51 protein-coding genes (1 of these 51 only partly in view) are annotated in these 49,345 nt (G+C 63.8%); 23 read left to right on the forward strand and 28 right to left on the reverse strand.

Features of this window, described 5'->3' with window-relative positions; translation table 11 throughout:
- A protein-coding gene (locus tag ACYU8T_RS16710) for a cytochrome P450 (RefSeq protein ID WP_461160369.1) crosses the window boundary here: on the forward strand, positions 1 to 1,000 show its 3' portion. 218 nt of this gene lie to the left of the window's left edge; 1,000 of the gene's 1,218 nt are visible here — the last part of the coding sequence; its start codon lies off the left edge, out of view; its stop codon occupies positions 998 to 1,000.
- Between the two features lie 40 nt (positions 1,001 to 1,040).
- Here the strand turns inward: ACYU8T_RS16710 and ACYU8T_RS16715 are convergent, their stop codons facing one another.
- Entirely contained in the window at positions 1,041 to 1,898 is an 858-nt protein-coding gene (locus tag ACYU8T_RS16715; protein ID WP_097093298.1) for a helix-turn-helix transcriptional regulator, read from the reverse strand.
- Between the two features lie 14 nt (positions 1,899 to 1,912).
- Complete coding sequence (locus tag ACYU8T_RS16720; protein ID WP_461160370.1) at positions 1,913 to 2,782, reverse strand: helix-turn-helix domain-containing protein; 870 nt, start codon at positions 2,780 to 2,782, stop codon at positions 1,913 to 1,915.
- Positions 2,783 to 2,907: 125 nt separating this feature from the next.
- Here ACYU8T_RS16720 and ACYU8T_RS16725 point away from each other — a divergent pair, with 125 nt between their 5' ends.
- From ACYU8T_RS16725 to ACYU8T_RS16745, 5 genes are all read left to right on the forward strand, one after another.
- Positions 2,908 to 4,629: a methylmalonyl-CoA mutase family protein gene (locus ACYU8T_RS16725; RefSeq protein WP_461160371.1), complete on the forward strand. Its 1,722-nt coding sequence runs from the start codon at positions 2,908 to 2,910 to the stop codon at positions 4,627 to 4,629.
- A gap of 5 nt (positions 4,630 to 4,634) precedes the next feature.
- A complete protein-coding gene (locus ACYU8T_RS16730) occupies positions 4,635 to 5,060 on the forward strand; it encodes a cobalamin B12-binding domain-containing protein (protein WP_461160372.1) in 426 nt (141 codons plus the stop codon).
- Positions 5,060 to 6,022 (forward strand): methylmalonyl Co-A mutase-associated GTPase MeaB, encoded by a 963-nt coding sequence (meaB, locus tag ACYU8T_RS16735; protein ID WP_461160373.1) that lies wholly within the window; start codon positions 5,060 to 5,062, stop codon positions 6,020 to 6,022. The genes ACYU8T_RS16730 and meaB overlap by 1 nt, the downstream gene beginning before the upstream one ends.
- Positions 6,019 to 6,624 (forward strand): EthD domain-containing protein, encoded by a 606-nt coding sequence (locus ACYU8T_RS16740; RefSeq protein ID WP_461160374.1) that lies wholly within the window; start codon positions 6,019 to 6,021, stop codon positions 6,622 to 6,624. The genes meaB and ACYU8T_RS16740 overlap by 4 nt, the downstream gene beginning before the upstream one ends.
- 224 nt (positions 6,625 to 6,848) lie before the next feature.
- Positions 6,849 to 9,233 (forward strand): TonB-dependent receptor, encoded by a 2,385-nt coding sequence (locus ACYU8T_RS16745; RefSeq protein WP_461160375.1) that lies wholly within the window; start codon positions 6,849 to 6,851, stop codon positions 9,231 to 9,233.
- Positions 9,234 to 9,398: 165 nt separating this feature from the next.
- Here the strand turns inward: ACYU8T_RS16745 and ACYU8T_RS16750 are convergent, their stop codons facing one another.
- From ACYU8T_RS16750 to ACYU8T_RS16765, 4 genes are read right to left on the reverse strand one after another with little or no spacing between them, the layout of a single operon-like run.
- Positions 9,399 to 10,190: an SDR family NAD(P)-dependent oxidoreductase gene (locus ACYU8T_RS16750; RefSeq protein WP_461160376.1), complete on the reverse strand. Its 792-nt coding sequence runs from the start codon at positions 10,188 to 10,190 to the stop codon at positions 9,399 to 9,401.
- A 32-nt stretch (positions 10,191 to 10,222) separates the two neighbouring features.
- Complete coding sequence (locus tag ACYU8T_RS16755; RefSeq protein ID WP_461160377.1) at positions 10,223 to 11,644, reverse strand: efflux transporter outer membrane subunit; 1,422 nt, start codon at positions 11,642 to 11,644, stop codon at positions 10,223 to 10,225.
- A gap of 8 nt (positions 11,645 to 11,652) precedes the next feature.
- Positions 11,653 to 13,200 (reverse strand): MDR family MFS transporter, encoded by a 1,548-nt coding sequence (locus ACYU8T_RS16760; protein ID WP_247230110.1) that lies wholly within the window; start codon positions 13,198 to 13,200, stop codon positions 11,653 to 11,655.
- Positions 13,197 to 14,375, reverse strand: a complete 1,179-nt coding sequence (locus ACYU8T_RS16765; RefSeq protein WP_461160378.1) for an HlyD family secretion protein — start codon at positions 14,373 to 14,375, stop codon at positions 13,197 to 13,199. The genes ACYU8T_RS16760 and ACYU8T_RS16765 overlap by 4 nt, the downstream gene beginning before the upstream one ends.
- A gap of 400 nt (positions 14,376 to 14,775) precedes the next feature.
- Between ACYU8T_RS16765 and ACYU8T_RS16770 the strand changes: the two genes are divergently transcribed.
- Both ACYU8T_RS16770 and ACYU8T_RS16775 read left to right on the forward strand, forming a co-directional pair.
- Positions 14,776 to 15,291 (forward strand): nuclear transport factor 2 family protein, encoded by a 516-nt coding sequence (locus ACYU8T_RS16770; RefSeq protein ID WP_461160379.1) that lies wholly within the window; start codon positions 14,776 to 14,778, stop codon positions 15,289 to 15,291.
- The gene (locus ACYU8T_RS16775) at positions 15,288 to 16,361 is read left to right on the forward strand and encodes an alcohol dehydrogenase catalytic domain-containing protein (protein WP_461160380.1); all 1,074 of its coding nucleotides are present in this window, start codon (positions 15,288 to 15,290) and stop codon (positions 16,359 to 16,361) included. Before ACYU8T_RS16770 ends, ACYU8T_RS16775 begins: the two co-directional genes overlap by 4 nt.
- 145 nt (positions 16,362 to 16,506) lie before the next feature.
- Here the strand turns inward: ACYU8T_RS16775 and ACYU8T_RS16780 are convergent, their stop codons facing one another.
- Positions 16,507 to 16,908, reverse strand: a complete 402-nt coding sequence (locus tag ACYU8T_RS16780; RefSeq protein ID WP_461160381.1) for a VOC family protein — start codon at positions 16,906 to 16,908, stop codon at positions 16,507 to 16,509.
- Positions 16,909 to 16,995: 87 nt separating this feature from the next.
- On the opposite strand from ACYU8T_RS16780, the gene ACYU8T_RS16785 reads away from it, so the two are divergent.
- Together ACYU8T_RS16785 and ACYU8T_RS16790 are read left to right on the forward strand one after the other, a co-directional pair.
- A complete protein-coding gene (locus ACYU8T_RS16785; RefSeq protein ID WP_461160382.1) occupies positions 16,996 to 18,099 on the forward strand; it encodes a DUF1214 domain-containing protein in 1,104 nt (367 codons plus the stop codon).
- Entirely contained in the window at positions 18,078 to 18,560 is a 483-nt protein-coding gene (locus tag ACYU8T_RS16790) for a nuclear transport factor 2 family protein (RefSeq protein ID WP_097092944.1), read from the forward strand. The genes ACYU8T_RS16785 and ACYU8T_RS16790 overlap by 22 nt, the downstream gene beginning before the upstream one ends.
- Before the next feature lie 225 nt (positions 18,561 to 18,785).
- On the opposite strand, the gene ACYU8T_RS16795 is transcribed toward ACYU8T_RS16790, so the two are convergent.
- The 19 genes from ACYU8T_RS16795 to ACYU8T_RS16885 form a co-directional block, all read right to left on the reverse strand.
- Positions 18,786 to 19,733: an alpha/beta hydrolase gene (locus ACYU8T_RS16795; RefSeq protein ID WP_247233913.1), complete on the reverse strand. Its 948-nt coding sequence runs from the start codon at positions 19,731 to 19,733 to the stop codon at positions 18,786 to 18,788.
- Between the two features lie 69 nt (positions 19,734 to 19,802).
- A complete protein-coding gene (locus tag ACYU8T_RS16800; RefSeq protein WP_461160383.1) occupies positions 19,803 to 20,975 on the reverse strand; it encodes an acyl-CoA dehydrogenase family protein in 1,173 nt (390 codons plus the stop codon).
- A 3-nt stretch (positions 20,976 to 20,978) separates the two neighbouring features.
- Positions 20,979 to 22,181: an acetyl-CoA C-acyltransferase gene (locus ACYU8T_RS16805; protein WP_461160094.1), complete on the reverse strand. Its 1,203-nt coding sequence runs from the start codon at positions 22,179 to 22,181 to the stop codon at positions 20,979 to 20,981.
- Positions 22,182 to 22,196: 15 nt separating this feature from the next.
- Positions 22,197 to 22,637 carry a nuclear transport factor 2 family protein gene (locus tag ACYU8T_RS16810; protein ID WP_461160093.1) on the reverse strand — a complete coding sequence of 147 codons (441 nt, stop codon included), beginning with the start codon at positions 22,635 to 22,637 and terminating at the stop codon, positions 22,197 to 22,199.
- 3 nt (positions 22,638 to 22,640) lie between these two features.
- Positions 22,641 to 23,102 carry a MaoC family dehydratase gene (locus ACYU8T_RS16815; RefSeq protein WP_461160092.1) on the reverse strand — a complete coding sequence of 154 codons (462 nt, stop codon included), beginning with the start codon at positions 23,100 to 23,102 and terminating at the stop codon, positions 22,641 to 22,643.
- A gap of 5 nt (positions 23,103 to 23,107) precedes the next feature.
- Positions 23,108 to 23,899 carry an SDR family oxidoreductase gene (locus tag ACYU8T_RS16820; protein ID WP_461160091.1) on the reverse strand — a complete coding sequence of 264 codons (792 nt, stop codon included), beginning with the start codon at positions 23,897 to 23,899 and terminating at the stop codon, positions 23,108 to 23,110.
- Positions 23,896 to 24,945, reverse strand: a complete 1,050-nt coding sequence (locus tag ACYU8T_RS16825) for an NADP-dependent oxidoreductase (protein ID WP_461160090.1) — start codon at positions 24,943 to 24,945, stop codon at positions 23,896 to 23,898. The genes ACYU8T_RS16820 and ACYU8T_RS16825 overlap by 4 nt, the downstream gene beginning before the upstream one ends.
- Positions 24,942 to 26,027 (reverse strand): acyl-CoA dehydrogenase family protein, encoded by a 1,086-nt coding sequence (locus ACYU8T_RS16830; protein ID WP_461160089.1) that lies wholly within the window; start codon positions 26,025 to 26,027, stop codon positions 24,942 to 24,944. Before ACYU8T_RS16830 ends, ACYU8T_RS16825 begins: the two co-directional genes overlap by 4 nt.
- On the reverse strand, positions 26,027 to 26,932 hold the full coding sequence (locus ACYU8T_RS16835) for an SDR family oxidoreductase (RefSeq protein WP_461160088.1): 906 nt from the start codon (positions 26,930 to 26,932) through the stop codon (positions 26,027 to 26,029). The genes ACYU8T_RS16830 and ACYU8T_RS16835 overlap by 1 nt, the downstream gene beginning before the upstream one ends.
- A gap of 6 nt (positions 26,933 to 26,938) precedes the next feature.
- A complete protein-coding gene (locus tag ACYU8T_RS16840; protein WP_097093821.1) occupies positions 26,939 to 27,592 on the reverse strand; it encodes a gamma carbonic anhydrase family protein in 654 nt (217 codons plus the stop codon).
- Positions 27,593 to 27,603: 11 nt separating this feature from the next.
- Positions 27,604 to 28,755, reverse strand: a complete 1,152-nt coding sequence (locus ACYU8T_RS16845; protein WP_097093820.1) for an acetyl-CoA C-acetyltransferase — start codon at positions 28,753 to 28,755, stop codon at positions 27,604 to 27,606.
- Positions 28,748 to 29,794, reverse strand: coding sequence for an acyl-CoA dehydrogenase family protein (locus tag ACYU8T_RS16850; RefSeq protein WP_461160384.1), 1,047 nt, complete (start codon positions 29,792 to 29,794; stop codon positions 28,748 to 28,750). Before ACYU8T_RS16850 ends, ACYU8T_RS16845 begins: the two co-directional genes overlap by 8 nt.
- 12 nt (positions 29,795 to 29,806) lie before the next feature.
- Entirely contained in the window at positions 29,807 to 30,961 is a 1,155-nt protein-coding gene (locus ACYU8T_RS16855; RefSeq protein ID WP_461160086.1) for an acyl-CoA dehydrogenase, read from the reverse strand.
- On the reverse strand, positions 30,961 to 31,710 hold the full coding sequence (locus tag ACYU8T_RS16860) for an enoyl-CoA hydratase family protein (RefSeq protein ID WP_461160085.1): 750 nt from the start codon (positions 31,708 to 31,710) through the stop codon (positions 30,961 to 30,963). The genes ACYU8T_RS16855 and ACYU8T_RS16860 overlap by 1 nt, the downstream gene beginning before the upstream one ends.
- 18 nt (positions 31,711 to 31,728) lie before the next feature.
- Positions 31,729 to 32,817: an NAD(P)H-dependent flavin oxidoreductase gene (locus ACYU8T_RS16865; protein ID WP_461160084.1), complete on the reverse strand. Its 1,089-nt coding sequence runs from the start codon at positions 32,815 to 32,817 to the stop codon at positions 31,729 to 31,731.
- Positions 32,817 to 33,719, reverse strand: coding sequence for an enoyl-CoA hydratase (locus ACYU8T_RS16870; RefSeq protein WP_097093815.1), 903 nt, complete (start codon positions 33,717 to 33,719; stop codon positions 32,817 to 32,819). The genes ACYU8T_RS16865 and ACYU8T_RS16870 overlap by 1 nt, the downstream gene beginning before the upstream one ends.
- 1 nt (position 33,720) lies before the next feature.
- Complete coding sequence (locus ACYU8T_RS16875; RefSeq protein ID WP_461160083.1) at positions 33,721 to 34,518, reverse strand: CoA-transferase subunit beta; 798 nt, start codon at positions 34,516 to 34,518, stop codon at positions 33,721 to 33,723.
- A 14-nt stretch (positions 34,519 to 34,532) separates the two neighbouring features.
- Positions 34,533 to 35,432 (reverse strand): CoA transferase subunit A, encoded by a 900-nt coding sequence (locus tag ACYU8T_RS16880; protein ID WP_097093813.1) that lies wholly within the window; start codon positions 35,430 to 35,432, stop codon positions 34,533 to 34,535.
- 44 nt (positions 35,433 to 35,476) lie between these two features.
- On the reverse strand, positions 35,477 to 36,403 hold the full coding sequence (locus ACYU8T_RS16885) for a VOC family protein (RefSeq protein WP_461160082.1): 927 nt from the start codon (positions 36,401 to 36,403) through the stop codon (positions 35,477 to 35,479).
- A gap of 347 nt (positions 36,404 to 36,750) precedes the next feature.
- Between ACYU8T_RS16885 and ACYU8T_RS16890 the strand changes: the two genes are divergently transcribed.
- The 13 genes from ACYU8T_RS16890 (at position 36,751) to ACYU8T_RS16950 (ending at position 47,237) form a co-directional block, all read left to right on the forward strand.
- The gene (locus tag ACYU8T_RS16890) at positions 36,751 to 37,971 is read left to right on the forward strand and encodes an acyl-CoA dehydrogenase family protein (RefSeq protein ID WP_461160081.1); all 1,221 of its coding nucleotides are present in this window, start codon (positions 36,751 to 36,753) and stop codon (positions 37,969 to 37,971) included.
- A gap of 42 nt (positions 37,972 to 38,013) precedes the next feature.
- Positions 38,014 to 38,847, forward strand: coding sequence for an alpha/beta fold hydrolase (locus ACYU8T_RS16895; RefSeq protein WP_461160080.1), 834 nt, complete (start codon positions 38,014 to 38,016; stop codon positions 38,845 to 38,847).
- Positions 38,840 to 39,355, forward strand: coding sequence for a flavin reductase family protein (locus tag ACYU8T_RS16900; protein WP_201516794.1), 516 nt, complete (start codon positions 38,840 to 38,842; stop codon positions 39,353 to 39,355). The genes ACYU8T_RS16895 and ACYU8T_RS16900 overlap by 8 nt, the downstream gene beginning before the upstream one ends.
- Before the next feature lie 71 nt (positions 39,356 to 39,426).
- A complete protein-coding gene (locus tag ACYU8T_RS16905) occupies positions 39,427 to 40,131 on the forward strand; it encodes a fumarylacetoacetate hydrolase family protein (protein WP_461160397.1) in 705 nt (234 codons plus the stop codon).
- Positions 40,132 to 40,178: 47 nt separating this feature from the next.
- On the forward strand, positions 40,179 to 41,126 hold the full coding sequence (locus ACYU8T_RS16910; protein WP_097093809.1) for an acetaldehyde dehydrogenase (acetylating): 948 nt from the start codon (positions 40,179 to 40,181) through the stop codon (positions 41,124 to 41,126).
- A complete protein-coding gene (gene dmpG, locus ACYU8T_RS16915) occupies positions 41,123 to 42,181 on the forward strand; it encodes a 4-hydroxy-2-oxovalerate aldolase (RefSeq protein ID WP_461160079.1) in 1,059 nt (352 codons plus the stop codon). The genes ACYU8T_RS16910 and dmpG overlap by 4 nt, the downstream gene beginning before the upstream one ends.
- Positions 42,182 to 42,247: 66 nt before the next feature.
- Positions 42,248 to 43,066 carry a sugar phosphate isomerase/epimerase family protein gene (locus ACYU8T_RS16920; RefSeq protein WP_461160385.1) on the forward strand — a complete coding sequence of 273 codons (819 nt, stop codon included), beginning with the start codon at positions 42,248 to 42,250 and terminating at the stop codon, positions 43,064 to 43,066.
- A gap of 36 nt (positions 43,067 to 43,102) precedes the next feature.
- Positions 43,103 to 44,053 (forward strand): alpha/beta hydrolase, encoded by a 951-nt coding sequence (locus ACYU8T_RS16925; RefSeq protein ID WP_461160386.1) that lies wholly within the window; start codon positions 43,103 to 43,105, stop codon positions 44,051 to 44,053.
- 111 nt (positions 44,054 to 44,164) lie between these two features.
- Complete coding sequence (locus ACYU8T_RS16930; protein WP_097093352.1) at positions 44,165 to 44,647, forward strand: Lrp/AsnC family transcriptional regulator; 483 nt, start codon at positions 44,165 to 44,167, stop codon at positions 44,645 to 44,647.
- Positions 44,644 to 45,135, forward strand: coding sequence for an Lrp/AsnC family transcriptional regulator (locus tag ACYU8T_RS16935; protein ID WP_097093353.1), 492 nt, complete (start codon positions 44,644 to 44,646; stop codon positions 45,133 to 45,135). Before ACYU8T_RS16930 ends, ACYU8T_RS16935 begins: the two co-directional genes overlap by 4 nt.
- Positions 45,136 to 45,207: 72 nt before the next feature.
- Complete coding sequence (locus ACYU8T_RS16940) at positions 45,208 to 45,714, forward strand: nuclear transport factor 2 family protein (protein WP_461160387.1); 507 nt, start codon at positions 45,208 to 45,210, stop codon at positions 45,712 to 45,714.
- A 140-nt stretch (positions 45,715 to 45,854) separates the two neighbouring features.
- Complete coding sequence (locus ACYU8T_RS16945; RefSeq protein ID WP_247229436.1) at positions 45,855 to 46,637, forward strand: glucose 1-dehydrogenase; 783 nt, start codon at positions 45,855 to 45,857, stop codon at positions 46,635 to 46,637.
- A 42-nt stretch (positions 46,638 to 46,679) separates the two neighbouring features.
- Entirely contained in the window at positions 46,680 to 47,237 is a 558-nt protein-coding gene (locus ACYU8T_RS16950) for a carboxymuconolactone decarboxylase family protein (protein WP_201516702.1), read from the forward strand.
- Positions 47,238 to 47,448: 211 nt separating this feature from the next.
- Here ACYU8T_RS16950 and ACYU8T_RS16955 read toward each other — a convergent pair whose 3' ends face one another.
- Together ACYU8T_RS16955 and ACYU8T_RS16960 are read right to left on the reverse strand one after the other, a co-directional pair.
- Positions 47,449 to 48,261 carry a nuclear transport factor 2 family protein gene (locus ACYU8T_RS16955; RefSeq protein ID WP_461160388.1) on the reverse strand — a complete coding sequence of 271 codons (813 nt, stop codon included), beginning with the start codon at positions 48,259 to 48,261 and terminating at the stop codon, positions 47,449 to 47,451.
- Between the two features lie 19 nt (positions 48,262 to 48,280).
- A complete protein-coding gene (locus ACYU8T_RS16960) occupies positions 48,281 to 49,069 on the reverse strand; it encodes an SDR family oxidoreductase (RefSeq protein ID WP_461160389.1) in 789 nt (262 codons plus the stop codon).
- Positions 49,070 to 49,345: the final 276 nt, after the last annotated feature.

Raw genomic sequence — 49,345 nt, forward strand, 5'->3', positions numbered from 1 at the left:
CGAGATTTTCTCGACGCACAAGGCGCAGATTCCCCCGCTCGAACCCTATCCGGTTCTTCAGCCCAACGGCGTCGATCCGCCACAGCATGACGTGTTCCGCAAATTGCTCGCGCCCATGTTCACGCCGCTTGCCGTTCGCCGGATGACCGACGGATTGCAAAGCCGCGCCGAACGCCTGATCTCCGGTTTCGCCGGGAACGGCGGGTGCGACTTCGTGCACGACTATGCCGCGAAGTTCCCGACCGGCACGTTCCTCGAACTCTTCGGCCTGCCTGAAGAGCGCCTGCCCGAATTCCTGCGCATCTCCGACACCTTCTTCCGCAGCACCGACCCGGAGGTACGCGCCGCAAACCTGCTCGAAATCTATGACGTGCTGGAGGAATTGTTCCGCGAGAAGGAGCGCAATCCCGGCACCGACATAGCCTCCACCGTGGTGCAATCGCGCGCCGCGGATGGCAATCCCTTCCCCTGGACCGACATCATCAATTGCGGCTTCCTGCTCTTCGTCGCGGGGCTGGATACTGTCACGAACACCATGACCTATGTCTGGCGCTACCTCGCGACATCGGCCGACGCGCGGCAGAAGTTCCGCGACCGGCTGGACGATCCGTCCGCATTCCTCCTCGCCATCGAGGAATTGATGCGCATCAACGCGGTCTCCAACATCTATCGCCGCGTCACCCATGATTGCGAGTTCAAGGGCGTGCATTTCCGCCGCAATGATCGCGTGGTCCTGCCCAACACAGTGGCGAACCGCGACCCGCGCACGTTCAGCGACCCACAGACGATCGACCTCGATCGCAAGGTCAACAATCACGTCACCTTCGGCCTCGGCCCGCACCGTTGCATCGGGTCGCACCTCGCCAAGCGGGAGATCATGATCTCGCTACAGGAATGGCTGCGGCAAATCCCCGAATTCGAACTGGACCCCGATCAGGACGCGGAGTCCGTCTTCGGCGGCCCGGTCATGGGCTTCACCTCGCTCAAACTGCGCTGGTGACGAGGAGTGCGGAGGGTTTCGCGAGAAGCCTTCCGCGCCCTCACTCCATCAAAGCCGCCGACCGCTGTCGATATTCGCGCGGCGACAAACCCGTTGCCCGGCGAAAAGCCCGGGCAAAGCTGTTGCCGTGCGAAAATCCCGCTTGCTCCGCCACCTGCTTCATCGGCACATCGCCGCGCGCCAGCAGCAGCTTCGACTGCTCGATGCGGTAGGTTTCGATATAGTCTGAAATGGTCTTGCCGGTAAGCGCCAGGAACTGCCGATGCAGATGTCGCGTGCTGATCCCGCACAGGGCAGCCAGTTCAGATACGCCGGGCATAGGCGCGCCTGCCTCTATCCGCTCGCGAATACGGCGAAATTGCCAAGGGGCCAGGCGGCTGGCCGTCGCCGCGCCCGCGGCCTGATGGAACACGCGGCCCAGCTCCACCCGCACCAGCTGGAACAGCGCCTCCATGGCCTCGCTCGACCGATCGAGCGGATTGATCAATTCACGATGGGCCAGCCGCATCAAACTGCGCAGCGCGTCGTTCCGAATATTTAGCAGCCCTTGCAGAAATGGCAGCGAAGGCGCGCCTGTGCCAATGATCGCCGCCCCATGCTGCTCGTCGAAAAGGCATCGGATCACGCGGATTTGCCTGCCCTCCGATCGCCCGCCGATCGCCACGCCCGGATGGCGGACGAACAACGCGCCCATGAAGCAGCGCCGTTCCGGGTCGATATCCGGGAAATAGGCCGATGCGTCGGCCGCCATCGGGGGCAGCGACATTTCCAGCATCAGCTGCTGCTGCGTCTGCTCGAAACTCACCATGTCGGGCCAATGCCATTCCACCAGCTCGAACCGCCCGCCCGACACAGTGCAGGATGCGATGACCGTGGCGGTGAAATCGATATCGTCCATGTTCGCCGCCATCCCTATCGCATCAACGCCCGCCAGGCACCCGGCGGCCGCCCCGTCTCGCGCCGGAATGCCGCCGTAAAGGATGGAGCCCCAGCATAGCCCAACGCCCGCGCAATCTCTTCGATCGACCCCTGATCCTCGGTCAGCATCGCCTTGGCCCGGTCGATACGCCGCCGCCGGATCGCCGCGCCTGGGCTGATCCCCGTGCTATGATGGAAACAGCGGATGAAATGATCCCGGCTGATCCCACACCGCTCCGCCATGGCGTCGATCGAGGGTGCATCACCAGGCGCGTCAATCATCGCCAGCGCAATGCGCAGCGCCCGCGCGGACAGTCCACCCCGCCGCCGCCCCGCGCGCTCCGCCGCCTGGGTCAGGAACCGCCGCAGGTCCAGCAGGATCAACCGCACCAAAGCCTCACCGACATCGGCGCTGTCCTCGCCCGGATTCTCCACCTCCGCCGCCAGCCGCAGCATAGCTTCCTCGATCGGCGGCGAATGCATGTCGAAACAGGCGCTGAGCGTCGCGTCGTCGAAACTGATCCCCGTCAGCGCCAGGGCGATCCGCTCATCCTCAAAGCGGATGCGGATGGTGTCGAACGCGCCTTGCGCCACATGAAATTCCATCGGCACGCCAGCCGGGCGCAGGGCCAGCGCGCCCATGCGCGCGAAGGGACGGCGCGGATCACCCGCCTTCCGCCCCTCCGACCCGGTCAGCAGTCGTGACAGCCCAAGCATCAGGACTGACTGCGCCTCGACCATCTGCACCGTCTCTTCCCGCACTTCGGGGTAGGCGCAAATTTCGACCACCGCGCCATCCAGCCGGACCGACCGCCGCACGATGTCGGCGCTCTCCCGCGCCAGCCGGATCGAAATCGCATCCATGGGCGCCGCTTATCACATCGCGCGATATATTACGAGATCATGTGACAATCATGCGCACTCACTCCGGCGAAGCTTGAGCGCGCCCTCGGCCGCCGCATAGCATTACGGCCAAGGAGAGTGCCCCCATGAATCGCCCGACCGGACCCATCACGCCTGCCACAGACCCGATCGCTCAGGAAGAAGCGCGCTGGCAGCAGGAAACGCGCGGCCCCGCCATGGGCGACCGCCCCGAGCGCCGCGACCCTTTTGTGACGCAGGCGCTCAAATGGCCGATCAAACCGCTCTACACGCCCGCAGATCTCGACGCGGTCGGCTTCGATTACAGCGCAGATCTCGGTTTCCCCGGCGAATACCCCTACACTCGTTCGACCCGCCCCAACGGCCACCGCACCGATTTCTGGACGATGACCCAGGTCACCGGCTTCGGCAAGGGCGAGGATTGGGCGAAGCGCGCCCGCTACATGCTGGACCAGGGCCTCTCCGGCCTGATCCTCGAATATGACCTTGCGACCACCAATGGCTATGACAGCGACGATCCCATCGTGGAGGGCGAAGTCGGCCGGGCAGGGATGGCGCTCGATAGCCTGGAAGATCTGGAAAAGGCCTTCGACCTTCCCTTCGACAAGCTCAAATATCTGATGAGCGTCTGCAACGCGCCGCAGCCTGTCAACCTCGCCATGATCATCGCCGCGCTGGAAAAGAAGGGCGTGGACCCCAAGGAGTTCGTCCTCCACATCGTGAACGGCATCCTGATCGAATATACCTGCGTCGGCCGCTACATATATCCGCCCGAACATGGATTGCGCATCGCGACGGATTGCATCGAATATATCATCCGCAACCATCCCAATTGGGCGCCGATCTCGATCATCTCCGCCCAGCTTCAGCCTGCCAAGGCGAACCCGGTGCAGGAGATCGCCTATTCGCTCGCCATCGCCTGCGCCTATATCGACGCGGTGCTGGAACGCGGGCTCGATATCGACACCGTCGCGCCCTACATCAATCACTTCGTCGTCAATGTGGACATGGATTTCTTCGAGGGCGTCTGCAAGCTGCGCGCCTTCCGCAAATGCTGGGCGCGGCTGATGAAGGAGCGTTACGGCGCATCCAAGCCCGAAGCGCTCAAGATTCGCATGATGACGTCGCCCACCACCATCGCGCTCACCCTTCAGCAGCCGCTGAACAACATCGCCCGCCTCGGCATCATGGCGACCGCCTGCGCGCTCGGCGGGGCAGGGGAGGCAATGACGACGCCGCTCTATGACGAAGCCCACGCCCTGCCGGCCGAAAACGCCATCCGCGTCGGCGCTGCGATCCAGCATATCGTCGCCCATGAAACCGGCGTCGCCGAGACGATCGATCCACTGGCGGGCTCCTATTATGTCGAAACCCTGACCAAGCAGATGGAAGACGCCGCCTTCGCGGAGATGGACAAGATCTTCGCCATGGGCGGCGCGCTGAAAGCCATAGAGACGGGCTATATCCAGCGCGCGCTCGGCCGCGAACAATATGAGCGCAACAAGGATATTGAGGAGGGCCGCCGCAAATGGGTCGGCGTAAACCACCTCACCCGCGAGGATGAGGCGCGCGAGATCGAAATCTTCCGCCTCGACGAAGCGATGGAGGAGGAGCAGATCCGCAAGGTTCGCGATCTGCGCGCCCGCCGCGACCAGCCCGCGGTCGATGCCGCGCTGGAAAAGGTACGCGAAGCCGCCCGCACCGGCGCGAACATGGTCCCGCCCTGCCTGGAGGCGGTGAAGCTCTACGCCACGCATGGCGAAATCTGCAACGCGATGCGCGACGTCTTCGGCGTGCACAGCGCCGACAGCCAGTTGATGGGAATCTGACCAGCATGACCACATTCAAGCGCCCCTTGCGCGTCCTGCTCGCCAAGCTCGGCATGGACACGCACACCGTCGGCGTCACCGTCATCGGCCACGCCCTGCGCGAAGCGGGGATGGAGGTGATCTTCACCGGCCTTAAGCAAACCCCCGAAATGGTCTGCGCCGCCGCGGTACAGGAGGATGTGGACGTCGTCGGCATCTCCACCCTGTCCGCCGGTCACACCCGCAGCCTGCCCAAGCTCGCCCGCCTGCTCCGCGAAGCGGGCGCGGGTGACAAGCTGCTCGTCGCGGGCGGCGTTATCCCCGAAGAGGACAAGCCGATCCTCGAACAGGCGGGCGTCGATCGCATCTTCACCATGGGTTCGGACACGCGCGACATCGTCGCCTATCTCGAAAACTGGTGGGCGCAGCGGCTGGCGGAGGATGCCGCCTGATGATGCAGCGCGCGGCGGATGTCGCGAACCGCCTCCTTGCTGGGGAAGTAGCTGCCGGAGCGCGCGCCATCCGCTGGCTGGATGATCGCGACCCGCGCGGGCCGGAGCTGCTTGCTGCCGTCTATCCGCAAACAGGCCGAGCGCAGGTGGTGGGCGTCACCGGGCCGCCCGGCGCTGGCAAGTCCACCCTCACCGATACGCTCGTCACTGAATGGCGCAAGCGTGGCCAGCGCGTCGCCGTTATCGCCGTCGATCCCTCCAGCCCCTTTACCGGGGGCGCGATTCTGGGCGACCGCGTCCGCATGAGCCGCCACGCGCTTGATCGGGGCGTCTTCATCCGCTCGCTCGGCACGCGCGGGCAGGCGGGCGGCCTGTCCCGCTCCACGCATGACGCCTGCCTCGTCTTCGACGCTATGGGCTATGACATCATCCTCGTGGAAACCGTGGGCGTGGGCCAGGATGAGATCGACGTCGTTAACCTCGCTCACACGACCGTCATCGTCGCCGTGCCGGGCCTTGGTGACGAGATTCAGGCGGTGAAGGCGGGCCTCATGGAGGCTGGCGACATCTTCGTCGTCAATAAAGCCGACCGGGACGGCTATGACGCGACCCACCGGCAGATGGAATTGATGCTGCACCTGCGCGCGCAAACCGTCACGGACCAGCGCTGGGACGTGCCCCTGCTGCGCGCCGTCGCCGCGAAAGGGGAGGGCGCTGACGCCATCGTCGACGCCATCGCCGCTCACCGCGCCTGGTTGGACGACCATGGCGACTTCATAAGCCGCAGCCGCCTGCGCGCCCGCGAACAAGTTCTTTCGCTGGTGCGCGACGCTCTTGCCGACCGCGCCGTCAGCATAAGCGGCGACGCCATCATGCACCGCGTCGAAACGCGGCAGCTTGATCCCTACGCGGCGGCAGAGCAGATTGTCGCCACCCTATCTGGAAAGAGTGCAGCAGCATGACCAAATCCATCTGCGCCCTGGCGCACAAACCCGGCAGCACCCGTGAAGATTTCCAGCTTTATTATGAGGATCATCATGTTCCTCTGGCGATCGGCTACTTCCCCTTTTCGGCCTACGCGCGCAACCATGTCATCGGGACGCAGGCCTTCGGCTGGGACACCATCAGCGAATTCTGGTCCGACGATATAGAAGCCGCCGCGGCGCTGATGGCGGGGCCAGTGGGCGAAATCATGACCGCCGACGAAGAACGTTTCATGGACCGATCCGTGATCGCCCCCGCTGGCGTGGAGGAAGTAATCCTGTCCTCCGGACCGCGCGCTGCGACTGACGGCCTGCGCACAGCCGTGCTGGTTCAGGACAGTGCCGAACATGTCGACTTGCGCTCCGCAGTCACTGATTGGGCGCGCAGCCTCGCCAAGGACATAGCAGGCGTATCCATCGACTTCACAACCAATTGGACCGAAAGGGCTTTCCCTGCGAAGGCAGTGCTGTGGCTGCCCGGATCGCAGGACCCCAGCATTCCGCAGGGTCTTCTCGTCCAGAAGCTGCTCGTCCGCCACGCGGAAACCCCAGCATCACGCCTGCTGGGCGCGCCTTCCTGAGCATCCACTCACTGTTGGGATTATGCAACAGCGTAGACATAAACGTTATATGTTACGCAGATTGCAACTAGCGGGTTGATGTAAGCGATAATTGCGACTAACGGAACCGCATCGGACATGTTTCTTCATGTTCGGGCTCAACAGGCGCTTTTTCCGGTGTAAAGCGCGCCGACAACGATAAATGCCGCACTGTTGACGAAGAACAACTGTGTTTGGGAGGATATATGAAATCCATATTGCTTGCGGGCGTCACCGCAATTCTCGTTCCTTTTTCCGTATCCGCAAACGCGCAGGAACAGTCTTCCGCCGCGCAAGAGCCTTCGACGAGCCTGGGCGACATTGTCGTGACCGCGCGCCGTTCCGCTGAAACGCTGCAGGACGTTCCCGTAGCTGTGACCGCGCTCAGCGGCGACTTCATCGAACGGCAGAATATCTCCGATCCGACGGACGTGCCGAACTTCGCGCCGAACATCACGATCGAACAGCAGCCGTCCAGCCTTTCGGCCGCGACCATCTACATTCGCGGCATCGGCAACAACGAGCCTTCCGCCGTGTCGGAACAGGGCGTTGGCGTCTATCTCGACGGCGTCTACCTCGCTCGCGCGGCTGGTGCCGTGTTCGACCTTATCGACCTTGAGCGCATCGAAGTTCTGCGCGGTCCGCAGGGCACGCTGTTCGGCCGCAACACCATCGGCGGCGCGCTGCAGCTGATCACCAAGAAGCCCGCCAATGACATGGCCGTCACGGCCAAGGCTGGCTACGGCCGCTTCAACGAATGGTACGCGCGCGCGCGCCTCGACACCGGCTATATCCTCGGTGACGTGCTGAAGGCGTCTATCGCCTACCAGCATCGTGAAGGTGACGGCTACGTGGACAATATCCTGACGCCCGCCCGGCAGGACCCCGGCTCGCTCAACGCGGACTCGCTCGCCATCGGCCTGCAGGCGGACCTCGGCGATGTCACGGTCAACTACAGCTTCGACTATGACAACCGGAAGGGCACGCCTGCCTTCTTCCAGATCGTCGCGGCGACGCCACAGGCGCAGGATTATTATTCGCAGTCGCCCAGCTTCGGCGGCGCGCCGTTCCTCGTCAGCCCGGATCGTCAGGGCACGGTCCAGCAGGCGGGCTTCACCGACCGCAATGGCGATTTCCGTTACGGCAGCAAGACCCGCGTTCATGGTCATGCACTGACCATCAACTATGACGCCATTCCGGAACTGACACTGAAGTCGATCACCGGATACCGCAAGTTCTTCCAGGACACGATCCTGAACCTGTCGGGTAACGGCGTACTGCGTGGCCCGGTCGTAGACTTCACCTCGCCTACGCTGGTTTCCATCCAGGATGTCGTTCCCTACACCGGGAACAATGCACCGCAGAAGCAGTGGCAGTTCAGCCAGGAATTCCAGGCGCTCGGTAAAGTCGGCGACTTCAACTACCTGCTCGGCATGTATTATTTCTACGAAAAATCGTCGGAATATAACCAGCAGGCATTGACGATTTTGGCGCCGCCTGCTGCCCTTGATTTCTACGGCTTCCCCGTCGGCACGGGTGCCGCAGTAGCGGCGGCCAACCCGGGCCTCGCAACGGTCGGCATCAATGCGACGCCCGTTCAGGCCTTCGGCGGCACGTCGCAATCCATGGCGCTCTTCGGTCAGGTGAGCTGGAAGCCTGCCTCGCTTGACGAGAAGCTCGAAGTGACCCTCGGTGGCCGCCATACCGCTGACGACAAGACCATCTATCTCGCGGGCGATGTTTTCCCCGTGCAGCGTGGCCGCCGCAGCTTCGACAATTTCTCCTGGCTGGCGTCGGTGTCCTATGAGGTCATGGATGACGTGATGCTCTATGGCCGCGTATCCACCGGCTATCGTTCAGGCGGCATCAACCCGCGCGGCGGCACCATCAACGGCTTCGATCCGGAAAAGGCCACCTCTTACGAGGCTGGCATCAAGTCGCAGTGGTTCGACAACCGCCTGCGCCTGAACCTGGCTGGTTACATGACGGACTATGATGATCTTCAGGTCCAGCAGTTCGCCGCGGGCAGCGGCGGCGCCACCTCGTTGATCGTCAACGCGGGTAAGGTGCGCCTGTCGGGCTTCGAAGCGGAATTGACCGCAGCGCCGTTCCAGGGTTTCCAGATCGACGGTTCGGTCGGTTATGTGAAGCATAACTACAAGACCTTCCTCTTCCGCGACCCGGGCACCAACACGGTTCTTGACGTCGCTGACGAGGCACGGCCGCTCTACACGCCAAAGTGGAACGTCCATGTCGGCGCTGAATATTCGCACCCGATCGGCGGCGGCGACACGCTCGTCCGTCTGCGTGGCGACTATTCTTACCGTTCGAAGATCTACTTCAACGCGCTCGACAACACCGCGCCGTTCAACGAACAGATCGTCTCGCCCAGCCAGACCAACGTCAAGGCACGCCTGTCTGTGGAAGGCATCGACCTTGGCAGCGGCAAGCTCGACGTAGGCGTCTGGGGCGACAATCTGCTGAACCAGCAGCGTCTGGTCTACGGCATCGACTTCGGTGCCCTGGGTTTTGCCGGTGCGACGTTCAACAAGCCGATCTCCTACGGCATCGACGCCAAGATCGCCTTCTGATCACCCCCAACATTCCCCTCCCGCAGGCGGGAGGGGTTAGGGGTGGGCGCGAGCGAAGCGAGCTTCGACGCAAGCCTTTGAAGAACAAGTCCGAGGTGGCGCTAACCCACCCCCTGACCCCCTCCCGCCTGCGGGAGGGGGAATGGCATCTACCGTAGCCGACGTCTAATTCACCGTCGATCCCCCATCCACCGCAATGCACTGTCCGCTGATCCACTCGCCATCGTGGCTCACAAGCAACGCCACCATCGCCGCGATGTCCTCCACTTCGCCTAGACGCGGAGACCGGCCCCTTGCCAGCACCTCCTGCTGGAAATCGGTCGGCATCGTCTGGCGAAGCTCTGGCGTGATGATCAGGCCCGGCATGATCGCATTGGCCCGGATGCCTTGCTGGCCCCAGCCGCTTGCTACATGACGCACCAGCGCGTTGATCCCTGCCTTTGCCATAGCATAGCAGGGACGCACCGGCTCCGCCGCGATGGCCGCTGCTGACGAGGTGTAGATCATCGCGCCGCCCCCGCGCTCAAGAAGCTTTGGCACGGCATGGCGCGTGATGCGCAGCATGCCCTTCAAATTGACATCCAGCGTGCGCTCCATCACCTCTTCAGTCACGGTGAGCGCGTCGCTGTCCGACATCAGCACGCGCAGGTCAGCGAAATTGGCATGGACCGCGTCGATGCCGCCAAAGCTGCTCGCCGCGCCGTCGATCAACGCCGCGACCGACGCGTCATCCGTGGCATCGAATGCATAGCCGACAGCCCGACTGCCCATCGCGTTGATCTCCTCGACGAGGCTGTCGATCTTTGCCTTTTCACCCGCCGGCGCGGCCACGGCGACGGTCGCGCCCTCCGCCGCCAGCCGCAAGGCCGTGCCCCGGCCAATGCCGGTGGAGGCGCCCGCCACCACGACGGCCTTGCCTTCCAGGCGACGGCAACCCCGCGCATAATTCGCGTTCATCCATACTCTCCTATTTCATTTCTTATTCGCAACTATTTAGAAGGTTCAGCGGCAGCCACCCCCTGCCAGCCAAGCCCCAAAGCCTTTTCAACACTGATAAAGCTGCTGGTCAACGCCGCCGCCGCCTGGACCCGCGCCTGCGAAGCGTTCAAAAGCGAACGGCGGCTTTCCAGATAATTGATGCGTGAAATCGTCCCCGCCTCGCTCCGCTGCCGCGCAAGTTCAGCCGCCGCCTTCCCCTGTTGCTCCGCCCGCGCTAGATCCGCCAGGCTCTCGCGCTGCCGCTGGAACCGCGCCAGCGATCCCTCCGCATCCTGCAACGCTCCCAGCACGGCCGCCCGGTAATCCGCCGCCGCCTCGTCCCGCTGCGCCTCCGCCGCATTGATCCGCGCCCGCGCTTTGCCAAAGTCGAGGAAAGACCAGCTGATCCGCGGCACCGCCGCCACCGTGAACTTGTCCAGGTCGACCAAATCTTCCGGCGATGACCCGCCGAGGCCGATCAGCCCGAGGAAACTGATGTGCGGAAAGCGCGCCGCGTCCGCCACGCCGATCCGCGCCGTCTGGGCCGCCAGCTTGCGTTCCGCCGCCCTGATGTCGGGGCGACGCTGCAACAGCGCAGCCGGATCACCCACCGCGACTTGCGCAGGCGGCAAAGGCAGGGGCATCGGCGCATCCAGCAGGCTGTCGAGTGAACCCGGAGCGCCGCCGGTCAGCACCGCCAGCTTGTCTTTCAGCGCATCGATTTCCGCCCGCATCGGCGCCAATCTCGCCCGCGCTCCGTCCCTGTCGGATTCCCGTTGCACCAAGTCGCCGCGCGCGATCGTCCCGCGCTCGAACCGCTGCCGGGTGAGGGCGATTTCCTCATCCTGCAAGGCCAGAGCCTCCGTGCCCAGCGCAAGCCGCTGCTGCCGATCCCGCAGATCGACATAGCTTTGCGCCACTTCCGCCGACAGGCTGACGCGAGCGTCTTCCAGGCTTGCCTCGCTCGCCGCAACATCAGCCCGGCTAGCCTCGACCGCGCGGCGGGAGCCGCCGAAGAGATCCAGCTCCCAGCTCGCGTCGAAACCCAGATTGTAAAGGTCTAATGTGGTGGCGCCCCCGTCCTCGGACTGCCCCGGCAAACGCGCCTTTGCATAAATGGCTGATCCGTTGATCGTCGGCAATTCATCCGCCCGCCTTTGCCGGAGCGTGGCGCGCGCCTGCCGGATACGGGCGGCAGCAGCGTCCAGACGCGGATTGCCGCTCAGCGCGCGGTCGATCAACTGGTTGAGAACCGGATCGCCCAGGCTCGTCCACCATGGGCTGGCACCGTCAACGGCTGTGCTGTCCGCACTGCCTCTGACGAAGTTTGGCGGCGGGGGAGGGGCTGCCTCTTGTGGCCCCCGATAGTCGGGGCCAGCGGTACAGGCCGTGGCCAGCAGGAGGATGAAGGCAATGGCGGATCGGTTACGCATCGGCGATCTCAATGGGCGGCCACGGGTGCGGCATGCTGTGGCAATGGGCGAAGGAAGAAGACGAGCGGCGCGGTGCAGAGGATGGCGATGATCAGCATCCAGAACAGGTCGATATAGGTCATGGTCAGCGCCTGCGTATAAATGCCTTGCTCGATCATGCGGTAGGCTGCCTCATGCCCGCCAAGCGCCTGCGCCTGCATGTCCACATAATTTTGCAGGCCAAGCCCGTTGGCGGCGAGGTTTTCCTCCATCCGGCGGCTGTGGAGCCACAAGCGCTGATCCTGCATGACCGCGATACCCGCCAGCGCGAAGGAACCGCCCAGGTTGCGCGCTGCGTTGTACAGGCCTGACGCGTCGGCGGCCAGCGACGTGGGCACCGACCGGATGGCAGCCTGATTCAGGAACATCATGACGCAAATGGTGCCGACCCCGCGCATCAGCTGGGAATCGACGAAGTCGGCGCCAGTCGACGCCGATGTCAGCGACGTTTCGATATAGGTGCTGAGGATCAGCAGGGCCAGTCCAACCAGCACCGACAGATGGATCGGCACGGTCCGGATCGCCCATGGCATGAACGGCATCATCAGCACCATCGGTATCCCGGAAAGCAGGACGATCTGCCCCGATTGCAGCGCGTTATAATGCGCGATCGCCGTCAGGAACTGCGGGATGACATAGGATGTGCCGTAGATCACCATGCCGATCATCATCGCCATGATGAACACCGCGCCGAACTGCCGGTCGAGCAGCAGCCGCAGCCGGATCACTGGCCGCTCCGAACGCATCTGCCCCGCCAGCAGCATGGCAAAGCCCGCGACCGCCGTGATGGTGAGCCAGATGATCGTCGAGGATTCGAACCACTGTTCCCGCTCGCCTTCCTCCAGCACGACGGTAAGGCCGCCGAGCCCCAGGATCAGGCCGAACACGCCCAGCCAGTCCGCCTCGCCGATCAGGTCCAGCCGCGCCCGCTCATGCGGCAGCGCGACGAACAGCAAAAGCAGCAGCGCAACGCCGACCGGAAGATTGAGGAAGAAGGCATAGTGCCAGCTCCAATTCTCGGTCAGCCAGCCGCCCAGCACCGGCCCCATGATAGGCCCCAGGATGGCGGTCGCGCCAAAGAGCGAGTTGCCGACAGGTTGCTGGTGGCGGGGCAGCCGCGTCGCGATGATGGTCATCGCTGTCGGGATCAGCGCGCCGCCCGTGATGCCCTGGCCGATCCGCCCGCCGATCATCACCGGCAATGTCTGCGCCATGCCGCAGATCATCGAAAAGAGGACAAAGCCGATCGTCGCGATGATGAGGAAATTGCGCAGCCCCAGCAATCTTTGCAGCCAGCCTGCCAGGGGGATGATGACGATTTCGGCAACGATGAAAGACGTAGCGATCCACGTGCCCTCCGTACCGCTTGCGCCGATTTCGCCCTGGATGATCGGCAAGGCCGAATTGACGATGGAGATGTCGAGCATCGCCATCATCGCGCCCAGCGTGCCTGCCGCAACCGCGAGCCAGTCCGCCGCGCTCGCGCGCTGCGCTGTCTCAGGCTGGGCTGCGTTCACTTGGCGGCTTCCCGCCGGACCTGCTGGTTGTTCTTCAGCCGCTCCAGCTCTTCGCGAGCCGAGCGCGTGTCCACAGATACGCCGACGGACATGCCGGGCAGCAACAGCTTCTTGATCGACGGATCAGCATCGATCGCGATCCGCACCGGCACCCGCTGAACGATCTTGGTGAAGTTGCCGGTCGCGTTCTGCGGCGGCAGCAGCGAGAATTGCGCGCCGGTGCCGGGCGCAAGGCTTGCGACATGGCCATGCAGCGTCATGCCCGGCAGAGCGTCGACCTCGATCTCCGCTGGCTGCCCCTGCCGCATCAGGCCGAGCTGCGTTTCCTTGAAATTCGCTTCCAGATACAGCTGTTTGACCGGCACGACTGACATGAGGCGCAGGCCCGGCTGTACGAACTGCCCTACCCGCGCGGAAAGGTCGCCCACCCGCCCGGCGATGCTCGCGCGGATCACCATGTCGCGGACATTGCGCTGCGCCGCCTCAAGCTGGGCGCGCGCGCTTTGGCCCTGCGCCTTCGCCTGGGCGATCTGCGCTTGCAGGCTGGCGATGCGCCGTTCCGCGCCCTCCGTGGTCGCGCGCTGTGCCGCGACATCCTGCGCCGCCTGCGCTGCCTGTGTGCGAAGCGTCGCCAGCTTTTCCCGCGGTTCCGCTCCACTCGCGGCGAGCGGGGTGTAGCGCGCCACCTCGGCTGCGGCAAAGCGCGCCTTGGTCTGCGCCGCCGCCAGCATGGCGCGGGCTTGCGCGATGGCGGCTTCCTGTTCTCCGATCAGCGCTTGCGCATTCTCGGCATTGGCCGCTGCCAGATTGATCTGCGCCTGTCCCTGTGCCGCCTGAGCCGGATAATCCGGCGCTTCGATCCGCAGCAGCGGTTGACCAGGTTTCACATCCTGATTCTCATGCACCAGCACTTCGCTGATATAGCCGGACACGCGGGCGGACACGGTCACGCTGTCGGCCTGCAGATAGGCGTCTTCGGTGCTCTGCTGATATTTGCCATATGTCTGGTGGCGTATGAACCAGATCGCCCCGATGATCAGCACGATCACGGCGGCCGTGCCCAGGATCAGGCCCAGCTTGCGCCGCTTCGGGCTGCTCGCGCTGTCATGAACGTCTTCGTCGGGAAGGGTTCCTGCCTCGGCCCTGTCGGTCAACGGCCCCTTAGCTTCGGTCATATCATTCCTACCGTCTCGGCTTTACGGCGACGGCTTAGGGTTTGCCGCAGGCGGAAGGCAAGTATTTTTCCGATCCCGGATCGGAAATGTTGTCAGGTCAGCAGGAGGATAACGCTCAACCCTATAAGCGCCGATGTACCACTAGCCAGGCACAGCAATCGAAAGGGACATAACAAGAATATGGTGCTGTCAGGTTCCATCCTCTTCCCCATATATTAACGTCGGGGTTACCAGAATTATAAACGATCTCCGCGATAACTCCAAATCCCTTTGCGCAGATCCGTCTGCTACGAAAAACAGCGGTTGGGCTCTTTTTCCGCTTCCCCTATGCGCAGGATAGCCGCTATTCGACATCGTGGAACGATAACAATCCGGCCTCGCGACCGGAATGGAGAGAAATATGTCGCAGTCATTGCTCGACCGGATTGCGCTGCACGATCTGGTGATGCGCTACTGTCGCGGATGTGATCGCCGCGACTTCGCTCTCGTGCGAACCCTCTATCATGATGATGCGATCGACGACCATGGAGCGATGTTTCAAGGCGGGCCCGATGCGTTCGTCGCCTGGCTGCCTGAAGTGACCGCGCATTGGAGCCTGACCCGCCACAGCATCACCAATAGCCTGTTCGTGATCGATGGCGATCATGCCGAAGGCGAACATTATGTAGAGGCCTGGCATCGTACCCATGGTCCTGACGCCAAGCTCTTCATCGCCCTCGGCCGCTATCTCGACCGCTATGAAAGGCGGGATGGCGAATGGAAATTCACGTATCGCAGCCTCGTCTTCGATCATGGTTCGATCGTGCCGGTTGATGAAGGAGCATTTGAACGGATGAGCAAGGATGCACCCAATGGCCGCGCGGATCGGGATGATCCGTCCTTCCGCTATCCCCTGCTGGCGGGGTTGAGCGCATGAGGGCCGCGCTTTGGGACGGACAGTCGCTCTTCGTCAGTGACACCGTGACACTTCGCCCCGTCGGGCCGGGCGAGGTCCGTGTCCGCGTTCTGCGGTCCGGCATCTGCCACAGCGACATAGCGATGCTGACGCCGCACCTGCCCAACCTCCCGGTCGTGCTGGGGCATGAGGCCGCAGGTGAGATCGCGGAACTCGGCCCAGGCGTAGAGGGCTGGTCGGTGGGCGACCATGTCTGCGTGGGGACGCAAACACCGTGCGGAGAATGCCGGGAGTGCCAGCGCGGGGAGCCGCATAATTGCGACATCAATTGGGGCATGGCGCCCGGCTTTCCCTTCACCCTTGATGGAAAGCCGGTCGCCTCTTTCGCCAATGTCTCCTCCTTCGCCAGCGAAATCGTGGTGAAGGCGTCGCAACTGTTCGCCATTGACGATCTGCCTCTGGATCAAGGTGCGCTGATCGGGTGCGCCGTCTCGACGGGCGTCTGCGCCTCGCGCGTTCTCGGCCGAGTGCGCGCCAGGGACACCGTCGCCGTTTTTGGCGTAGGCGGCATCGGCGTCAACGCCATCCAGGGCGCGGCGCGGAATGGCGCGAATGTGATCGCCGTCGATGCCAATCCTGCAAAGGAAGCGACGGCGCGGCAATTTGGCGCCACCGCCTTTGTGCTGGCAGACCCCGCACAGGACAGCGATGCCGCGGCGGCTGCCTTGGCTCGCGACCATGGCCCCATCGATGTGGTGGTGGAATGCAGCGGCGCGTTGGGCGCCATCAACACCGCCTTGCGCTGCACGAAGCGCGGCGGCCGCGTCGTGCTGATCGGCATGTCCCGTCCCGGCGCAGAAGCGGCGCTCCCGCTCGGCAGCTTCGTCATGGGTGGTGAGGTGATTGCGACCATGAACGGCGGCGCGCTGCCGCAGCGCGATTATCCCGAACTCATCGCGCAAGCGCGGGACGGCCGGTTGAACATCGCCGACCAGATCAGCGGCATCTGGCCGCTCGACCAAATCAATGAGGCGATCGCCGCGCTGAAGGCGGGCGAAGTCACCCGCGCCGTCATCGACCACGAACTGTGATGAAGAGCATGATCTTTCACGCAAGCGTCCGCTACTCTACGTCACCCCGGGCCTGACCCGGGGTCCCGCTGCCTGGGCAGCGTCAGATTACGGGGCGAGACCCGGATCACATCCGGGCCTGGGCTCACTCCAACTCGACCATGCTCTACGCATTCATGGTCTGCAACAACTCGACCCGGTGGCCCTGCGGATCGATGATATAGGCAGCACGCAAGCCATGTTCGGGTATGTCGGTGGCAGCGACCTCGATCGATCCACCGGCAGCAGTCGCCTTTTCCAGCGTCGCATCCAGATCATCTACGACGAAGCCCGTCGTCGCCTCTCCTGTGGCAGGGGGCGTCCGGTTGGGATAGCTGACCAGGATGAAGTTGGGCGCGGGCGGCTGAGCGCCAGCGGTCTTGAGGATGACTTCGTTCATCAACTCTTCGCCTTCGCCAAGGTTGAGATAACCCACCACCTCAAGGCCAAAGAGTTCTGTGTAGAAACGTTCGGCAGCGGCAAGATCCCCGACGATGATCTTGGTGAAACTGAAGGCTAGTGCGGTCATCCTCAACCCCTTTCGCGTTACGCATTTATGTGAGACAATCTCTGTCTTAGCGCCTGAAAATGGCGTAAGCCAGATCAACTGATACGCATGTTGGAGAGAATGATGGCCGAAGAGGCAGCAGGTGACATTCGGTTGTCGGCAGTTTGGCGGAATTTCTGCGATCAACTGGCGCAGGCTGGGGAAGTTCTGGATCGTTCCACTGCGCCGGGAACGGCGATCGATCAGGCGGAAGGACTGCGTTACCTTTCCCGATTGACCCGCACTGCGCTCAACATGCTGGTCGATTCCAGCGATCCGGATTTCCCCCGCATCTTCCTGTTGACCGACGACGCGATCAAGATCGGCGCCGACAATCCGGACAATCTCTATCAGCAGATCGTCGTTCGGGGTGATCGCGAATATCGCATCACCGGCAAGCGGAACAGCGTTCCCTATTTTTCGATCGGGTCGAAGGCGAATCGCTACGCTATCGACGGCACCATGGCCTCGACCGGCGAGATCGAGCTTGCCGACATGCAGTTCGGGCCGGACGGCAGCTTCGAAATCATCGTCAGCAAGACGCAAAAGCCGGGCAACTGGCTTCCGATGGCGGATGACACGACCTTGCTCATCATTCGCCAGACCTTCAATGACAAGCGGACGGAAGTCGCAGCGGATGTGCGCATCGAACGGATCAGCGAAGGGCCCGCCGTTCCCGCGATCCTGGCGCCGGAAACGATCGAAGCGCAGTTGAACGGTGCTGCCGCCTGGGTGCGCGGCACGGCCAACACCTTCGCCGACTGGTCGCAATGGTTCATGGAACAGCCCAACCGCTTTTATGAGGGCAAGGAACAGTCGGTCTATCAGCGTGCCGGTGGCGATCCGAAAATCTGGTATGGGCACATCTATTATGATCTCGCCCCTGACGAGGCGCTGGTCATCACCGCAAAGCCGCCCCAATGCCGCTTCTGGAACTTCCAGATCGACAATTGGTGGATGGAATCCATGGACCATGTGAACCGCAAGGTGTGGGTCAATGGCGCGCAGGCCAAATATGAAGAAGATGGCAGCGTCATCCTGGTCTGCGCCGACAAGGATCCGGGCTATGGCAACTGGATCGACCTGTCCGGCCATCGCAAGGGCACCGGCCTCTGGCGCTGGATAGAGGCTGACGAGCATCCGGTGCCGCAATGCAAGGTGGTAAAGCTCTGAGCGCGCCTGCCGATCTCACTGCGCGTATCGCCGTCCTTGAAGATCGGGAAGCGATACGCGGCTTGATCGCCAGCTATGGCCCATTGGCCGACGCTGGCGACTGCGCGGGCGCTGCTGCCCTTTGGACGGAGGATGGCGTCTATGAAGTCGGCGGGTTCGGCAGTTACACGGGCCGCGCCGCGATCCAGGCCTTGCTGGAAGGGGAAAGCCACCAGAGCTTGATCCATGGCGGCGCAGCCCATGTCCTTAGCCCGCCGGTCATCGATCTTGACGGTGACAAGGCGACCGCCCGGACCTATTCGGTCGTCTTCCGCAAGTCCGGCGATAGCTGGGAGGCCCATCGCGCCTCCGCCAATAGCTGGCATCTCATACGCATGGGCAAGGAATGGAAGGTGGCGCGTCGCGTAAATCGCTTGCTTGACGGATCAGCCGACGCCCGCGCGCTGATCGGCGGCCAGTAGCGGCCGGGGCCAAGAGCCGCCGCGGACTGCTCAGACTGTGATCGTCTTACGGACGCATCCGCCCCTTTCCGTCACCCCGGACTTGATCCGGGGTCCCGCTACATCGTCAGCGTCAGATAAGAAACGGGCGCCGGATCAAGTCCGGCATGGCGATCACTCGAATATGATCATCCTTGGCCGAAGGGCGGCTCCAGCTTCGCGGCGCCGCCCTTCGCCTCATATGGTTCACGCAGTCTGGCGCGCGGCGGCGAACTGCTTCCTGGCAAAAGCGCATGCGTCGGCCATCGCTTCCTGCGCGCCCGGCAGGAAACCCAGCCATGAAACGAAACCGTGCACCATGCCCGGATAGCGCTTCACTTCGACTTCCACCCCGGCCTTTTCCAGCACCGGGCCATAGGCTTCCACCGCGTCTCGAATGGGATCGCACTCGGCGGCGGCGATAAAGGCGGGCGCGAGGCCCTTGTGGCTCTCGGCCTTCATCGGACTGGCGCGAAAATCATCATAATCGCTTTCGTCCTTGATGTGCAGTTCCCAGAAATAATGGGCATCTTCCAGGCGAAGCACGGGGCCGTTCGCGAATTCGAGGGCTGAACCTTCTTCCGGGATCGGATGGATGCCGGGGCCATACCAGTTGATCTGCGCGGCGATGCGCGGCGCGCCGGCGTCGCGTGCCAGGAGGGCGCAGGCGCTTGCCAGCACGCCGCCCGCGCTGTCTCCCGCAACGGCGATCAGGGCAGGGTCGCCGCCCAGTTCGGCCGCATTCGCCGCCGCCCACTGGGTCGCGGCCCAGCAATCCTCGAACGCCGCCGGAAACTTGTGCTCGGGCGCCAGGCGATAGTCCACGGACACCACGATCGTCTCCGCGCCCGCCGCCAGTCCGCGCGCGATCATGTCCTGCGTGTCGAGATCGCCGACGACGAACCCGCCGCCATGGAAATAGGCAGTGACCGGGAAAGGCCCTTTGCCCTCTGGCGTATAGATGCGCACCGGTATTTCACCGTTCGGTCCCGGGATCGTGCGATCGGAAACCGACGCCAACGACACCTGCGGCGGCGGCAACTGGATCGAACTCGACCGCACCGATTCCCGCAATACGGGTACTGGAATGTTCCGTATCGGGGGCCATTCCGGCTGATTGGCGAACATGGCCTCAAGCTGCGGATCGAGCGGCATCTCTATTCTCCTCGTTTCAATTCTGCAGTTTCTTCATTAATTCACACAATCGCGTCGCCGGATTTATCGTCACCCTCTTGGTTCTCTTGGCATAGCTAGTCCGCGTTCGGCGATGATGTTGCGCTGGATTTGGTCTGTGCCTGCGTAGATGGTGTCGGATCGTGCCATGAGGTACATGGTTGTGAGGCTGTCGAACCGTTCTTCGTTGATGCCTGTTTCGCCATGTTGTCCCATGACCTCCATGGCGAGTTCGCCCAGGGATTTGTGCCATTGGGACCAGTAGAGTTTGTAGGTATAGGCGGCGCCGGTGAGGTCGGGGTTGTTTTCGCCGCCTGAGAGCATGCGCAGGGCGTTGTAGCGCATGATCTTGAGGCCTGCATGGGCCTTGGCGATCTTCTGGCGGGTGAGCGGGTCTTGTGCCGAGCCATTGGCCTTGGCGATGGCGATGATGTCGTCGAGTTCGTTCCTGAACTGCATCTGCTGGGCGAGGGTGGATACGCCGCGTTCAAAGCCCAGGAGCGCCATGGCGACCTTCCAGCCTTCGCCTTCCTCTCCGATGCGGTCGATCGCGAGCGCCTCTGCGCCGTCGAAGAACACTTCGGCAAATTCGGCTTCGCCGGTCATCTGGCGGATCGGGCGGGCATCGACCCCGGGCTGGTCCATGGGGACCATGAGGAACGAGAGGCCCTTGTTGCCGACGCTGCCCGGTTCCGTGCGGGCGACCACGAAGCACCAGTCGGCGATCGTGCCCATCGAGGTCCAGATCTTCTGGCCGTCGATGATGTACTTGTCACCCTCGAGCCGGGCTCTCGTCTTCACATTGGCAAGGTCGGAGCCGGCGCCGGGTTCGGAATAGCCCTGGCACCAGATCGCCTTGCCGGTGGCGATGTCGGGGAGGAACCGGGCCTTCTGCTCCTCGCTGCCCATGGCGATCAGCGTCGGCCCGAGCAGCTCGACCCCTAGGTGCCCGGCGCGGGGCGGACCCTTGGCCCGGGCATATTCCTCGGCGAAGATGATCTGCTGCGCGATCGAGGCACCCCGCCCGCCCCATTGCTCGGGCCAGCCAATGACGCTCCAGCGCGCCTCGCCCAGCGCTGCTTCCCAGGCGCGGCGCTCCTCGACATTGTCGACCTGGTTGGTCTGGCCGCGAATGGCCTTGAACGGGCCGGAGAGCTGCTCATTGAGCCAGCTGGCGGCCTCCTCGCGGAAGGCCTTGAGTTCAGGGGCGAAGGCAAGCTGCATGGATCAGGCGACCTCGAACAGACCGGCCGCGCCCATGCCGCCAGCGACGCACATGGAGACGACCACATATTTGACGCCGCGGCGCTTGCCTTCGATGAGGGCATGGCCAACGAGGCGCGAGCCGGTCATGGCGAAGGGATGGCCGATGGCGATGCCCCCGCCATTGACGTTGAGCTTTTCCGGATCGATGCCCAGCGTGCGCTGGCAGTAGATCGCCTGGTTGGCAAAGGCTTCGTTGAGTTCCCACAGGCCAATGTCGTCGATCTTGAGGCCGGTGCGCTCAAGCAGCTTGGGGATGGCGAACACAGGACCGATGCCCATCTCGTCCGCACCGCAGCCTGCGACCTGAAAACCGCGGTAGATGCCGAGGATAGGGAGGTTTTCCTTCTGCGCGGTGGCAAGGTCCATGACGACCTGCGCCGAGGCGCCGTCGGAGAGCTGGCTGGCATTGCCGGCCGTCACATGCTTGCCTTCCTTGATGACCGTGCCGTTCTTGAACACGGGCTTCAGTTCAGAAAGCTTTTCATAGGTGGTGCCAGCGCGGATGCCCTCGTCTTTTGTGAGGGTCAGTTCTTCCTTGCCGGTCTCATTGCCTTCCTTGTCGAACAGGGCCTTGGTGACCGTGATCGGCACGATCTCGTCATCGAACTTGCCCGCTTCCTGGGCGGCGGCGGCGCGCTGCTGCGACTGGGCGGCAAAGCGGTCCTGGTCTTCGCGGCTGATGCCATAACGTTCCGCGACGATCTCGGCGGTCTCGATCATCACCATATAGGCGTTGGGATCGCGCGCCTTGATGAACTCGGAGCGGTTGCGGAAGGCGGGATAATGTTTGTCGATGGTGAGCGAGACATTCTCGACCCCGCCCGAGACGGCGCAGTCGATCTCGTTGGCGATGATGCCGCGCGCGGCAAAGGCAAGCGCGTTGAGGCCGGACGAGCATTTGCGGTCCATCGAGAAGCCGCTGGTGGTGTCGGGGAGGACCGATCCGTGGACGGTGAGGCGCCCGACATTGTAGCTCTGGGTGTTCCACTGGTTGGCGACGCCGAGATAGACATCGTCGACGCGGGCGGGATCGATGCCTGCGCGGGCGATGGCGGCGTCGACCACATGAGAGGACATGAACGGCGCTTCGGTGTCGTTGAACGCGCCGCGATAGGCTTTGCCGACGCCCGTGCGGGCGGTCGAGATGATGGCTGCTTCACGCATCGAATGGTCCTTTACTTAAAAGCCGTGCATGTTGGTGGGGCCCCAGAAGGCGCGCATTTCGACGACCTCGTTCGCCTCGTTGAAGCGGAAGGTGTCGATGACGTCGATGCGCTTGTGGCCGCCGTCATAATTGAGGTTCACCGAGAAGGGGAAAACGGCATAGTCGCCCGCGACCCGGACCGGGCCTTCGAGCTTCAGCTTCGCGCCGGTCTTCATCGATTCAGCGTAAAAGGCGCGGATCGCTTCGCGGCCCTTGTGGATGGGCGAGCCGATCGGGTCTTCAACGGTCGCATCCGCTGCATAGAGGGCCGCGACCTGGTCGGCGCTGCCTGCTTCGAACGCTGCGACATAGGCGTTGACGGCGGCTTCCATTTTGATGGGATCGGGCATGGTCTTGGCTCCAACGGGACTGGTGGCGAGCAGGCTCAATGTGAGGGCGAAGAGGGCGCGGGCCAAGCGCTATTCCGGAAAATAGCGGTTGATGGTGTCGACCACGCAGGCGGGCTTGTCTTTTCCTTCGATCTCGACGGTGACGCGGATCACCGCCTGAATGGCGCCGCCCTTCACTTCTTGCGCCGAGACGATCTCGCCTGTGCCGCGAATGCGCGAGCCGACCAGGACGGGGGTGAGGAAGCGGGTCTTGTCCATGCCGACATTGACCCCTGCGGAAAAGCGCCGGACCTCGACGATCTGCGGCATGAACAGGTTGACGAGGGAGAGGGTCAAATAACCATGCGCGATGGTCGCGCCGAACGGGCCGTCTTTCGCGCGGACCGGATCGACATGGATCCACTGATGGTCGCCGGTGCAGTCGGCAAAGGCGTCGATGCGCGACTGTTCGATGGTGAGCCAGTCGGAGGTGTCGAGGCGGGTGCCCTCCTTGCCGAGGAGATCGCGCGGATTTTCAAAGATGGTTGCCATCTGCCTTACGCCCGCTGGCTCGAGACCGCGACGATTTCGCCGGTCATGTAGGAGGAGAGATCAGAGGCGAGGAACATCATGACATTGGCGATTTCCCAGACCTCGGCGGGACGCTTGAAGGCTTCCTTCTCGACCAGCTTGTCCAAGGCTTCCTGCGTCGTCACCTTGGCGAGGAAGGGGTGCATGGCAAGGGAGGGCGAGACCGCGTTGATGCGCACGCCATGTTCGGCCGCCTCGATCGCGGCGCAGCGGGTGAAGGCCATGACCCCTGCCTTGGCGGCGGCATAATGGGCCTGGCCCTTTTGCGCGCGCCAGCCAAGGACCGAGGCATTGTTGACCATGACACCCGACTTGGCGGCGTACATGGAGGGGAGGAATGCGCGGGTCATGCGGAAGAGCGAGGTCAGCGTCACGTCGAACACGCGGGCCCACTGCTCGTCGGTCATGTCGACGATATCGGCCTCGCCGCCAAGGCCTGCATTGTTGATGAGGACATCGACCTTGCCGAGCGCGGCCAGGGAGGCGTCGCGCAGGGCCTGCACGGCCTCTTCGCTGGTGACGTCGCACACGAACACAGCGGGCCGTTCGCAGCCGACTTCCTCGGCGATACGATCGGCGGCCTCATTGAGGCGGCGTTCATGGAAGTCGCTGATGAGGAGCTTTGCGCCCTCTTCGGCGGCGCGCTTGGCGGCGGCAAAGCCGATGCCGGTGCCCGCTGCCGCGGTCACGACCACGGTCTTGCCCTTGAGCATCCCCAAAGGCGTCGGATAGGGCGGCACGGGCGAGGTCGGGGTCATGCGGGGTCCTTCATGGTTGCTGCGGTCTTTGCCGTCAGATGATCGTCTGTGACAAGTATGATCTTGCCGCGCACATGGCCCTCGCGCACGCGCGCCATGGCAGCGGCGGCCTCGTTTGAAGAGAGGGTTTCAAGCGGCGGGGGCGTCATGCGCCCTTGCGCGGTGGCGGCGACGAGCGCGGCGAGATGCTCGGGCGCGCTTTCGTAACTGGCCGAGGCGCGGAGGGCGGCTATGCCCTTGGCGGCGAAGCGCTCCGCATCGGGCAATGTTTCATCAGGGAGCATGGTTTCGATCGCGACATAGCGGCCGCCCGGACGGATGAGCGCGGCAGGATCGGCGATGCTGCCCTGGCCGACGGTGTCGAGGAGGAGGTCGACCCCTTCGGGCGCCCATTGAGCGACCTTGTGCGCCACATTTTCATGGCGGTAATCGATCGGGCAGTGGACACCGAGGCTGGCGAGCAGGTCCTGGTTGGCGGGGCCTGCGGTCGCGGCGATCTGGGCGCCAAGCTCCCGCGCGATCTGGATCGCCCAGAGGCCGGTGCCGCCCGATCCGCCATTGACGAGCACGCGCTCGCCGGGCGCCAGCTTGCCCTGGACAAGCAGGGCTTCGCGCGCGGAGATGCCGGGCACCGGGATGGTGGCCGCTTGAGTAAAGGAGAGATTGCCGGGCAGGGGCACGGCCTGTGCGGCCAGGCAGATGGCATAGTCGCCCCAGGTCCCGCCGCGCCCCAGCGGCAGGCTGGAGAGGAAGGCGACGCGCTCGCCCGCTTGCAGCGCGCTCACCCCTTCGCCGAGCGCCACGACCGTGCCGGTGCCGTCAAAGCCGGGCACCAGCGGCAGGAAGCTGTCGGGCAGGAAGGGGAGGAAGCCCGCGCAGGCTTTCCAGTCGGCGGGGTTGACCCCCACCGCCGCGATCCGGATCAGCGCTTCGCCCGGGCCGGGCACGGGGACGGGCAGGTCGCGGGCGCGGATCGCCTGCGGCCCTGTAAAGCCGTCCATCGCCATGGCCTGCATGGTGGAGGGGAGGGCGGGCGCGCCCGTCATGCGGCGATCTTGTCTCCATCGATCAGCAGGGCAGCGAGCGCTTCGCGATGCTGTTCGGGGGTGCCGAGCCAGCTCGCGCAAGCTCTAGCGCGCTTGAAATAGAGATGGGCGTGATGTTCCCAGGTAAAGCCGATGCCGCCATGGAGCTGGATGGCATCGCCCGTGACCGAGCAATAGGCGTCCGACACATAGGCGCGTGCGGCATGGGCGGCTTCGGCCAGCTCTTCGCCGTTCTCGTCGATCGCGGCGGCGGCATAATAAGCGGCCGAGCGTGAGGCTTCGACCAGCAGCATCATGTCGGCGAGCATATGCTTGTAGGCCTGGAAGGAGCCGATGAGGCGGCCGAACTGGACGCGTTGCTTGGCATAGTCGACCGTGGCGTCGAGGCTGTATTGCATGCCGCCGGTCTGTTCAGCCGCGAGCAGGCCAGCGCCGATGGTCAGCGTGCGGTCGATCGCCGCCTTGGCGCTGCCAGGCGCGCCCAGGATCATGTCCGGGGTGACGTCGCAGTCGAAGGTCAGGGTCGCAAAGCGGCGGGTGCGGTCGAGCGCGGGCAGCGCCTCGATGGCAAGGCCCGGCGTGTTCGCTTCGAGCACGACCAGGCTGTCGTCGGCGGTGGCGACGATGATGAGCTCTGCGACATGGCCGAAGGTCACGAACTTGGCCTGGCCGGTCAAGCGGCCGTTCGACAGGGTGGGACGGCTTGCGGTGCCAGCGAAACAGGCGCGCGTGCCCGAGGCGAGACGGGGGAGCAGCGCCGCCTTCTGTTCCTCGCTGCCTGCGGCGAGCACGGCCTGTACCGCGAGCACGGCGGTTTCGAAGAAGGGAACAGGCGCAAGGACGCGGCCGGTTTCTTCCAGGACCAGCGCCATTTCGACCGCGCCCAGGCCAAGCCCGCCTTGGCCTTCCGGAATCATGAGCCCGGCAAAGCCCATTTCGCCAAGGCTCGACCACAGGCTTTCATCAAAGCCTGTGGTGCCTTCGACGGCGGCGCGGATGACGTCCGGGTTGGCGGCGTCGGTCAGGAAGTCGCGCGCGGCTTCCTGGATCGCGCGCTGATCGTCGCTGAGCGCGAAATCCATCAGGCGGCTCCGTAGACGGGCTTGGCGGGCTCGCGCGTTTCGATGAGCTTGCGCACGATCGCGTCCATCTCGCTGGCTTCGAGGCGCGCGCCCTTGTCGAAGGCCGGGCTGTCGGTCCAGCCTTGCGAGAGGAAGACCTGCCCGCCCTTCAGCTCGAACACCTGGCCGGTGACGCCCTTCGACTGTTCCGAGACGAGATAGGCGACGAGCGGGGCCATGTTTTCCGGCGCAAACAGGTCGAACTCGCCTTCTTTCGCCTCCATGTCGAACGCGCCGGTATTGGTCATGCGGGTGCGGGCGTTGGGCGCGAGCGCGTTGGCGGTGATGCCGAGGCGGCCAAGCTCTGCGGCCTGCACCAGGGTGAGCGTCGCGATGCCGCCCTTGGCGGTCGAATAGGCCGACTGGCCGACCGAGCCCTGCAGGCCTGCGCCCGAGGTCGTGTTGATGATGCGCGCATCGACCGGATTGCCCGCCTTGCTCTGCGCGCGCCAATATTCAGCGGCGTGGCGCGAAGTGCAGAAATGGCCGCGCAGATGGACGCGGATCACCGCGTCCCATTCTTCAGGGGAGCAGGTGAAGAACATGCGGTCGCGCACGAAGCCGGCATTGTTGACCACGGCATGCAAGCCGCCGAAGCTGTCGAGCGCCTGTTCGACCATGCGCTTGCCGGATTCCCATTCAGCGACGTCGTCGGTGTTGGCGACGGCCTCACCCCCCATCGCCTTGATCTCGTCCACCACCTGTTCGGCCGCGCCCTTGGTCGCGCCTTCTTCGCCATGGGTGCCAACGCCAAGATCATTGACCACAAGCCTGCAGCCTTGCGCCGCGAGGCCCAGCGCATAGGCCTTGCCCAGACCATTGCCGGCCCCGGTCACGATCGCAACACGTCCTTCGCAGATACCCACGTCTTCTTACTCCTTGGCTATTTCTGTTTGCGCGGCGCGTTCCTCGCGCAGCTGTGCGGTTGCGCCCGAGAGGCGCACGGCGACCGCTTCCGACTGGCTGCGCTGGCTAAGCCGCTCGGGGCTGGCCTGCCGCAGCGGCTGCGCTTCGACGAGGTCGGTCAAGGCTGCGCGGGCGAGTTTTTGATACTCCCCCTCGCCATTGTTGCGCCAGGTGACCTGGTGCGGCTCGAACGTCTTGACCACCTTGGCGGGGTTGCCCGCGACCAGGCTGCGTGGCGGCGTGACCGTATCGGACTTCACAAGGGCGAGCGCCGCGACGAGATTTTCATCCCCGATGACGGCATTGTCGAGGATGACCGCGTTCATGCCGATGAGCGCATTTTCGCCGATCTCGCAGCCATGGATGATCGACCCGTGCGCGATGGTCGCTCCGCGCTTGATCACCGTGTCGCGCAGCTGGTTGGCATGCACCGTCACGCTGTCCTGGATCGAGCTGTCGCCCTCGACGATGATCCTTCCGAAATCGCCGCGCAGGGAAGCGCCGGGCGCGATGAAGCAGCCCGGCCCGACGATTACGTCGCCGATCAGCGAGGCGAGCGGATGGATGTAGCTCGATGGATCGACGACAGGCGTGATCCCCTGATAGGCGTAGGCGGGCATGGGCGCGCCTCTTACAATCGCTCGATGATGGTGACGTTGGCCTGGCCGCCGCCTTCGCACATGGTCTGGAGGCCATAGCGGCCGCCGGTGCGTTCCAGCGCATTCAAAAGCGTCGTCATGAGCCGCGCGCCGGTCGCGCCGATCGGGTGGCCGAGCGCGATCGCGCCGCCCTGCACATTGACCTTCTCATGGGGGATGTCGAGTTCCTTCATCCAGGCCATGGTGACGCTGGCGAAGGCCTCGTTGCATTCGAAAAGGTCGATGTCATTGAGGCTCATGCCCGCCTTCTTGAGCGCATATTGAGTGGCGGGGATGGGGCCGGTCAGCATCCAGACCGGATTGGCGGCGCGGACCGAGAGGTGGTGGATGCGGGCGCGGGGCTTGAGGCCATGCTCCTTGACCGCCTTTTCACTGGCGATGAGGAGGGCTGCTGCGCCATCGCAATTCTGGCTGGCGACGCCTGCGGTGATGACACCGCCTTCATTGACCGGCTTCAAGGACGCGAGGCCCTCGAGCGAGGTGGTGGGACGGATGGTTTCATCACGGCCAAGGCCCTCGAGCGGAGCCACTTCGGAATCGAACCAGCCATTGTCCCAGGCGGCCTGCGCGCGCTGGTGGGAGGCGAGGGCGAATTCTTCCATCGCCTGACGGCTGATGCCCCATTTGTCGGCGATCATTTCGGCCGAGCGGATCTGGTTCACCTCTTCGGTGCCATAGCGCTCGACCCAGCCCTTGGAGCCGAAAAAGGGGCTGTCGAAGCCATATTGCGCGCCTGCGATCATGGCGGCCATGATCGGGATCTGGTTCATCGCCTGGCTACCGCCTGCGACCACCAGGTCCTGGGTGCCGCTCATGACGCCTTGCGCGGCGAAGTGGACGGCCTGTTGGCTGGAGCCGCACTGGCGATCGACGGTGACGCCGGGGATTTCTTCCGGCAGGCCAGCGACCAGCCATGCGGTGCGGCCGATATCGCCCGCCTGGCCGCCGATCGTTTCGGTGCAGCCCCACACCACGTCATCGACCCCTGACGGGTCGATGCCGGTGCGGGTCACCAGTTCCTTGATCGGGTGCGCGCCCAGATCGGCCGGATGGACATGGGCAAGGCTGCCCTTCTTGCGGCCGATGGGGGTGCGAACGGCGTCGATGATATAGGCTTCAGGCATTGGTCTTTTCCCGGGCGAAGGTCTGGTCCGGCCCCATGGGCTGGGTGAAGATGCGCGTGGCGATGCGCGCGCGGTGGTGGGTGGGCGTGCCCCATGTCTGGGTGAGCGCAACCGTGCGCTTCAAGAACAGGTGGACGTCCACCTCCCAGCTGTAGCCCATGGCGCCATGCACCTGGATCGATGCGCGGGCGGCCTTGTCGGCGGCTTCCAATGCAACGAGCTTGGCATGGCTGACGCGGGCGCGGGCCTGGGTGTCGCGCGCGCCGATCTCGGCGGCCGCCGCGGCGACTACGGGCTTGGCGAACTCGATTGCGACCTGGGCGGAGGCGAGATGATGCTTGACCGCCTGGTAGCTGCCGATGGGCTTGCCGAACTGCTGGCGTTCCTTGGCATAGTCGACGGCGAGGTCGACCGCGCGCTGTGCAAGGCCAAGGCCAAAGGCCGCGTTGAAGAGCGCGGCGCGGTCGAAGGCGAGGTCCCAGTCGGCCCCATTTTGGTTATTTGGCCCAAGCGGCGTTGCCTTATCCTTGCTCCATTCGACCGAGAACAAACGGCGGAAGGGATCGATGCTGGGTTGGGCGGTCAGCGTCACCTGGTCGGGGGTGGCGAGGAAAGCCTCGCCATCGGCATGCAGGATGATGCCGCCTGCGCTGTCCGCGTTCGCCACATAGGGATTGGCGGGATGCGCGATGGCGATCGTCGCGCTGGGATCGGCCAGCAGCGGATGATCGGGCGCAAGGGCGGCGAGCATCGGCGCGGCGACGCCTGCGCTTTCAATGAGCGGTTCGGGAAGGGCGACATAGCCCGCCTCTTGTGCGATCAAGGCGAAGTCGGTTTCGGCAAGGCCGATGCCGCCTGCTTCTTCGGGCAGCAGGACGAGGGTGAGGCCGGTCTCGACGATCGAGGCCCAGCGTGTGGGGTCGATTGCTTCGCCTGCCTCCATCATGCGGCGCCAATGGTCGGGCGTGCAGCTGTCGGCGAACAGCGAGCGCGCGGTCTCGGCGAACATCAGCTGTTCTTCGCTTAAAGTGAAGTCCATCTCAATTTCCCCTTAGCGCGGCAGGCCGAGCATGCGCTCGGCAATGATGTTGCGCTGGATCTCGTTGGAGCCTGCATAGATGGGCCCGGCGAGCGCGAAGATATAGTCGTCGATCCAGTCGACGGCATTCGCGTCCGGGGCCTCGTGCGTCAGTTCCGCCTGGGGCCCAAGGATGTTGAGCGCGGTTTGCGTCAGATGAATGTCGAGCTCGGACCAGAAGATCTTGTTGGTCGAGGCTTCCGGCCCGATCTTCGCGCCCGCCATCAGCCGCGAGGCGGTCTGGTAGATGTTGAGCGCATAGGCGTCGGCATTCATGTGCGCGCGCACCACATCGGCCTCGAGGCCAGGATCAGCGCTTTCCTTGTTGGCGGCCCAAAGTTCGGCCAGCTTCTTGGCCGCCACCTGGTAGCGGGCGGGCGAGCGCAGCATGAGGCCGCGTTCAAAGCCTGCGGTCGCCATGCAGATGTGCCAGCCCTGGCCCTCTTCGCCCAAGCGATTGAAGGCGGGGACGCGGACATTTTCCAGGAAGATCTCGGCAAAGCCGACATGGCCGTTGATCTTCTTGATCGCGTTCACTGTCACGCCCGGCGCATTCAAGGGGAAGAAGATGAGGCTCATTCCCTTGTGGCGCTCGGAGCCGGGCTCGCGGAACAGGCCGAACGCCCAGTCGGCGAACACCGCGCGGCTCGACCAGATCTTGTGGCCGTTCAAAATATACTCGTCGCCCTCACGAACCGCCGTGGCGCGCACGCCGGCAAGGTCGGAGCCCGCCATCGGTTCGGACCATGCCTGCGCCCAGATTTCCTCGCCCGACGCCATCTTGGGCAGGAAGCGCTGCTTCTGCTCATGGGTGCCGAACTCGATGAGCGTTGGCCCCAGCAGGAAGATGCCATTCTGGTTGACGCGGCCGGGCGCACCGGCGCGATAATATTCTTCCTCGAAGATCAGCCACTGAATGAGGTCGAGGCCGCGCCCGCCATATTCGCGTGGCCAGGTGACCATGCCCCAGTCGCCGGACTTGAGCGTCTTTTCCCATTGCCGGTGCGCCTCGAAACCCTCGCGCGTCGCGTCGAAATGTTCGAGCGGCTCTTGCGGCACATGGGCGTCGAGCCAGGCGCGCACTTCGGCGCGGAACGCCTGCTGCTCGGGAGTATAAGTCAGGTCCATCAGAATTTCGCCGCGCCCTTGTTTTCCACGAAGGCGTCGCGCGCCTTCTGGCTGTCTTCATGCATGTACATTTCGAGCGTGAAGCCCTGCTCGATCCGGTAATGGGCCGAGGGATCGGTCGGCTCGATGAGGTTCAGCGCCTGCTTGGCGATGACGAGCGCGGCGCGGCTCTTGGACGCGATCACCTCGCAGAAGGCATAGGCCTCCTCTTTCAGCTGCTCGAGCGGCACGACCTTGTGCACCGATCCATGGCGGTAGGCGTCTTCCACCGGAATGCGGCCGCCGGTGAAGAAATTGGCGCGCACCATCTGGACAGGGAGCATGCGGCTCATGAAGGCAGCGCCCCCCATCGCGCCGCGATCGATCTCGGGCAGCGAGAAATAGGCGCCTTCGGCCGCGATCAGCGCGTCGCAGGCGCCCGCGATATTGACGCCGCCGCCGATGACGAAGCCATGGAGCGCGCCGACCACGGGGATCGCGCATTCGCGGATCGCCTTGAAGGTGAGATAATTATCCTTGTTGAGCTTTGCGATGCGCTCGGGATGCGCCTGCATCTCCTTGATGTCGACGCCGCCGCAGAAACCGCGGCCCTCGGCGCGGATCAGGATGACCTTCACATCCTCGTTCGCCGCTGCTTCGTACACCATGGCGGGGATCGACTCCCAGCCCTTGGTGTCGAAGGCGTTGACCGGGGGATGGTCGAACAGGATTTCGGCGATGGCGCCGTTGATGCTGAGCGTGATCGGCATGGGTCTTGTCCTTCTTTCTCAGGCGGCGCTGGCGGTTTGCCGGCCCATCGCGGCGAGCGCTGCAAGGCGCTCATGCGCTTCGGCGACGATGCGATCGACCAGCTCCTGGCAGGTCGGGATCTCGCCGATCCGCCCGCCGACCACGCCGGTCGCCATCACGCCATGTTCGATGTCGCCTTCGACCACCGCCTTCTGGATCAGCATCGGCATAGTTGCGGCCATCATCGCCTGTTTCAAGGGCATCGCGCCATGGGCGGTCATGCCGCGCGCCGACTTGATGAAGTCGATCCAGCTTGCGCCGGTCTGCTTCTTCATCGCCATGCCCGCCTCGATCGCGCGCAGCCACATGCCCAAAGAGCCGGACTTCTCGATCCGGTCCATGAGGCGGGTGCGGACCATCCGCTGGGGGATGCCGTCCAGCTTGGTGGTGACGACGATCCGGTCGGTCGAGGCTTTCAAGTATTCCGCCTTGGCGCTGTCGGGCACCGGGCTTTCCTTGGTGAGCAGGAAGCGCGTGCCCATGGCGATGCCGACCGCGCCATAGGCCAGCGCTGCGGCAAGGCCGCGTCCATCGGCAAAGCCGCCGCTGGCGATCACCGGCACCTTGACCGCGTCGAGCACCTGGGGGAGCAGGACGGTGGTGGGGACGGAGCCGGTGTGCCCGCCGCCTTCGCCGCCCTGGACATTGACCATGTCGACGCCGAGTTCCACCATCTTCTGCGCATGCTTGACCGCGCCGACGGTGGGGACGCAGAGAATCCCTGCATCCTTGAAGCGGCCGATCATCTTGGCATTGGGACCACGGCCGAAGCTGACCGCGCGGACCTGATCCTTGTTGGCGAGGATCAGCTCGACAATCTGGTCAGCGCCGGGCTGAAAGCTGTGGAAATTGACGCCGAAGGGCTTGTCGGTGCCGTTGCGGACGGCGAGGATCTTCTCGCGCGCTTCGTCCGGGGTCATGACGGCGGCGCCCAGGAAGCCGAAGGCGCCCGCATTGCTGGAGCCAATGACCAGCGAAGGCTCGGCAACCCAGCCCATCGCGGTCTGGATGATCGGCCAGCGGCAGCCAAGCCGCTCGGTCATGATCGTGTGCAGCGGGTCGCCCATCATTCGCTCGCCTGTTTCTTATTGGCCTCAGCCATCTTCTTGGCGTCGAGCCCCGCAATCGAGCTGCCTTGGACGAGGTCATTCTGGGCATGGGCGAAATGGTGCATATGATATTGCGCCTCCATCGCGTTCCTCTTGCCCATCAGCTCTTCGACATGGTTGATCGCCTGCTTGGTCAGCCAGTTGCCAAGCCGGGGCTGGGCGACCAGCTTGGCCGCCATGGCCGCGACGGTCTCGCGCAGCGCTTCGCGCGACACGATCTTGTTCACCATGCCGAACTGCTCGGCCCTCTGCGCGCTCATCCGCTCGCCCAGCAGCAGGAATTCCTTGGCGACGCGCGGGGGGAGTTCATAGGCATGGGCGAAATATTCGACACCCGGGATGCCCATGCGGTTGACCGGGTCCTGGAAGAAGGCGTCGTCGGTGGCGACGATCAGATCGCACACCCAGGCGAGCATGAGGCCGCCCGCGACACAGGCCCCCTGCACCATGGCGATGGTGGGCTTTGGCGCGTCGCGCCAGCGCCGGCACATGCCGACATATTGCTCCTTCTCGCGGGTATAGAGCAGTTCGGCCGCAGGCTTGTTGACATGGCCCGGCACCAGCAGCCGGTTCTCGAAATGCTGGTGCACGTCGCGGCCCGGCGTGCCGATGTCGTGGCCTGCCGAAAAATGCTTGCCGTTGCCGCCCAGCACGATCGCGCGCACATCGTCATCGTTCACGGCGCGCACGAACGCGTCGTCAAGCGCATAGGTCATCTGGCCGTTCTGGGCGTTGTTGAAGCCCGGGCGGTTCATCATGATCCATGCGACATGATCGATCACCTCATAGGTGACCGGCTCATCGGTTTCGTAAACAATGTCGACCTGCTGCGGTTCGACCAGGCGGTCGGTCTCGTTCATCTCAGGCTGCCCTTCTGTCTCCGGCCGGATTGTCCTTGAACACGGTGGCCCGGACATTGTTGGGGTCGATCTTGGCGATCAGCTCCAGCTGCTCGGCCGTCGGCGCAGGCGTCACCGGGATTTCGCCCTCGACCTTCGCCAGCGGGAAGCCCGTATTGTCCTGCACTTCCTCGAAGGTGACGCCCGGATGCAGCGAGATCACGCGGATCTGGTGATCGGGGCCGCCGAAATCCATCACGCACAAATTGGTGATGATGCGGCGCAGGTCCAGGCCCTGGGGCGGAGCGCCATTGCGGTAGCGCGCCGGGTTGTAGCCCGCCATGCAGACGAAATCGACTTCGCCTTCCACGAACGCACGCTTGTTGTGGTTCGCAAAGAAGAAGCTGTTGGGGTGGCTGATCGAGTTGCCCGGGAAACCGCGCGCGCCGAGCATCGCGGCCTTGGGCTTCTTGTGGTCGCCGATCACCGAGATGTTCGCCTGACCGAAGCGGTCGATCTGCACCGGGCCGACCAGCGCATGGCGGCGGCCGCTCCACAGCGCGGAGAAGACGCGGTCATAATTGGCGATGCCTTCGAACTCGGGCTCGGTGGCGCGCTTGCCCGGGCCGACGGGCTCGCTCGTATACCAGGCCTCGCCATCGGTGGTCTGGATCGCGGGCGCGAAGGAGAGCTTGGCAAGGCCAGCGCCGATGCGGGGGAGGGGGCCGATGCCGGTCGCCATCACCTCGCCATCATCGCGCCAGACTTGCGCGCAGGCGACGATGACGAGTTCAGCGAGCGAATAGCTATTCTGGGTCATGTTCGGTCTCGCTCTTAGTAAATGGGGACGGGAAGCTGCTTGACGGCTTCTTCGCCGCCGATCGCTGCCTGATAGTCCGCTTCGGACACGTCGATATATTTCGCCTTGTAGTCGGCCCAGGCTTCGGGCGAGGCGGCGCTTTCGACATAGGTCTTGATGTGCTTCAAATCGAGCTGATAGTCGGGATCAGCGCTGGTGGGGTGCGCGCCGAGCGGCGCTTCAGCGACGCCGGTGATCATCGCCCGCTCGACAAGGTTGTAGCGGCTGTTCTTCTTCATATCGAGCTCTGCGGTCGGCACGATCTTCTCGACCGTCACATAGCTCTTGCCTGCAGCGCGCACGAGCAGTTCATCGAAGATCGGATCGACCGAGAGGGTGAGGATGTTGCCGCGCTCGTCGGAACGGTGGGCGTGGATCAGCGCGATGTCGGGGACGAGCGCTGGCATGGCGACGAATTCCTCGCCATCGGCATAGGGGCTCTTCACGAATTTGAAGTCGAAGCCCGACTGGTTGATGATGTCGGTGCCGATGCCGACGCGGGTCGGCAGGAAGGGCAGCTTCATGGCGCCTGCGCGCAGGCCCCAATGATACATGCCCTCGTCCAGTTCCAGCACCTCGAAGGCACCGGCCTGGCGGGCGTTGCGGAAATGGGGCTCGAGCGGATAATGGTCGAGGCTGGCAAAAGCGAAGACGAGCTTACGGATCTTGCCGGTGGCGGCGAGCAGGCCGATGTCCATGCCGCCATAGCCCGCCATGAGGGTCAGGTCCTTCAGGTTCGACCGGGCGATGGCGCGGATCAGCGCCATGGGCTTGCGGCGCGTTGCCCACCCGCCGATGCCGATGGTCATCCCGTCGGAAATCTGGTCGACGATGTCGTCCACCGTCATGCGCTTGTCGAGCATAGTCTCAGTCATCCTTTTACGTCAGTCTCGTCCGGTCCCGTGCGCAGTCCTGCCAGTCAGTCCTGTTCATGGGCCCATTTATGGCCCCAGTCGCTTACCGCGAGGCTGGTGGTGGGGACCCATGTGTCGGGGTCTATTACCAGGCCGTTCCAGCCATATTCGATGTCGAAACCGCCTGGTGTCTGCATGTAGAAAGAGGTCATCTTGTCGTTGACATGACGGCCAAGGCTCGCCGACAGGGGAACTTTGCCCTTGCTCTTCAAGACCCGGTCATAGGCGCGGCCGACATCTTCGAGGGAGCCGACCTCCAGCATCATGTGCACAGCGCCATTGGGGCTTTCGGGCAATTGCCCCAGCGCCAGGCTGTGGTGGCGCGGGTTGCAGTGCATGAAGGCAAAGCCCACGCCCGGATCATCCTCGCCCCCGCCCTGGAGGTAGAAGCGGCCAAGGTCGGTGTCGCCAAAGCCCATGACGTCCCTGTAGAAGTCGTGGGTTTCCTCGAAATTGGGGGCGGTGAGCACGACATGGCCCATCCCCATGTCGCCGTCCGCCCCACCCGGGCTGCCGGTCACGAAGCGGCTGACGCCCGCGGGCGAGGTGAAGGGGGCATAGTCGACGAAGCGGCCGTAGAAGAGCTCCATCGGGTTGCCCGCAGGGTCCGACGAGCGGGCAAGCTCATAGACCTGGCGCGCGCGCGCTTCCATGACGCCCGCGCGCGTCACCGGGCGGCCTGCCGCCTCGAGGCGGGCCAGCGCCGATTCGAACGCCTCGCGATTCGCGCATTCCCAGCCCGGCGCCACGAAACGGTCGGCCGCGCCCTTTTCCACCCACAGGCGGTAGGGCCGGTCGTCCATGCGGAAGAGCGCCACATCCTCGCTGGGCGAAGGCGCTGCCATCAGCCCTGCGATATTGCAGGCAAAATCCTGCCAGCGCCCAAGGTCCTGCGCCTCGATCACCACATAGCCCAGGGATATCACTGCCATTTTAAGCACCTCGCCCTATCTTTCCGTACCAAGGGGTCTTCCCGTCTTTTACGGGCCTTTCCCATGTTTCCGGCCATCATCTCTGCCCAAGCGTTGCAAAATGGCCTTCCCCATATGCACAGGGCCCATACGCATGAGGCAGGCGCTGCCGCCCTTGTTCTGCGCCTGGGCCTGGGGAGGCGCGTTAAGCGCGCTCAACGAGCTTATGGCAATTCGTTCCCGATCCGCCTATAAGCAACGGCCCAAATGCGCAAGCCCTGTTTGCCTTGACAGTTTGCGTAACGGGTATTTATATAAACTACGCATATAGCAAATCTGAAGCAGAGTCGCCTACAATGGAGAAGATGATGACTGGGGCAGTAGCAAGCCGACCCATTGACGAGGCGAATGCAGGAATAGCTTCGCCCGAAAGCCTGATCGCCAAAGCCAAGGCGATGATCCCGGTGCTGCGGGAACGCGCCCGGGCCTGCACCATCGCCCATGACGTGCCGCCCGAGACCGTCGCCGAGATGAAGGCGGCAGGCTTCTTCCGCGTGCTCCAGCCCAAGCGCTATGGCGGCTATGAGATGCACCCCAATGTCTTCTTCGAGATTCAGAAGGCGCTCGCTGAAGGTTGCATGTCGACAGGCTGGATCTACGGCGTCCTTGGCTGCCACCCCTATGAACTCGCCCTCTTCCATGACGAGGCGCAGAAGGAAGTGTGGGGCGAGGACCCCGACATGCTCGTCTCCTCCACCTATCAGCCGGTCGGCAAGGTGGAAAAGGCCGATGGCGGCTTCTACCTCTCGGGCCGCTGGGGCTTTTCGTCGGGCTCCTCCCACTGCGGTTGGGTGCTGCTTGGCGCGATCAATTTCGACACCAATGGCGGCCCGCCCGACATGCGCACCTTCCTGCTGCCGCGCTCGGACTATCAGGTGATCGAAGGCACCTGGGACACGTTCGGCCTCCAGGGCACCGGCAGCTTCGACATCGTGGTCGAGCGCGTCTTCGTGCCCGAACACCGCACCCACAAGGCGAGCGACGGCTTTGCCGGCACCAATCCGGGCCAGGAAACCAACGCAGCCCCGCTCTACCGCATCCCCTGGGCGCAGCTCTTCATCCGCTCGGTCTCCAGCGCTGCCTTCGGCGGCATCCGCGCCGCGACCTCAGCCGCCATGGAGATCATGGGCAGCCGCGTCTCGACCAACACCGGCAAGGCGTCCAAGGCCGACCCCAATCTCCACGCCGCCATCGCCCGCGCGATCGCCGAGACCAACGAGATGGAGCTCACCCACCGCACGACCTTCAACGAGTTGATGGGTTATGCCGAGCGTAACGAGCCCGTCCCAATGGAAAAGCGCGCGCTCTTTGCCTACCAGTCCGCCAGCGTCGTGCGCCGCATGGCCGAGCTTGCCGATGGCATGGTCAAGCTGCTGGGCGGCCGGGCGATCTACATGTCGAGCCCGATCCTCCAGCCCTGGCTCGACCTCCACGCCGCGCGCGCCCATGTCGCCAACGACCCGGCCAACCGCACCAGCGACGTCATCGGCACGATGAATGGTGAACCGCCCGCCTTCACCTTTATCTGATCGCGCATATGGCATCTGGCACAGGCAAAAAGAGGATTGCCCATGGGCAGTGAATTGATCCGCAAGACCTATAGCGTTGCGGGCGGATATGAGATTTCGATCGCGGAAATCGCAGGGGCTGCGGCCGATGCCCCGACCGTCATCTTCATCCATGGCAGTGGTCCCGGCGCATCGGGCGCGTCCAACTTCCGCAACAATGCGCAAGTCTTCGCTGACGCTGGCTATCGCGTCATCCTGCCTGACCTCATCGGTTATGGCACCTCGTCGAAGCCCGAAGCCGACTATCCGCTCGAACTGTTTACGCAGACCCTGCTCGATGCCCTTGCCCAGCATGGGATCACAGGCGGCCACCTCATCGGCAATTCGCTGGGCGGCGGCATCGCCCTCCAGATCGCGCTCGACCATCCTCAATTTGCCGTCGGCAAGCTCATCCTGATGGCGCCCGGCTGCGTGGCGGAACAGGCGAGCTATTTCACCATGCCCGGCATCGCCAAGATGCGCTCGGGCTTTGGCAGCCCGGAATTCAACGTCGAGGAACAGCGCCGCCTCATCGGCAACCTCATGCACCCTTCTTCGGCCCATCATGTGACCGATGCACTGGTCGAGGAGCGCTTCGCCGTCGCGCGCACCCAGCCCAAGGATGTGCTCGCCCGGGTGAAGACCCCCAACCTTGGCCCGCGCCTTGGCGAGGTTGCGCAGCCGATCTTCGTGCTCTGGGGCCTCAATGACGAATTCTGCCCCGAAAGCCATGCGCGGCTCTTCCTCGACGCTTGTCCCGACGTGCGCTGCCTCACCTTCTCGCAGACTGGCCATTGGGTGCAGGTCGAGCGGGCTCAGGAGTTCAACCGCTATTCGCTGGACTTCCTGAATGGCTGACCCCGCGCCTGCGCCATCCGTGCCGGTTCCCGAGCCCGTGGACGTCACCATGGGCCTCAAGGGCGCGATGCGCCGCCTGCCCTCGGGCGTGGCGATCGTCACCGCGCTGGGCGAGGGCAAGGCGCCGGTCGGCATGGCCGCGACCTCGATCACCTCGCTCACCATGGACCCGCCAGCGGTGCTCGTCTGCGTCAACCAGACAGCCGGCATCCACGCCCATCTCTCGCCCGGCTGCCCGGTCAGCATCAACCTCCTCTCGCGTCATCAGCGAGAGGTGTCGGCAGCGTTCGGGGGCGCGGTCGCGCGCGAGGCGCGCTTTGGCGTGGGGCAATGGACCGCCGATCCCCATGGCCTGCCGATCCTCGAAGAGGCGCAGGCCAACCTCTCCTGCACGATCGAGAGCATGACCCCCTTTGGCACGCACAGCATCGTCATCGCACGGGTCAAGGCGGTGCGCCTGAGCGACGCGGTCGATCCCCTCATCTTCCAGGACGGAGCCTATCTGTGAGCGACCTTAATAACCAGCTTGCAGAGGAGCTCTACCAGGCCCTGCGCAACAAGCGCACCGTGCCGCCGCTGATGGCGCGTCACCCTGAGCTCACCATCGATGACGCCTATGCCATCTCGCTTGGCGCGCTCGAACGCCGCAAGGCCGATGGCGAGAAGGTCATCGGCAAGAAGATCGGCGTTACGTCGAAGGCGGTGCAGGACATGCTGGGCGTGCACCAGCCCGACTTCGGGTTCCTCACTGACCGCATGTATATCGAGGGCGACATCGATGTCGCGGCAAACGGCCTCATCGCCCCGCGCGCCGAGGCCGAGATCGGCTTCATCCTGAAAGACAGCCTCAAGGGGCCGGGCGTGACGGCGGACGATGTGATCGCCGCGACGGACAGCATCGTCCCCTGTTTCGAGATCGTCGACAGCCGCATCCAGGACTGGAAGATCGGCATCGTCGACACCGTCGCCGACAATGCGTCCTGCGGCGTCTATGTGCTGGGCGAGGCGCGTGTGAACCCGCGCGACCACGACCTTCCCAATCTCCACGTCACCGTCACCAAGAATGGCGCGCCGCTCAGCGAAGGCTATGGCCATGCGGTGCAGGGCTCGCCCGCGCAAGCGGTCGCCTGGCTTGCCAATACGCTGGGTGCCTATGGCGTTACCTTGGAGGCTGGCGATGTGATATTGTCGGGCAGCCTGGTGCCACTCGAACCGGCAGCGCCAGGCGATGTGTTCGAGATGCAGCTCCACGGGGTCGGCAGCTGCACCGCGCGCTTTATCTGAATATCGAAGTGGGCATCGCCCGGTCGCGATGCCGTGAGGAGTGAAGAATGACGGGCAAGGTCAAGGCGGCGATCATCGGGTCGGGCAATATCGGCACCGACCTCATGATCAAGATGATCAAATATCCCCAGAATATGGAACTGGTGGCCGTGGTCGGCATCGACGAGAAGTCCGAAGGGCTCGCCATGGCGCGCGAGCGCGGCGTCGCCACCACCCATGAGGGCCTTGAAGGCCTCATGAAGATGGACGTTTACCCTGAGATCGGCATCGTGTTCGACGCGACCTCCGCCTACGCCCACAAGGTGCATGACGAAGCGCTGCGCAAGGACGGCAAGCAGGTGGTCGATTTGACCCCCGCCGCGATCGGCCCCTACACCATCCCCACCGTCAACGGCGAAGCCAATCTCGACGCGGGCAATGTCAACATGGTGACCTGCGGCGGACAGGCAACGATCCCGATGGTCGCTGCCGTCTCTGAGGTCGCGACCGTCCATTATGCCGAGATCGTGGCATCGGTCTCCTCGCGCTCGGCGGGGCCTGGCACCCGCGCCAATATCGACGAGTTCACCCGCACCACCGCTGGCGCCATCGAAAAGGTCGGCGGCGCGGCGCAGGGCAAGGCGATCATCATCTTGAACCCGGCTGAACCGCCGATGATCATGCGCGACACGGTGTTCACCCTGTCCGAAGGCGCTGATGAAGAGACCATCCGCGCCTCGGTCGAAGCCATGGTGAAGAAGGTCCAGGCCTATGTGCCGGGCTATCGCTTGAAGCAGGAAGTGCAGTTCGAGCGCTTTGGCGACAATAACAAGCTCACCATCCCCGGCCGCGGCGAGTTCACCGGCATCAAGACCATGATCCTGCTCGAGGTCGAAGGGGCGGGCGATTATCTGCCGAGCTATTCGGGCAATCTCGACATCATGACGGCCGCCGCCAAGGCGACCGGCGAGCTGCTCGCGCAGCGCATCGCAGAAGGAAAGAAGGTGGCAGCATGAGCGCCCAGTCCAACAAGCCGTTCAACGTCGAGGCGGGCGACAAGCTCTACATCCAGGACGTGACGCTGCGCGATGGCATGCACGCCATCCGCCACATGTATGGCATCGACCATGTGAAATCGATCGCCAAGGCATTGGATGACGCAGGCGTCGACGCGATCGAGGTCGCCCATGGCGACGGCCTCAATGGCGCCAGCTTCAACTATGGCTTTGGCGCGCATACCGATTGGGAATGGCTCGAGGCGGTTGCCTCGGTGCTGACCCGGTCGGTTCTCACCACGCTCATCCTGCCGGGCGTCGGCACGGTCGAGGAACTGCGCCGCGCCTATGATATCGGCGTGCGCTCGGTCCGGGTCGCGACCCATTGCACCGAAGCCGATGTCTCGAAACAGCATATCGGCATCGCCCGCGACCTTGGCATGGACGTCTCAGGGTTCCTGATGATGAGCCACATGATCGATGCGGAGAAGCTCGCCGAGCAGGCGCTGCTGATGGAAAGCTATGGCGCGCAGTGCGTCTATGTAACCGACAGCGGCGGCGCGCTCGACATGGATGGGGTGAAGGCCCGCCTCGAAGCCTATGACCGGGTCTTGAAACCCGAGACCCAGCGCGGCATCCACGCCCATCACAACCTCTCGCTTGGCGTCGCCAACTCGATCGTCGCGGCGCAATGCGGCGCGGTGCGCATCGACGCCTCGCTCACCGGCATGGGCGCGGGCGCTGGCAATGCGCCCTTGGAAGTGTTCATCGCCGCTGCCGACCGCAAGGGCTGGAACCATGGCTGCGATGTCAACGCGCTCATGGACGCGGCCGAGGATCTCGTTCGTCCGCTGCAGGACCGCCCGGTCCGGGTCGACCGCGAAACCCTGGCGCTTGGCTATGCCGGGGTCTATTCTTCCTTCCTGCGCCATGCCGAGAAGGCCGCCGAAACCTACGGCCTAGACACCCGCACCATCCTGGTGGAACTTGGCCGCCGCAAGATGGTCGGTGGGCAAGAAGACATGATCGTCGATGTCGCATTGGACATGCTGAAAGAACGCGCAACAGCGGCCTGACATGCCGCCGGGCGCGTCCATTCGCGCCCGGCATCGCTCGCACGCAAAGCCAAAAGAGGAGAGGATATGGCCGACAAGCGCCTGTCGCTCGACCATATCACCGTCACCGACACCACCCCCTGGCAACTGGCGCAGATCGCCGCAGAGGTAGGGTGTGAAGGCATCTGCCCGTTCCTCCATTCCATGGAGGTGCTGCCCGCCATGCCCAGCTATGACCTGGTGCGCGATCCCCAGGCGCTGCGCAAGACCCGCGACGCGCTCGCCGCCACCGGGGTCAAGGTCGACCTCATCTACCCCTTCACCATGGCAGGGCGTACCAACCCCCAGGACTTCGTTCCCGCGCTCGAAACCGGCGCAGCATTGGGCGCGCCCCTTGCCAATGTCCTGTGCTACGACCGCGATCCTGTCCGCCGCACCGAAAGGCTCGTTGAACTCGCCGAACTCGCCGCCTCGTTCGGCATCGCCCTGTCACTCGAATTTTATCCCCCCTCCCAGGTCCGGACCCTCAGCGCCGCCCTCGAGGAAATAGCCCGCGCCGGCCGCCCCGACATCAAGGTCACAGCCGACCTCCTCCACATCATGCGTGGCGGCGAAGCAGACACCAGCATGGCGCTCCTCCGTCACCCCGCCATCGCCATCGCCCAAATCTCCGACGGACCCGCAACCATCGATCCAGACAGCATCGAACATGAAGCCGGCATCCAGCGCCTCCTCCCCGGACAAGGCAGCTTCAACATCACAGCGTTCGCACAAACCCTAAACCCCAACACTCCACTCAGCGTCGAAATACCACAGCAAAAACAAATAGACGCAGGAACAACACCACAACAACGCGCAAAGAACGCGGTGGATTGCGTGAAGGAAGTAGTGAGAAGAACGCGCTGAAAACGAAAATAGGAAAATAGGAAATAGGAGAGAAGAATGCGTGAATTGATTGACCCGAGCTTGTTGGCGGGGCTGGACTTCATGCCCTCGTTCGAACTCACGGCGGAGAGCCTGCCTGCGATCCGGGCGGGGATGGAGCAGATGAGCGCGGCGGTGCCCGAGCCGGAAGGTAGCGGGGTTGAGTGGCGGGAAGAGCGGATCGCTGCGCTTGGCGGCCATGAACTGGCGGTGAGGATTTATCGTCCGTCCGATGCGGAAGGCGTGCTGCCTGCCGTGGTGCATATTCATGGCGGCGGTTATGTGATGGGATCTGTGGCGACCAACCACCTGTCCAACATCGAGCTCGCGCGTTCCGCCTCCGCCCTCATTGTTTCGGTCGATTACCGGCTTGCGCCGGAGACGGTGGCGCCGGGTGCGGTGGAGGATTGCTATGTTGCATTACAATGGCTGCATGACAACGCGGAGCAGTTGGGCATAGACCGCACGAGGATCGCCGTGCGCGGGGAGAGCGCGGGCGGCGGGTTGGCCGCGGCGCTGGCGCTGCTGGCGCGCGACCGGGGCGGCCCGGTGATCGCGCATCAGAACCTGATCTACCCCATGCTGGACGACCGCACCTGCATCACGCGGCTGCCTGCGCATCTGGGCGCGTTCGTATGGACGCCGCAGGCCAACGCCTTTGGCTGGCGGAGCCTGCTGGGGCAGGAACCCGGATCGGCCGACATATCCCCCTATGCAGCGCCTGCACGGGCGGAGGATCTGGCGGGATTGCCACCCGCCTTCATCTGCGTGGGTGCGCTCGACCTCTTCCTGGTCGAGGACATGGACTATGCCCGGCGGCTGATCGAAGCGGGCGTCGCGGCCGAACTGCATGTCTATCCGGGCGCCTACCACGGTTTCGACGTGCTGCCAGATGCGCCGCCCGTTCTGCAGATGAAACGCGACGCCGTCGCCGCCCTGCGCAAGGCGCTCCATCCTGCTGAAATATAGCAGGAGGAGCGGCGAAAAAATGAGCAAATAGCGGCGGTAACAGCATTGAGTCTGGTGCTGTGCGTAAGTGCGCGCTATCAAACCAGCTACATTTTTGAAGGCGGGGCAAGAATGCAGATCAGAAGCGGGCGGAAAACAACGCCGCCATCGCTGGATACGCTCGACACGAATATCATAGAGATACTTCGGACCAACGGCCGCGCGACCAACCAGGAAATTGCGGAGCGGCTTTCCGTCACCGCCGCCACTGTTTCAGCCCGGCTGCAGAAGATGGAAGATGCCCGCGCCATGCGGGTGGTGGCCGTCACGGATTTTGCAGCCCATGGCTATAATGTGATCATCGCCCTGGGGGTCAAGGTCCAGGGCCGCAGCGTTCAGGATGTCGGTCAGGAACTCGCCGCCATTCCCGAAGTGCTGAGCGTCAATATCATGAGCGGCGAACATGATGTGGAGTTGCTCGTCGCGCTGCGTGACTTTGGCGAGGTCCAGCAGATGCTGTTCGATCGCATTGCCAGCGTCGATGGGGTCATTCACATAAGGTCGGGGGTGGCGGTGGACATCGTGAAATATGAATTCAACGTGGTGCCGCTGTGACGGGGAAGGCTGATTGGGCGCGCCTGGACAAGCTGGACCAGGGCATTGTCGAAAAGCTAGCCCGTGACGCGCGTATTTCGAACCGGGCGATCGCCGCGGAACTGGGCGTCACCGAAGGCACGATCCGCACGCGCGTCAAGCGGTTGCAGAATGAGGGGTTGATCCAGTTCACGGTCGTCACCGATTTCCGCATGGCAGGATCGCCCAATCTTTGCATGATGGGCATCGACGCCGACCCGTCGCAAGTGTCCGAACTGGCGCGCAGCCTGTCGGACCTTGAGGAAATCACATGCGTCATAGTGCTGCTGGGCCGTTACAGCCTGCTGGCGATGGGCCTGTTCACCAACATCGAGCAGTTGAACGATCTGGTGACGGAGCGCATACGGCCGATGCCGGGGGTGCAGCGCGTCGAAACGTCGGTGTCCGTCCATAACCTCAAATATGAGGCCGGTATCGCCAAGATCACGCGGGACGTCGTCGCAGGCTAGAAAAAACGAGCCGGTCAGCCATGGTCTGACCCTTTCGCGAAAAACAGGGGGCCAAGCCCCAAGGAGAGTATCATGTCGATCAATATGGAAGAACTAGCCGCGCGTGTCACGGCACTGGAAGATGTCAGCGCAATCCGCCAGCTGAAGGCGCGCTATCTGCGCGCCTGCGACCTAAAGCTGGTCGATGAACTGCGCGAGACGTTCCTGCCGCAGGGCATCAGGCTGGATTACCAGAATTTCCCGCTGTTCACCGATCGTGACGAATTCATCGCCATATTCCAGAAGATGGCGATGGGGGGCGGTGTCTATGACATCCACCATGCGACGAACGCGGACATAGAATTGATCAGCTCCGATGAGGCGCGGGGGCGCTGGTCGCTCAATTTCCGCACGATCATCCTTGCGACCCGTTCGGTCACACGGCTCGCGGTGGAATATCAGGACGTCTATCGCAAGCAGGACGGCCGCTGGTGGATTGCAGAGTCGGTCAGCCGCATCACGTCGATCCTGACCGAAGAGATCGGGGAGGACGGCACGCCGCGCTATGTGGCGTTGGGTGAACTGCCCGGCGCTTCCTGACGCCCTGAAGGGGGAGACCCCTGATTCCAGTTGCCCTCGATCCTGCCGGGGTTTATCCACGCGTATAGAGCCGCCGACGCGGAAAAGAACGCAGTTATGCGTAACAGTCGGCGGGATAAGCGATGGAGAGGCAGGAATTGATGGGCCGTTTGCAGGGCAAGGTTGCAATCATCACAGGCGGCGCTCGCGGCATGGGTGCCGCGACAAGCCGCCTGTTCGCCGAGGAAGGCGCGAAGGTCGCGATTACCGACGTGCTGGAGGAAGATGGCGCGCAACTGGCCGCCGAGCTGGGGGACGCCGCACGCTTCTACCGCCATGATGTGACGAGCGAGGAAGGCTGGGCCGATCTGGTCCGGACGGTCGAAGCGGACCTTGGCCCCGTCGACATATTGGTCAATAATGCGGGCATCCTGCTGTTCCGCACATTGCTGGACACGACGCTGGCCGATTATGAGCGTGTGTTGAAGGTCAACCTGACTGGTGAGTTTCTAGGGATCAAGGCTGTCGCGCCGGGCATGATCGCGCGGGGCAAGGGCGCGATCGTCAATATCTCGTCGGTCGACGGCATGAAGGGCGCCAACGGCCTTGCCGCCTATTCGTCGAGCAAATGGGGCGTTCGCGGGCTGACGCGGGTCGCTGCGCTGGAACTTGGCCATCGAGGCATACGCGTCAATTCGGTGCATCCGGGCGGCGTGGACACGGTGATGACGAATCACGACGGTTCCACGCGCGAGAAGGTCAATGAGCGCTTTGGCAATGTGCCGCTTCAGCGCGTTGGTGCGCCGGAAGAGGTCGCGCGCGCGACCTTGTTCCTGGCGAGCGACGAGGCTTCCTATCTCGCCGGGGCGGAGATCGCCGTCGATGGCGGCATGCTGACCGGCCAATATTATGTGCAGTTCCCTGGCGCGCCGGGGGTCGATTGAACAGCGAACGGTGAACAAGATAGCGACATAAGGAGAGATGCCATGATCCGTATCGACTTACCCGAGCAGGACGCCGCCGATCCCTATGGCTATGCATCGCGTAATCATGCGCGCGAGATCATGGCGGCGGCAGGCGGCTTTTCGAAGGCGGTCTATCAGCACAGCCTGTTGTCGCTGCGCGAGTTCGAGGGTGCACGGTCGCGCACGGCGCAGATCAATGGTTGCGTGATCTGTCAGCAGTTTCGGGCGGCGCGGGATGCGCAGTCGATGTTTGCCGCGTCCGGGCAACGGCCCGCGCATACGGTCGCCGACAATGGGCCAGCGCCGGATGAGGAGTTTTACGCGGCGGTCGAGAATTGGCGGACATCACCTCTGTTCAGCCCGCGCGAGCGGACGGCGATCGAATTTGCCGAGCGTTTTGCGCAGGAGCCCAAGTCCATCGCCCAGGATGAGGATTTCTGGGCACGGGCGCATGCGCTGTTTTCCGACGAGGAGATCGTGGACCTGGCGCATAGTGTTGCGGCCTGGGTTGGACTGGGTCGGGTGGCACATGTGCTGGGGTTCGACAGCGTGTGTCTGCCTTTTGCCGAGGTGGCGTGAGTTTAGCGCCTACCCATTTTTAATGAACGGAGTGTTTTAAGTACGTGCTCCCTCTCCCCTTTAGGGGAGAGGGCTGGGGAGAGGGGGAGTGCGGGGATCGGCGCGATGTCCCCCTCTCCCGGCTTCGCGTCGCTCGCCACCTCGGCCAGAGTCACGTGCCTCTGGCCGACCCCTAAAGGGGAGAGGGGAAAAATCTGAGTTCCTGATGCTGTCAGCCGAGATTGCCGGGCTCAGCGTGGAGGATCATCGGGTCGCCGGTATGCGCAGCCCAGATCGCGTCTCGGCGCACGATACGCCATCCTTCGGCACGCCGTTCCCACTGGTCGACATATTCGCCATTGGAATCAAAGATCGGGCCAGCCGGGTCGTCCACCCGCTGGTGCCGGGCCTGCACATAGGAACGGCTCGTCGCGCGATCGCCTTCGACGTCCACCAGGATGCTGCCGATCAGATGCTGGGTGCCGCCGCAGCGGTCAAGGAAACGGCGCATGTTGGTGGTGAGCGCCGCCATACCATGCTGATCGCCGCCCGTGCCATAATCGAAGCTGAGATCATCGGCGAAGACATCGCTCAAGCGATCCCATTGCTTGTTGTCGAGGATGCGGGCGAAGCGGGACAAGCCGCGCATGATCTCCCGTTCGTCCAGCAGCGCCTGCGGGGTGATGGCCTTGGCCATGTCCGCGCCCTTTTCATCGACCACCATCATGCGGGTTGCCGCACGATCCAGAAAATTTTCCTCATCCTGGGCGATTTGCCGGGCGATGTCCTCTTGCGCGGCGGCGGCGGTGAAGCGGTCATAGGCGGCGCGGTCGGCAAGCCATATTTCTGTGATGACGTCGAAGTCGATGGGGGCGGCGTCCGGAAACAGGAACGCGCCCTCCAGTTCGACATAGTTGCGGCGATAATCGACTATGCCCGGCAGGAGGCGCCGGATCAGGGGCGCGTGCTGCCTTTCATAATAGTCGATGAACGCTTCGCGGGAGAGATCCGGCCTGCGCCTGAGCAGTGCGATGCATTTGAACATCGGCCACCTCCCTTAAGGATCAGGGCGCCATCCACTGGCCGCCGTTGACGTCGAGCGAAGCGCCGCTGACGACGCGCGAATAGTCCGAGATCATCATCAGGACGGCGCGCGCGCAGTCATCTTCCGGCGGGATGATGCCGATCGGGATGTTCTTGGTAACGCCAGCGACCACATCCTCGCGCTTGAACCCGGCGTCGACCTGCGACGTGATGAAACCTTCGACCGGCTCGCCATGGATCCAGCCCATGCGGCAGGTGTTGACGCGGATGCCGTGGCGGCCAAGATCGCTGGCCATATATTTGCCCAGGGTGTTGAGCGCGCCCTTTGCCACTGCATAGGGCATCTCCATGCCGCCTTCGTGGCCATAGGGATTGACCGACGCCATGGTGGACACGTTCACGACTGCGCCGCCATCGCGCAGATAGGGGATGCAGGCGCGGGTAAGGCGGAGGGCGCCGACGCAGTTGACGTCGAACGCCTTCGTGAAGTCGCCAATGTCGGCATTGTCGACGAAGCACCAGTCGCCATGATAATAAGCGCTGTTGACGAGGCCATGGACGCGGCCGCCAAATTCCGCGGAGGCGCGTTCTGCCAGCGCCTTGCACTGACCCTCATCGCTGACGTCGCAGGCGACGGCGACCGCCTTGCCGCCCTTTGCCGTGATGTCGGCGCATACTTCATCGAGAAAGGCCTGGTTGCGGGCGGCGAGGACGACGCTTGCGCCTTCGGAGGCGGCGATGCGGGCCAGCGCCTGGCCCATACCGGGGCCCACGCCGCTGACGATCACGACTTTGTCCTTCAGCAACATCCTCTTTCCTTTCTCATTGCTTGCGCGGCCGATCCGCGAAATCCGGTCGGCAGCTTTGCGGCGCAGGATAAGAGAAAAAAACATTTGTTCAATGCGCTTTTTGCGGGAAGCGCCCGCTTCTATTCGGGATATGCGTAGCGGCAGGCGGAATCGCGCACGAAAGAGATTGCCGCTGCTGTTGACTGTATTTTCCGCCGAATGGATAAGGTGAGGAGCACCGGGCGCTAGCAAGCAAAGCCGCCGCGGATGAATAAAGCGAGATGGAAGGAGAGGGCG

The organism is Sphingobium sp. TomMM35A, from assembly GCF_054771735.1.

Excerpts from the sequence above, each read along its gene's own strand:
- ACYU8T_RS16740 (WP_461160374.1), top strand. The coding sequence starts at position 6,019 with ATGACCAAATCCATCTGCGCCCTGGCGCACAAACCCGGCAGCACCCGT.
- ACYU8T_RS16815 (WP_461160092.1), bottom strand. The coding sequence starts at position 23,102 with ATGGCAACCATCTTTGAAAATCCGCGCGATCTCCTCGGCAAGGAGGGC.
- ACYU8T_RS16840 (WP_097093821.1), bottom strand. The coding sequence starts at position 27,592 with ATGCCCGCCTACGCCTATCAGGGGATCACGCCTGTCGTCGATCCATCG.
- ACYU8T_RS16940 (WP_461160387.1), top strand. The coding sequence starts at position 45,208 with ATGTCGATCAATATGGAAGAACTAGCCGCGCGTGTCACGGCACTGGAA.
- ACYU8T_RS16750 (WP_461160376.1), bottom strand. The coding sequence starts at position 10,190 with ATGAACGCGAATTATGCGCGGGGTTGCCGTCGCCTGGAAGGCAAGGCC.
- ACYU8T_RS16870 (WP_097093815.1), bottom strand. The coding sequence starts at position 33,719 with ATGAACGAGACCGACCGCCTGGTCGAACCGCAGCAGGTCGACATTGTT.
- ACYU8T_RS16895 (WP_461160080.1), top strand. The coding sequence starts at position 38,014 with ATGGGCAGTGAATTGATCCGCAAGACCTATAGCGTTGCGGGCGGATAT.
- ACYU8T_RS16730 (WP_461160372.1), top strand. The coding sequence starts at position 4,635 with ATGACCACATTCAAGCGCCCCTTGCGCGTCCTGCTCGCCAAGCTCGGC.
- ACYU8T_RS16860 (WP_461160085.1), bottom strand. The coding sequence starts at position 31,710 with ATGCCGATCACGCTCAGCATCAACGGCGCCATCGCCGAAATCCTGTTC.
- ACYU8T_RS16920 (WP_461160385.1), top strand. The coding sequence starts at position 42,248 with ATGGCCGACAAGCGCCTGTCGCTCGACCATATCACCGTCACCGACACC.
- ACYU8T_RS16805 (WP_461160094.1), bottom strand. The coding sequence starts at position 22,181 with ATGCGTGAAGCAGCCATCATCTCGACCGCCCGCACGGGCGTCGGCAAA.
- ACYU8T_RS16820 (WP_461160091.1), bottom strand. The coding sequence starts at position 23,899 with ATGACCCCGACCTCGCCCGTGCCGCCCTATCCGACGCCTTTGGGGATG.
- ACYU8T_RS16925 (WP_461160386.1), top strand. The coding sequence starts at position 43,103 with ATGCGTGAATTGATTGACCCGAGCTTGTTGGCGGGGCTGGACTTCATG.
- dmpG (WP_461160079.1), top strand. The coding sequence starts at position 41,123 with ATGAGCGCCCAGTCCAACAAGCCGTTCAACGTCGAGGCGGGCGACAAG.
- ACYU8T_RS16795 (WP_247233913.1), bottom strand. The coding sequence starts at position 19,733 with ATGCCGCTCGATCCGCAGCTTGAGGCCATGTTCGCCAATCAGCCGGAA.
- ACYU8T_RS16775 (WP_461160380.1), top strand. The coding sequence starts at position 15,288 with ATGAGGGCCGCGCTTTGGGACGGACAGTCGCTCTTCGTCAGTGACACC.
- ACYU8T_RS16890 (WP_461160081.1), top strand. The coding sequence starts at position 36,751 with ATGACTGGGGCAGTAGCAAGCCGACCCATTGACGAGGCGAATGCAGGA.
- ACYU8T_RS16875 (WP_461160083.1), bottom strand. The coding sequence starts at position 34,518 with ATGACCCAGAATAGCTATTCGCTCGCTGAACTCGTCATCGTCGCCTGC.
- ACYU8T_RS16720 (WP_461160370.1), bottom strand. The coding sequence starts at position 2,782 with ATGGATGCGATTTCGATCCGGCTGGCGCGGGAGAGCGCCGACATCGTG.
- ACYU8T_RS16955 (WP_461160388.1), bottom strand. The coding sequence starts at position 48,261 with ATGTTCAAATGCATCGCACTGCTCAGGCGCAGGCCGGATCTCTCCCGC.
- ACYU8T_RS16885 (WP_461160082.1), bottom strand. The coding sequence starts at position 36,403 with ATGGCAGTGATATCCCTGGGCTATGTGGTGATCGAGGCGCAGGACCTT.
- ACYU8T_RS16715 (WP_097093298.1), bottom strand. The coding sequence starts at position 1,898 with ATGGACGATATCGATTTCACCGCCACGGTCATCGCATCCTGCACTGTG.
- ACYU8T_RS16825 (WP_461160090.1), bottom strand. The coding sequence starts at position 24,945 with ATGACGGGCGCGCCCGCCCTCCCCTCCACCATGCAGGCCATGGCGATG.
- ACYU8T_RS16950 (WP_201516702.1), top strand. The coding sequence starts at position 46,680 with ATGATCCGTATCGACTTACCCGAGCAGGACGCCGCCGATCCCTATGGC.
- ACYU8T_RS16770 (WP_461160379.1), top strand. The coding sequence starts at position 14,776 with ATGTCGCAGTCATTGCTCGACCGGATTGCGCTGCACGATCTGGTGATG.
- ACYU8T_RS16725 (WP_461160371.1), top strand. The coding sequence starts at position 2,908 with ATGAATCGCCCGACCGGACCCATCACGCCTGCCACAGACCCGATCGCT.
- ACYU8T_RS16800 (WP_461160383.1), bottom strand. The coding sequence starts at position 20,975 with ATGCAGCTTGCCTTCGCCCCTGAACTCAAGGCCTTCCGCGAGGAGGCC.
- ACYU8T_RS16865 (WP_461160084.1), bottom strand. The coding sequence starts at position 32,817 with ATGGGCGACCCGCTGCACACGATCATGACCGAGCGGCTTGGCTGCCGC.
- ACYU8T_RS16755 (WP_461160377.1), bottom strand. The coding sequence starts at position 11,644 with ATGCGTAACCGATCCGCCATTGCCTTCATCCTCCTGCTGGCCACGGCC.
- ACYU8T_RS16830 (WP_461160089.1), bottom strand. The coding sequence starts at position 26,027 with ATGGATTTCGCGCTCAGCGACGATCAGCGCGCGATCCAGGAAGCCGCG.
- ACYU8T_RS16900 (WP_201516794.1), top strand. The coding sequence starts at position 38,840 with ATGGCTGACCCCGCGCCTGCGCCATCCGTGCCGGTTCCCGAGCCCGTG.
- ACYU8T_RS16785 (WP_461160382.1), top strand. The coding sequence starts at position 16,996 with ATGTTGGAGAGAATGATGGCCGAAGAGGCAGCAGGTGACATTCGGTTG.
- ACYU8T_RS16845 (WP_097093820.1), bottom strand. The coding sequence starts at position 28,755 with ATGCCTGAAGCCTATATCATCGACGCCGTTCGCACCCCCATCGGCCGC.
- ACYU8T_RS16780 (WP_461160381.1), bottom strand. The coding sequence starts at position 16,908 with ATGACCGCACTAGCCTTCAGTTTCACCAAGATCATCGTCGGGGATCTT.
- ACYU8T_RS16855 (WP_461160086.1), bottom strand. The coding sequence starts at position 30,961 with ATGGACCTGACTTATACTCCCGAGCAGCAGGCGTTCCGCGCCGAAGTG.
- ACYU8T_RS16790 (WP_097092944.1), top strand. The coding sequence starts at position 18,078 with ATGCAAGGTGGTAAAGCTCTGAGCGCGCCTGCCGATCTCACTGCGCGT.
- meaB (WP_461160373.1), top strand. The coding sequence starts at position 5,060 with ATGATGCAGCGCGCGGCGGATGTCGCGAACCGCCTCCTTGCTGGGGAA.
- ACYU8T_RS16880 (WP_097093813.1), bottom strand. The coding sequence starts at position 35,432 with ATGACTGAGACTATGCTCGACAAGCGCATGACGGTGGACGACATCGTC.
- ACYU8T_RS16850 (WP_461160384.1), bottom strand. The coding sequence starts at position 29,794 with ATGGACTTCACTTTAAGCGAAGAACAGCTGATGTTCGCCGAGACCGCG.
- ACYU8T_RS16905 (WP_461160397.1), top strand. The coding sequence starts at position 39,427 with ATGGCGCGTCACCCTGAGCTCACCATCGATGACGCCTATGCCATCTCG.
- ACYU8T_RS16930 (WP_097093352.1), top strand. The coding sequence starts at position 44,165 with ATGCAGATCAGAAGCGGGCGGAAAACAACGCCGCCATCGCTGGATACG.
- ACYU8T_RS16960 (WP_461160389.1), bottom strand. The coding sequence starts at position 49,069 with ATGTTGCTGAAGGACAAAGTCGTGATCGTCAGCGGCGTGGGCCCCGGT.
- ACYU8T_RS16765 (WP_461160378.1), bottom strand. The coding sequence starts at position 14,375 with ATGACCGAAGCTAAGGGGCCGTTGACCGACAGGGCCGAGGCAGGAACC.
- ACYU8T_RS16910 (WP_097093809.1), top strand. The coding sequence starts at position 40,179 with ATGACGGGCAAGGTCAAGGCGGCGATCATCGGGTCGGGCAATATCGGC.
- ACYU8T_RS16745 (WP_461160375.1), top strand. The coding sequence starts at position 6,849 with ATGAAATCCATATTGCTTGCGGGCGTCACCGCAATTCTCGTTCCTTTT.
- ACYU8T_RS16945 (WP_247229436.1), top strand. The coding sequence starts at position 45,855 with ATGGGCCGTTTGCAGGGCAAGGTTGCAATCATCACAGGCGGCGCTCGC.